Source organism: Bacillus sp. 007/AIA-02/001, from assembly GCF_004634455.1.
GTDB classification, from domain to species: Bacteria; Bacillota; Bacilli; order Bacillales; family Bacillaceae_G; genus Bacillus_A; species Bacillus_A cereus.
This window is the reverse complement of sequence record NZ_SEIY01000005.1, coordinates 1-57671: the sequence shown is the minus strand read 5'-3', so window position 1 is coordinate 57671 and position 57671 is coordinate 1. Positions and strand designations below refer to the sequence as shown.

Here is a 57671-nt window from a genome sequence, read left to right as displayed (position 1 = left end):
TATTTACAAAGAAATTTTGATCTTTGACTGACAATGAAAAATAATGGTCTCTTGTTCTTTTATAATTTGGAATAAAATTAAGGTTACTATCCGCTTTACTTGTAGAAAAATTTACATGTGTCAAGGGCCCAATAATAACAGTACCGTTCACCATATAATCGCTCTTTATGTGAATTAAAATAAAGTGCCCTAGATATTCGTGAGTTCTGAAGATGGGGGAATTATATGTATCATTTCTCTGAAAAAGCATATGTAACTGTTCTATTTTTGATGTATATAACGAATGTGAATCATTTTTGGATTTAAATTCTAAAAGAATATTTTTGTTACAATCTAAAAAACAAACTGGAATTTCGAAAGATTGAAAAAACATATTGCAAATGTACTCTATCTCAACTAGACTGAGTTTTTTAGTCATATTCTTCCTCCTTACAGTTATGCGTAATAGTTAAATAAACATATATTCCTTTTTCATAAGTAGATACGGAAAACCTTTATCAATAAAAAATATAAATAAAAGTTATAAACTTCTAAGAATAATACCATAATTTAACATGAATAGCACATATTATTTGAATATACAGGTAATAGTTTTGGACAGTAACGTAAAATATGAATCGTCACACTTATTTGTTGGTTATTACTTATATGTATTAAAAAATGATTAAGATTGGATTTTAAATAGGGATAGGAAGTGAGATATGAATAGATTGACAGTAAGTGACTAGTCGAAATTAGCAGTGAAAGCTATTATGTAACAAATGTAATGATTCTTGAAATAGGGATATACGTGTAATTTAGGGGAGAAAATTACATATATCATGTGGAGAGACAACGTAATAATAGAAGATAAGAAAAGTGAATAAGTGATTGTAAACAATGGATTGTTGGACGACTATGTTTTATGTTATTCGTTTAAATCTGATACTTGGCACACTATTGCTTTTAAGAAGGTAATAGTAATAAAGAAATTTTTAAAATGATAGAAGTAGTAAAGGGGATAAGAGAAATGAAAAAAATATTTAGTGTGCTTTTAGTGTTATTCTTAACATTTTCTACATGGTCTAGTGTATTAGTAAAGGCAGATTCACCATCTAAAGGTACTTTAACGATTCATAAGTATGAACAAGAAAAAGATGGAGCGCAGGGACTAGAAGGTGACGGTTCTGCAAATCAAGAGGTGCCAAAAGATGTGAAACCATTAAAAGGTGTAACGTTTGAAGTGAAAAGGGTTGCTTCTTTTGAAAAAATTTCAAACGATGGGAAAATCGTAAAAGAAGACGTGAAACCTGTAATGGGAGACACTCCAAATCAAGTAGTAACAGATGATAACGGACAAGCTGTATTAAAAGATCTTCCGCTAGGACGTTATGAGGTGAAAGAAGTGGCAGGACCTCCACATGTTAATCTAAATCCCAATACGTATACAGTGGATATCCCATTAACGAATAAAGAGGGTAAGGTGCTAAACTATGATGTTCACATGTATCCCAAAAATGAGATTAAACGTGGTGCAGTGGATTTAATAAAAACTGGTGTAAATGAAAAAGCATTAGCAGGTGCAGTATTCTCTTTATTTAAAAAAGATGGTACAGAAGTGAAAAAAGAGTTAGTAACAGATGCTAATGGTCATATTCGCGTGCAAGGATTGGAGTATGGTGAATACTATTTCCAAGAAACAAAAGCTCCGAAAGGCTACGTAATAGATCCAACTAAACGTGAGTTTTTTGTTAAGAACTCCGGAACAATTAATGAAGATGGAACTATTACTTCTGGTACAGTAGTTAAAATAGAAGTGAAAAACAATGAAGAACCAACAATTGATAAAAAAATTAACGGAAAATTGGAAGCGTTACCAATAAACCCTTTAACTAATTATAATTATGATATTAAAACATTAATTCCAGAAGACATTAAGGAATACAAAAAATATGTGGTAACAGATACTTTGGATAATCGTTTAGTGATTCAAGGAAAGCCAATCGTGAAAATTGATGGAGCAGAAGTAAATGCAAACGTTGTTGAGGTAGCTATAGAAGGTCAAAAAGTAACAGCTACAGTAAAAGATTTCACAAAATTAGATGGTAAAAAAGAATTTCATTTGCAAATTAAATCCCAAGTAAAAGAAGGAGTACCATCTGGTTCGGAAATTTTAAATACAGCAAAAATACATTTTACAAATAAAAATGATGTAATTGGAGAAAAGGAATCTAAACCTGTAGTTGTTATTCCGACAACTGGAATAATTGAGTTAACAAAAATTGATAGTGCTAATAAGAATAAATTAAAAGGTGCAGAGTTTGTACTTAAAGATAATAATGGAAAAATAGTTGTCGTAGCAGGAAAAGAAGTAACAGGTGTATCAGATGAAAATGGTGTTATTAAATGGTCTAACATTCCATATGGAGACTATCAAATTTTTGAAACGAAAGCACCAACATATACAAAAGAAGATGGTACAAAAGCATCTTATCAATTATTAAAAGACCCCATTGATGTAAAGATTAGTGAAAATAATCAAACGGTTAAATTGACGATTGAAAATAATAAAAGTGGATGGATTCTTCCGGTAACGGGTGGCATAGGAACGACTCTTTTTACTGTAATAGGCCTTACGTTAATGCTTACAGCGGCATTTGTTTTCTTTAGAAAAAAGTTTGCTAGAAATTAAGATTTTAGGAACATGTAACTATGGGAAAAGGGGAGAAGCAAAATGCTTCCCTCTTTTCGATATTTAAGCATATACAGAGGTGGAAATATGAAACGAAATCTTGTTTTGGGGGGTATTTTTTTATTTGGATTAGGTATTTTTTTATATCCTACTATTAGTAATTGGTTGGCGACTCGTGCACATTATTCTGAGATTAGCTCTTACGATAAGAAGATTAAAGCATTACAAAAGAAAGAAGTCGAACGTAGGGAAAAAGAAGCAGCCGAATATAATAAACAAGTTCAAACTTCTGCGAAAACATTTACAGATCCATTTTCTGAAAAAAAAAGTAATCATCAAGCGTATGCTGATGTGTTAAATTTAGGAGATGTAATGGGGTATATTGAAATATCGAAAATTAATATAAAACTGCCAATCTATCAAGGGACCTCTGAGGAAGTATTGGGTCGCGGGATAGGTCATTTAGATTTTTCTTCGCTCCCGGTAGGTGGAGAAAGTACGCATACTATTTTAACAGGGCATCGTGGTTTACCATCAGCAAAATTATTTACAGATTTAGATAAGTTGAGCAAAGGAGATCTTTTTTATATTCATTCTTTAGACAAAGTTCTTGCTTATAAAGTAGATCAAATTAAGGTAGTGTTACCACATGAAACGGACGATCTACAAATTGTAGAAAATAAAGATTATACAACTTTAATTACGTGTACGCCTTATGGAGTAAACACCAATAGATTGCTAGTTCGAGGTGAGCGCGTGGAGTTAAACGAGAAAGAAAAACAAAAAGTGAGTACAGAGATATTTATATTTAATAAGTGGACTGTAATAGTTACAATCCTATTGTTATGTGTGCTTCTAGTCGTAATTTATAAGAAAAAGTTAACTCGATAGAATGTATTTATCCTGCATTAATGGGAAGTGGGACCGGAAATTCAAAGATAAGTAAAGACGGTATATAGGGGATGAAGTAAATCATCATTAATAAAAATTCATTTTATTCGATTATAAAAAAAATACGGTAAAGGTGGGAACAAAGGAATTGAGGCTACGATTAAAGCTGGTAAGTATTCATTTTATTGTTTTGTTAATGTTAAGTGTAAGTTTTGTCGTATATGTACCAAAAGAAGCATATGGATCCACGACTACCTTAGAAGGTCTAGGAGATATATCGCGTTATAATGCTGTTGTCTTTGGTAACCATAAAGCAATAGGTGGCGACATTGAAGGAGCAATTGCAGTTCAAGGTGATATGGATGCATCGGGGTATACGATTGTAGGTGCAGCAGCAGGAACATCTAATATAGTAGGTGAAAAATGGGTTGATGAGGGATATCCGTCCTTGTTATTGTCTGGAAAACTAAAAAAATCAAGAGAAGAATCTTTTATCATTCAAAACGGAATAGTCGTAATGACAAAAGAGAGTGATCCAGATCGCATCATACAATCCTCTTATGATCGTATCGTTTATAAAGAAAAACTAGAAATTGACGCGAAATTTAATGAATTTCGCAATATAGTGAACCAAGTCAGTAAAAATGCAGGTCAATATAAAACGAATACCCCAATTCCAAATATGAGTCATGGAATCGGAAAAGATATAAACAATCCTAATATTTATGTTTCATCAGAATTGACAGGGAAAATTAATTTAGATATAAGAGATGTATTTTTGCCTAATGCTAAGGACAAAGATTTTATTGTAATGTATTCAGATGCAATAGAGGTTACATTTAAAAATGGGTCTATTCTATATGACACGAACAATATTGGAAAGGCTACAGATATAGTTCCTACATCACAACCATATTCGCCTAATTCCCCGTTTACTGAGCTATATGGGAAAATGATTTGGGTTTTTCCAAATGCGAAAAAAATTACAACAGAGGGATATGGTGTAGTTGGGAGTGTGTTTGCTCCCAATGCTGTATTAGAAACAAAAGGCGGTTCGATTAATGGACAAGCATTTGTTGGTGCGGTACAACAAACTGGTGGATTTGAGTTTCACAATTTCAAATTTAACTGGAAACATTGGAACAAGCCTAGTACAGGAAAAGTAAAAATAAAAAAGGTTGATAGTAATAATGATAATAAAAAATTGGTGGGAGCAAAGTTTAAAATTGAAGATTTAAATGGGAAAATAGTTGGAGAACTAGTAACAAATGAAGAAGGAGAAGTAATATCAAAAGACTTACCAATAGGAAACTATACCTTAGTGGAAGTAGAAGCACCTAAAGGTTACGAATTATTAAAAGATAAAATAACTGTAAAAATAGAAAAAGATGCAGAAGTAGAAATTAAAATAGGAAATAAGAAATTGCCAGATCCAATGGGAAAAATGAAGCTTGTGAAAGTAGACATAAGTGATAAAAATAAAAAACTAGCAGGGGCAAAGTTTCATATAGAAGATGCAAAAGGAAAAGTAGTTGGAGAGTTAATAACAGATGAAAAAGGAGAAATGATATCAAAGGACTTACCAATAGGAAACTATACCCTAGTGGAAATAGAGGCACCTAAAGGTTATAAATTATTAAAAGATAAAATAGCTGTAAAAATAGAAAAAGATACAGTAGTAGAAATTAAAATAGAAAATAAGAAATTGCCAGATCCGACTGGGCAATTTGAAATTGAAAAAGTTGATGATAAGGATAGTGAATTAAAGCTAAAAGGCGCTGTATTTCAAGTGTTAGATAAAGAAGGGAAAGAACTTAGTAGATTAATAACGGATGAAAAAGGAAAGGTAATTTCCAACCAATTAGCAATTGGAAAGTATACGATTAAAGAAATAAAAGCACCGAACGGATACATGTTACTTAGAGATCCAATAGAAATAGAAATTACAGAAGCAGTAAAGACACAAAAAATAACAGTGAAAAATGCGAAGAATAATTGGGTAATTCCTAATACTGGTGGGAGCGGAACAACAATTTTTTACGTAATTGGTATTATGCTAATGTTTGGTGTGCTATATTTCTGTAAGAAAAATCGTATATTATGAACTAATTTTATAGAGTTAGACAGATTGTTGCGTTAGAGAGTTTTTAGGGCATGAGTTCGGTATTGTACTGGACTCATGTTACTACATTTGTTGAAGGAGGAAGGATAATAGTAAACATAGAATATATTAATGAATTAAAATGTTTAAGAGGTGAACATGGTGGCAATAAAACAAGACGAAATTAAAGTAGTTGTCGGAGCTGGAGTGTTTAATAATAATCCAGGCTGGATTCAAACGCAAGAAGATGAACTTAACTTACTAGATAAAGCTACGTGGGAAGAAAGATTTGAATACAACTCTATTTCAGCTATTTTAGCTGAGCATGTATGGGAACACCTTACTTTTGAAGAAGGTGTAAGAGCAGCTGAAATCTGTTATGAATTTTTAAAACCATCTGGTCATATTCGGTGCGGAGTCCCTGATGCATTCTTTCAGGATGAGGTATATCAAAATATAGTTCAAATAGGGGGACCCGGTCCGAAAGATCATCCAGCAGCAAGTCATAAAATCGTTCATAATTATAAAACATTAACGAAAATGTTTGAAACTGCTGGATTCGAGGTAGTTTTACTTGAATATTGTGATGAAAATGGTCAGTTTTATTACAACGAATGGGATGCAAACGACGGTGTTATTTTCCGTTCGAAAAGGTATGATTCTAGAAATAAAGGCGATAAACTTGGTTTTCCATCGCTAATTATCGATGCGATTAAGCGCTAATCATTTAACCAAAAAAGGAGTTAATCCCATGATTTCATAAGTCGCAAATGCGGCTTTTTTATTTGTACGTAAATCTATATTTAATTTTCAATACTATATAACTCGATTTAGAAAATATTTAAGTTTTTCTCAGCGTCATTCACTTTAAATTAACACTTCGTTGACATAAATATTTATTTTATATTTATATTCTTGTAAAATAAAATGAGAACATATATTCTATATGAGGAGGCAATCAAAATGATAGCTGAAATTGGGAAACTAACTGGTGGATATATAGTAAAATTTGAACGCGAATTTCCATATACGGTAGAGGAAGTTTGGTCTGTATTAACAGAAAACAGTAAGCTGAAAAAATGGATGTCCAATTTACAGATTGAAAGCCTTAAAACTGGTGGAATAATAAAGTTCGACATGATGGACGGTTCATTCATAAACATTGATATTTTAGAGTGTCAACTAAACTCAGTACTTGAATTTACTTGGGATAAAGACCGTGTCCGATTTGAAATACATAAAGAGGAAAATAGTACTCTTTTATTCCTTAAAGAGTACATTCATGAATTAACAGATCATACACCGAGAGATATAGCTGGTTGGCATATTTGTTTAAATCTTTTTTCTTACGTTTTAGAAGGAGAAGAGAAAGAATTTTCAAAAGATGAATGGCAACAGTGGTTTGAAATATACAAGGATAAGATTCATGAAGTGAGAGGATAATTGCATAATAGGTAATATTCATTATGTAATTATTATATTACAAATATGTTTTTAATGAGAAATAAGAATAGAGGTTCATATGAAGGTAAATCAATTGATTGCTAGTCGCGATCGAATCAATTAGTGAATTTTTATAACCTAAAGAAGGAAGAGGATATAAAAGTAAATAAAGAAATATAATTCAAACGTTATAAACAGTTGACTCTCACACAATGTCATTGTTTAAGATAAAGTTGAGCTTCAAAGTAGATGTAACTTATAGGAGGAAATCATGTTTAAAATAGGGGATTTTTCAAAACTATCTTCCATTAGTATACGAATGTTGAGACACTACGATAAAGTGGAATTACTACAACCAGTAAAAGTCGATGAGCAGAGTGGATATCGATTTTATTCAGCAGACCAATTAAAAAAAGTAAATCAAATTCAAACGTTAAAAGCTATGGGGTTTAATATTGCTACCATCAAAGAAATAATAGAATGCGATAATATAGATACCATAAAAGAGCAATTTTTAAATCGTAGTGCTCAAATTAAAGAAGACATGAATAACCTCCAAAAACAATTACGTCTCCTCGAAGACTCAATGAAAACGATGAGAGAGGATGTTGTTGAGATGAATTATCATGTTTCAATAAAAGAAATTCCAGAAAGAACTGTAGCTAGTGTTAGAAAGATTATTCCATCGTATAATTGCGAAGGTGATTTATGGAGTGTATTAATGCAAGAAATTCAAATGGAAAATATTAGTATTACCCAACCGAGTTATAGTATTGCGGTTTTCCATGATCGTGAATACAAAGAAAATGATGTAGATATAGAAATACAGCTAAGTATTCTAGGTAAGCACGAAAATACAAAAGACGTTACATTTAAAAATATGGAATCGACTAATGTAGCTTCTATAACAGTTAATGGAAGTTATGAACAGATGACAGCTGTAAATGAGGCTGCGGCAAAATGGATTGAGACAGAGGGTTACAAATTAGCAGGCCCGATGTTTAATATTTATCATGTGAGCCCAGCGATGGAATCCGATCCTAATAAGTGGGTTACAGAAGTTTGTTATCCAGTTAAATGAAGATAAAGAAAAAAGGCATTATTTATATGCCTTTTTTCTTTATAAACTTATCCATAAATATCAAGATAAATTACTTCTTGATTTGATTCGTCAACTACTAGCACAATTTTATTTGCAAATGTACAAAATGAGCGGATTATAATGGATTCCTTTAATGAATCTTCTAAAAACCAACCTGTTGGTAATAAAGAAACGCAACCATCTTTTTGGAAATTTCAGCAATGTTTACATTAGCAACAAAAGCCACCGTAATAAGGGGCTTTTGTCTTAAATAATTTAATGATATGTGTACCCTCCATCTGGAAATAATACATTACCCGTAGTAAAACTATTTTGCATTAAATATAGAACAGTATGTGCAATTTCATTATTATGGCCAGGCCTTTTTACAAGAGAAAGAGATTTATAAGATTCATAAGCAGCTAGTCTATTTTCGTTTTGTTCATTCTCTCTTTGTATCGTTCCAGGAGAAACAACATTAACTCTTATAGGAGCTAATTCAACAGCTAAAGCTTTCCCTAAGCTTTCAATAGCCCCATTACAAGCTCCGTAAGCAGGCGCACCTTTAATTGGTCTTTGACTAAAGGCACCGGACATTAACACGATCGATCCAGAGTTTGAAAGAAAAGGGATGGCATATTTTACGGCATAATATTGAGGCCAAAACTTTCCGATGAAGCTACTTTCAGCAATTTCCTCTGTAGAGGTAATTGGTCCAAGTGTGTAAGAGGCTCCGGGTGTGAATAAATGATCAAAGTTCCCAACTGTCTTGAAAAAATTTTGTAATTGCTCTTTATTTTGATTATCCAATACGTAAGTGTGGAGATGATTGCTATTTATTAATTTTTTAGCAATCTTTAATTTTTCTTCCGAACGCCCTGCAATAATAACATGTGCACCTTGTTTAATTGCTTGTGTTGCCATTGCTAATCCAATACCAGAACTCCCGCCAATGATAACAATACGCTTATCTTTTAATGTAGTAATAGACATATTTTAGCCACTCCTTTAATAAAAAACTTTAGAATATAACTTATGCTTTTATTATTCGCTAAAAGGGATCAAGTGAAAAGTACGCACTTTGTATGTACATAGTCGCAAATTTCGTACTAATCGCTATTTACGCGGATAAGTAATAAGAAAAATTGCTAAATATGGTTTATCTCGCATTAACGGGCAGTAAAACTCTCACCTCAAAGTTAGGAAAATGCGAGGAAGTTAGGTGAGAGATCAACTGCCCGTAAACGTCCGATTGGTTCAACTAATAATCAGTGGGGGATGAATAAAACCCCCACTGATTAAAGTTTCACTTTATGATATCAGTGGAGAGGTGAGAAAAATGGATTTACAAGAACCGAAGTTAAAAGGGGTAATAGCGACATTACAAATAATCGGTGGGAAATGGAAGCCACTCATTTTGTTTATTTTGCTAACAGATGGGACGAAACGTTTTGGTGAATTAAAGAAATTAATACCAGATATATCTCAAGGAACGTTAGCAAAGCAATTACGTGAATTAGAGCAAGATCAACTAATAAAACGCGAAATTTATCAAGAAATACCACCTAAAGTAGAATATAGCTTAACTGAACATGGAAAAACAGTCAGTACTGTTTTGGATAGTATGTGTAGTTGGGGAAGAGGACATTTAGAACATATAGATAAAGGTGAACTATAAAATTGTTATGTAAACTTAGCGTCGTACGAAGTGGAATGGTGTTTTAATAATTTGTATTTTATAATATATAATTAAATAGTGTTGTAGGTTATTATACATATTTAATTCGTTTTTACAAAGGGGAGTTATAAGGTGAATGAATTAGAGTACAAAAGCTTTTATGATAAAGTAGGAAGATTAAATGGATGGGATTTTAGTAAAATAAAATGTGAAACTGTAGGAGAAATATGGGACTTTTATGGAGAAGTGAAAGAAAGATGTAAATCATCAGACATTCTACTTGATGTTGGTACAGGCGGAGGAGAAAATGTACTTAACATAGCATCATCAGCTAAATTGTTAATTGGAATTGATAATTCTAACGGCATGATTGAAACGGCACATTCTAATTTGAAAAAATCAGGTGTACAAAATGTTGAGTTTCTTCAAATGGGTTCTGGAGCTTTAACGTTTCCACATGCGCATTTTGATATCGCTTCAAGTTGTCATGCACCATTTGCAGCGACTGAATTATCAAAAGTAATGAAAAAGGGTGCTTTTTTCTTAACGCAACAAGTTAGCGAACATGATAAATTAAACCTAAAAGAGACATTTGGGAGAGGACAATGCTTAGGTGAAAGAGATGGAACTTTAAAAGAAAAGTATATGGGTGAACTTATATATGCAGGATTTGAACTCGTGCAAGTACGTGAATATGATGTTACTGATTATTACAGTACGCCTGAAGATCTCATTTTCTTATTAAAACATACGCCTATTATTCCTAGATTTGGAGAAGAGGAAGAGGATTTTACTATTTTACAAAAGTTCATTGAAACAAATAGTTCTGAAAAAGGGATTCGTACGAATTCAAAAAGATTTATGATTATTGCTGTAAAATCTTAATGTATTTTATTGTAAAAGCTGCTTTTCGTTTAAGGAAAGGCAGCTTTTTTATATGGAAATAATGCAGGGGAAACTTAAAAAAATAAAAATAAGTAAAGTGTTAATCAAAAAAATGAAATATGGAGCATAATTGTTTTGAAACATTACTGTACTAGCAATGAAAGAAGCTAACATATTCATACTAAAGTTGTAGTTTCTATATAAAAAATCCATTCTTCCGTTTGATTTTATCTATTTATAAGTGTAATACAATACGAATAGATAATAAGAAATGAGGGGGAATGTAAAGTGATTACACATATATCAGATATAAAATTACAAACGGTTTCCATAGAAGGGGTAAAACAAGTGTATAAGGACATATTATCTTTTCCAATAAAAAAAGAAACAGCATCCTTCATTCAATTTGAAGTAACACCTTATACAACAATTAGTTTTCAAGAAGTGTATGAACCAATTGCACCTGCACATTTTGCTTTTGAAATCCCATATTCAAAATTTCATGAAACAGCAAGATGGCTTGAGGAGTCTGGATTACTCATTGCGAAATGGAAAGATGGTCATACAATTGATGAAGAGGATGGTCGATTCAATTTATACTTTAAAGACGGAGATGGAAATCTACTCGAAATTATCGCGCATAGTTATGTTAAAGAAGATGTATTAGTACCGCAGTCACCTTTAAACATTTTATATGTAAGGGAAATTGGTCTTCCTGTTAAAAGTGTACCTATTTTTAGGGAATGGCTGAAATCAAATCTAAATATGAAAACGATGGAAGACGGGGATATTTTTAACTTTGTAGTTGGTGGCACTGCTTATGTCGTCGCAACTTGGTGGCAGCGACCTTGGATTCCAATCGCGATGAAAGCTTTACCACCGAAAGTTCATGTTTCTTTCGGAACAGCGGATCTCGCATTTTTACAGCGAATCCAAATTAACTTTAAGAAAAATAATGTGCCATTTGAATGTAAACATAATGAAGTGTCATTTATTGTGCAGGGATATTCATTTTCTATTGTGTATACACCAGAGTTTCATTCCAATATTCCTAGCAAAATAAACTTACCGCTTTCTATATAGTTATAGAAAGCGGTAAGTTTATTTTGTTTTAAGGAAAATTAAAGTCTAGTTATTATGTTGATTTAACATTTGAGCTATTCCTTGACCAAATGACCAATTCTCCATAGGTGTCTCGTGTAGTGTAATGAAAACATCAGCAGTAGAGATTTGTAAAGTATTAGCTGTACTAGTGGCTATAGCTTTATATAAATCTTTTTTTTGATTAATTGTTCTCCCAGGTCCACATGTAATAGAAATATAAATCATATTATTGGATCGTTTTAATGAACCTTCTAAAAGATAAGATGAATTATAAAAAAGTTGATGAGAAGGATAAGGTAAAAACATTTGAAAATAATCATTTTCAGGAATATTGAAATGTTCAATTAACGAATGGTGAATTTGATTGCTTACATTTTTTAATAACTTATTATCGGATAATTTTTCAGGATGATAAACAGTGACAAATGGCATAATAGAGGACTCCTTTCCTTTTGATTTTATTTTACTTCCAATATTTCCATTTGTATAATTGAAAATATATTAACAAATTATCAATAAAATCGATGAAGGTGGTGTATGAAATGGAAATGAAAGAGTTACTTACATTTAAAAAAATTATTGAAGAAGGAACGTTTTCACAAGCTGCTAAACAATTAAACTATGCACAATCAACAGTAACAACACATATAAAAAAGCTGGAAAATGAAATTGGTTTTCTGTTATTTGAAAGAGGATGGGATGCAAGATTAACAGAAGAAGGAAAACTTTTTGCAGAAGAAGTAGAAAACTTAGTAACACATTGGGAATATTCTATAACTCAAGCACAACGTATTAGTAATGAAGAAAAAGGGAGTTTGAGAATAGGCCTATTAGAATCCGTTGCTAAAAGGTTAATACCAATAATATTAGAGTTTTTAAATGCTGAAAAACCATATATACATTGTGATTTTGTAGTGGGAAATACAGCACTTTTATCAGAAATGATAGAACATAATAAGATTGATTTTGCGGTGTGCGGAAATAATGAAAATAAATCAAAGGTAAAATTCATCCCAATATGTGATGAACAGATTGAATTTATAGTGAATAATCCCGAGCATCCTTTGTTACAAAAAGAATCCGTTGAAGCATTTGATATTATAGATTATCCAGTTATTGTAGGAGAAAGTAATTGTTATTCGTATCAATCTGTAAGTTCTCTCCTAGCGAAAAATAATTTATCTTTTAAAAGAGTTTATAATTGTAGTGCTTTAAACCTCATTCCAGAAATGCTTTTTGAAAATGCGATAGGAATTATCCCGAAAGGTACAATTTTGAATGAAGAAATACTATCTTTTAAGATTAAGTACTTTAATTCTAAAATCCCGATTGGTATATTAATTTCTACTAAAAATAACAATTATTTAAGTCAAACGAAACAAAAAATTATCAACATCATTAAAGTCGCCCTATAATTATGCTAAAAAATTATAGGGCTGTTTTCGATACGTACTTTTCTTTTAGCATTTCAGAGATTTTTGTAATAATAGGATTTATGTGAGTAGAAGGATTTCCTAACATTGCAGTGAATTTAAAATAGGGGTGTAGAATACTACATGGTTTAAGGAGGGTGAAACTTGAACTTAGGTGAGCCAATGGCTAAAGGAAATACAGCGGAAATTTATCTGTATGATAATAAGATTGTGAAGTTATTTAAAGAATATCTTCCAGGTACAGAGTCTATGAATGAAGCAAAAAAAACAAAAATATGCTTATTCATGCGGGCTGCCAGTTCCAAACGTATTTGAAGTGACAAAGATACACGATAGACAGGCAATTATTATGGAATACGTAAAAGATGTCAGCTAATAACAATGAATTGCTAAATAAATTAATGCTTCAGTATTGTAATTAAATGAGTAAAATTATTGGATTTTGTTTACAAAGAATATAGTAGTAAAAAAGGAGTCTGTTTTATGAAAACTGATGAATCGATTTCATTGAATACCGAATTTGAGAAATCCGCTCCTGCGCTACAACTTTCGAAATTACATAAGCGATTCGGTGAATTTATTGCAGTAAATTGTATTGATTTAACTATTCCAAGTGGTTCTTTTTATGGAGTTGTTGGACCTAACGGAGCAGGAAAAACTACATCTTTATCAATGGCTGTTGGTTTGTTACGACCGGATGGCGGAAACGTTAAAGTTTTTGGGATTGATGTTTGGAGTAATCCAAAACAAGCTAAAACGTTGATTGGAGTATTACCAGATGGATTGGCTTTACCAGAAAGACTTACTGGTCGCGAATTATTAACATATATGGGGTTGTTAAGAGGAATAGATGCCAATGAAGTTGCTCAGCGGGCAGAAGAATTACTTGCAGTATTAGAGTTGAATAATACTGAGGGGACTTTAGTTATTAATTATTCTACTGGTATGCGTAAAAAACTCGGCCTTGCACTTGCACTTCTTCATGCGCCAAAATTACTCGTTCTCGATGAACCGTTTGAGGCGGTAGATCCCATTTCTGCAACTACTATTAAAAAGATTTTACAGAAATTTGTTAGTTCAGGTGGTTCTGTAGTATTTTCTAGTCACGTCATGGCATTAGTTGAACAACTTTGTGACCACGTTGCAATTATTTCGAAAGGGGGAGTACTTTCATCTGGAAAGATGGAAGATGTTTGTGGTGAAGAAAAACTAGAGGATATTTTCATTCGATTAGTAGGTAAACCCGCCGCTAAAGGAGGGGAATTGTCTTGGTTAATGTTTTAATTCAAATGAAGTTATCAATACTTAAACATTCAATGAATCGTGGCAGGGCAGTTCTATTTATTATGACAGGATTAGTTGGTTTGTTGCTAGCAATTGGAACTTTTCTACTTTTTTCTTTTTATCCAACAGAACAAAATATATCAAAAAGCATTCTATATGTAACATTCGCCATTTGGACAGTAGGATGGATTATAGGTCCGATGCTTACTGGAGGAGACGAAATATTACGCCCTGAATATTTTGTGTTGCTTCCGCTCAATTCTTATAAACTAGCTAGGATGCTTCTCGGTGTAACTTTTATAGGAGTAGGACCACTGGTTAGTTTTTTAGCTTTTATAGGATTATTAATTTATGCAGCTAGAATTAGCATATATGCGATTATAGTAGCAGTTCCAGCAATTATTTTGCAGTTAGTTTTTGTAGTATTGTTATCCAAAGTAATAGTTAGTATTATGGGTGAGGTGATGAAATCAAGAGTCGGTATGGAAATGGGAGCGATGTTCATTGGTTTCATCATTGCATTTCTAAATGTCGGCTGGTATGCACTTCCTGTAATCAATAGAATCGTATTTAGTGATACTACGCTATTTTACATGATTCCATCTAGTTGGACGATACTTGCTGTAGAGTACGCTAGTCAATCTAATTGGTTATTAGCTTTTATTTTCTTAGGTAAAATAACAATATTTTGTGGGTTTCTTTTATTTATATGGACTATATTATTGACTAGACGTAAAGAGATAGATTCAAAAAAAGTTCAAGTGAAGATTATTAATAAGCATTATAGAAAGGCTTTTAAAATCTTTTTTGAAACTAAAATAGGAGCTGTTATAACTAAGGAACTTAAAAGTTGGAGAAGAGATCCACAACGAGGCCGTTTCCTGCGAATGGGCATATGGATAGGTGTATTTTATGGGATTTTAGTTACGATTGCTAATATACCTTACTTAATGCCTTGGGCGGGGGGAATTATGGTTGTATTTACAGGTATGTTTGCTTGTAATTTATATGGTTTCGATGGAAGCGCGTTATGGTTAACGTTGGTGACACCTGGCGCAGAAAGGATTGACGTGCGTGGCCGCCAATTAGCTTGGTTGATAGCTATTGGTCCTGTGGCAATTTTAACTACAATAATTTTCACTTTTTCTAGCGGACTTACTTTCGTTTATCCATGGGTATTTGCAGTAGTCCCAGCTTTACTTGGTGGGGCAGTCGGCCTTATTGTCTTATTTTCTGTAGTTAATTTAATTCCAATTACTGATCCACATTGCCGTGGAAGAGGAACGATAATATCTGGTGACGATATGAATGCGAGTAAAATGTTTATAACCACGTGGCTCATGCTGTTGATGGTGCTAGTAACAACGATACCTTCGTTACTAGTTATATGGTTGGGGACATCATTACATATACAATTCATACAATGGTTAGGTGTACCGACTGGGGCTTGTACGGGAGTGTTTTTAGCATGGCTATTTGGGCGTATCGCTTACAAAAAACTTGAAAGAAATGGCCCTGAGTTGCTATTTGAAATGAAAAGTGGGATGAAAATTAACAGTGATAATTACAAAAAGAAAATTCGTAATAAAGAAATGGAATTACCGAAGAAAAAACTTGCCGTTGTTATTCTTCTTGTGTTTATGGGAATCTTTTTCTTGGTGCACCAAAGTATAGTGCCGATTGTCTTTGAAATATTTGATGTGGATGAAAGAGTCCGTCTATTTTTTCTTCCGCGCTACCTTCCTCATATTGCCCGCATTCCTGTAAGTATCATTTTCGCTGTACTAGGTATAGTGTTTTTGTATAAAGCCATATTAATTAAGAAACAGCACGTAAAAGAATCACAACTAATAAAAGATGATATGTAAAACATTACCAATCGGTCAAGTTTTTAGCGGATGTTGTTCAACTATAGTTACGTAGTTAAACAACATTCGCTTTACATATTTATTAAAGAATAATTATTTTCAAGTTTTAACCTATAAAGATTTATTATCCGTACTTGTTCCTCCGTTAATTCTTCTTTATCCCAATACATATGCATTAAGCTATATTCAAAAATCTCCTTTAATTTAATAAATAATGGAAACTTGTCTATCATCTCTTTTGGTAGTTCATTTTCCTCTTGGTAGCCTTCAAATAGTGCTTTTGTAATAGAATGTTCATAGTCAATGATATTCCCATTTCCAGAAAATGAATATTCTATCGCACTATAAATAGGAACGGCTAAATTGAATATGTAAAAATATTTTTGGAATGAATCCAAGAGAATACCAACGAACAACATGCCTATTCAATCATTTGTTAAACTCAATATAAATAAAGAAGGGGAGTTCAAAATGAATATTTCTAGAAAATTAGAGGTTGAACAGTTACGTAATAAGAATAGTGAGCTATTTGATAAAGATGTACTTAACATATTGAATGGTCAAATGATGTATGAAGAATTTAAAACGGAGGAGCTAATGGGTGAGTCTGATTATGCCCCATTTAACGAGGCCATGTGTGTAAATAGCGTTACTGCACAAGTTTTTGATGAAGAGTTTATTAAAATAAGAGCAGAAGGTCATAACAGTTCAGTCGAAAATTATGCAAAAAAAGTTATAGATCCGTTAGAAAATCTATTTGCGAAAAAGTATAAATGTATTGTTTTATGGTTCGGTGAAGATATGTTTTGCCAAATGAATCTACTTACTTTACTTTCATACCTTGAGCAGTCGTGCTATGAAGGGAAAGTATACTTAAATAGTTTCAGGGAGGATGAATTTAAAGTAAATCAAATTGAACTTGAATTGGGGGATTATTCTACTATATACAATGAAGTATTAGTAAACCATAAAAAGACTTATCATAAAGTACCACCTGTAATGTATCAAGCTATAGATTTATATTTAGAAATGCTAAAAGAAGATAATATCGTAATGAAATTCATCTCTAAAAATAAAGGTTTATCAAATCAAGAATTATTAACAAAGTTGTTTTATCTTTTTCCAACAATCGGATATGGTGATACTCAGTACATAGAACTGATTAATAAAATGAAGAAGAAAACTACACCTAAAATATAGGTGTAGTTTTCTTCTTATAATTGCTCAAGTAATTCTAATTCTTTTTCTACAAATAGCATTAGTTCTTTAATGGTTTCACCAGAGAAATCAAAACGAATACCGGCTGCATCATATACTTCTTTTATAGATTGCGAGCTTCCTAGTGATAATGCCTTTTTATAATTTTCTAGTGTTTGCTTAGGATCCTCTTTATATTGTTTATACATTTGTAATGCCCCAAGTTGGGCAATCGCGTATTCAATATAATAAAATGGTACTTCAAAAATATGGAGTACAGGTAACCAACTCGTTGCTATCCAGTTTTCGTAGCCATCAATATGTATGACGCTAGATTGATAATGTTTTTGAAGTTGTAAGTATTTTTCATTTCTTTCTTCAGAAGTATGAATTGGATTTTCATACAGCCAGTGTTGAAATTGATCTACAATAAGCATAATAGGTAAATATGAAATAACATCTTTAAAGAAGTTAATTTTTGCTTGTTTTAAATCTTTTTTGTCTGTATAGAAGGTATCCCAATAATTAAGCGAGAATAACTCCATTGTCATACTGGCTAGTTCAGCTGTTTCAGCTGGAATTTCTATATACTGTCGTAATTCTAATGGTTTTATGAGTTCGTTATGAATACTATGACCCATTTCATGTATAAAAGTGATAATATCATCTTGTGTATAATTTAAGTTCATAAAAATATAAGATAATTGTGAAGCTGGTAAGTACTCACAAAAGCCACCAGCTGCTTTTCCTTTGCGGCTTGTTAAATCAAGACAATTGTGTTTATACATTCGGTTTAAAAGTGCTGAAAATTCAACATCTAGTTTATTAAAGATATGAGTGCTCTTTTCAATTAAATCATTTTCATTTGCAATAGGTTTAAGTACTTTTTGATCTGGAGTTACAGCTGATACATCCCAAGGGCGAAGTGTATCTACTTGCAGTTTTTCTTTTTTCTCTAGCATTATTTTATCTTTAAGAGGCACAACATACTTACGTATGGATTCGGCTAGTTCATAGCAATCTATCGCTGAATAATCAAAACGCTCGTATTTTTTGAACATATAATCGCGATAATTCTCTAGTTGAATATTTTTTGCTTTTTGATGGCGAATTTCAATTAATTGATTTAATATGTTTTGGAGTTCTTTTTCAACAGATAAAAATTGTTCAGAAATAATAGTTTTTGCCTTTTTACGGATGTCACGATTCGAATCTTGTAAATAGGATTGTAATTCTGTTATCGTTTTTTCTTCTCCGTCCCAAATGGCACTTAATCCTCCAGTGATTTCAAAGTACTCTGTGACTAATTTGTCTTCCTGTATTTCTAATTCAATATTTTCCTCACAAAATAACTTTTGAGCATTTTTTATTTTTGTATCTAATAAACCATATACGTTAGAATCTAATTCCATTCGAAAAGGTGACTCTAAATATTTATTATCCAATAAATTTTGGTACCGCTTTAAAAGTGGCTTTACAAATTGTTGATCATGTTCAAATGTATCCTTTATTTCTTCATCATCCGTATTACATTGAAAGGCGATGTAATGTAATCTTAATTGTTCTTCGATTTCCCAAATTACTTTTGACTGCTCTTTTAACCAATTTTCAAGGTCTAGTTTTGAAGAAATCATCTTATTTAATAAAGTCGAAAGAGTTTTTTCCAATTGTAGTACATTACTAATATCAATCGTATTTACACGTTGCATTATATATCCCTCACTTTTTATTTATTCATAGAGATATTCTATTTATTAATTGTAATTCCCTTGTTAAGTGGGGAAAATGTGAAATAATGTTAAATTTAATAATTATAGAAGGTATTTATATGTCAAAGTAAAAAGTTTATCGTAAATGAAAATGTGTGGAGGGGTGCTACATGAGAAAGGGAACAAAGGTACTTGTATTTTTAATTCCATTTGCTTTATTATGTGCCTGTGAGAATGAGATTGAAGATGCTAAAAGTGAAGATTCTATAGTGATGGATATTGCTACAGCAGCGGTAAAGGAGGAATCTTTTTTTAGTGCTGCTATATGGGATGAAAAAGCAAGAATAGTAGATTTAGAAATTGCTGATAGCGAAAATGCTAACGAAATAAAAAAAGAAATTAATAAAAGATTGCAAATTCAAGGTATTATGTCCTATAAAGTAAATATATCTCAAAGAAACAAAGAGATTGTAAATGCAGAACATAGATGGGAGTTAGTTTTTGGACAGATATTTGATGACGTATTCAGGAAGAATGGATATGAAGGGTTTGGGATTCAGCAAATAAATTATAAAAAGAATCAACCTGTTACCATTGATATAAAAACTAAGATTAGCGATGATGAAGTAGGGGCGAGAGAACTTGGACAGAAAATAGAAAAAGAAGTTGAAGGGGTACTTAAAACAGAAGCAGTAAAGAAATGGATTGAAAATGATTCATACGCTATTGGGATTTACGATATAGATGATCGGAAAATTAACTAATTGAGGAATGAATGCTATATGAATATAAAATCGATATAATTAAATAGAAAATTGCTGAAGGAGGTGTAATATGTATAAGTATTTACATATTTTAAACGACATAGAAAATATGATTCAAAATGGAGAAATAAATGAAGGAAAGAAATTACCGTCTATACGGTCACTCGTTACGCAATATGAATGTAATAAGGCGACAGTTATACGTGCGCTTCATGAATTAGAAAAGCGTCATATTATATATTCTGTCCCTCAAAGTGGATATTACGTTGTTAAGAAATCTGGGAGTACCATAGAAAATAACGAGATAATTGATTTTGCTTCCTCAGCACCAGATCCAGATGTTTTCCCATATTTAGATTTTCAACATTGTATTAATAAGGCTATTGATACGTATAAAAATGATTTGTTTGTATATGGAACGCCGAAAGGGTTACCATCTTTAATACCAGTTATTCAAAAACAACTAGCAAATTATCAAGTCTTTACAAAAGAAGAAAATATTTTTATAACGTCAGGTGTTCAGCAGGCACTTGCTATATTAACTTCTATACCATTTCCGAATGGAAATGAAACTGTATTAATTGAACAACCAACATATCATCTATATATTGATTATCTAGAAATAAATAAAGTTCCTGTAATCGGTATTAAACGTACGAATGAAGGTATCGATTTGAATGAATTGGAGCAAATATTTCAAACCGGAAAAATAAAATTCTTCTATACGATACCGAGATATCATCATCCGCTTGGAACGTCTTATTCTAAAGATGAGAAAGAAAAAATCACACTATTGGCTAAGAAATACAATGTATTTATAGTGGAAGATGATTATTTAGCAGATTTAGAAACTGATTCAAAAGCAGATCCGTTATATAGCCTGGATAATTGTAGTCATGTCATATATTTGAAAAGTTATTCGAAGATTATTTTTCCAGGTTTACGGGTTGGAGTTGCGGTCATCCCACGATCCATTGCAAATGCTTTCTATACATACAAAAAAATACTAGATATTGATAGTCCGATGATTTCTCAAGCGGCTTTAGAAATTTATATAAAGAGTGGTATGTTTGAACGTCATAAAAGTAAAATTAATTCTTCCTACTACAATAGATCAATAAAACTAGCAGAAACATTAGAAAAAGTGCAAAATAAAAATTCATCATTATTTACATATAATAGACAAAACACACTTGGAATACACACTTGTTTAGAAATGCAGAAAAACATAGTTACAGAAACACTTATACAAAAATTAGGTGACATTCAAATAAGTGTCGATACTATTGATAAGAATTATATGAGGGATTTTCCTAAAGAAAAACTATTAAAATTAAATGTTTCGAATGTAAAAGAAGATAAGATTGAAGAAGGTATTCGTAAAGTAATTGAGGAAATCAAGCAATCAAGACAGTTGGATTTTCAGTTTAGAAAGGAATAATTTGAATTAGGAGGTTTGTTGTGAGATTGTTTTACAATTAGTTACTCCAGATGGAGAAGCCTATATGAGGAAATATGATAGGAAGCATATACCAGAGGTTATAAAGCTGAAGAAAATGAAACGATTACGGAGAAAAGTAGCAGTTGTGGCCGGAGCAATTATATATGTAACTGAATAACTATATGTTTTTTAAGAGCACTCTTAGCAAAAAGTGCTCTTTTTCATTAATGTAAATATTTACTTAGCATCTTTTTAAAATGATTTTTATCATAATTTACATATTGCGTAGCTGTATTTCGTATTGAATCTCCCGCGTAAAATCTTTCGTACAATTCGTGTCTAGATCCTAATGGGCTTCCGATGATATCCCAGGCTAACTTAAATAATTTTGTACGTTGTTCGGCATCTATATTCGTTCCATTAAAGTATTTTTTCAATAAATCAGCTATCGGACTCTGGAAGTCATTCGAGCTCGAAGGAAGTTGAATGAACCCACCTGCTCCAATTAATTGTAAAATTTCTATTGCACGGGGATAATATTTGGAACCAAGATTCCTTGCAGTTTCAATATATTTAAAGTTCGGCAAATAAGTTTTTGTTTCATTTGTAGTACCTTCAACTTCTGCAGCAATTAAAAGTGCGCGAATTGTTTCGATTTGCATAATTAATTCCCCAAGCTTCTCTTGAACATGCAAATAAGTAGTAGCACCAATCGCTTCAGCGATTTCATAAGCAATTGCAGTTATAAATTCTAGCTTTACTACTAATCGTACAATTGCTTGGTGATAAGCTAAACTACTAGAAGCTATATCTGACTTTATTGCCCATAACGCTTCAGGGTTGTTATATAGTAAGACACGTTCCCATGGTACAAATACATTATCAAAGATTAATAGTGCATCCATTTCATCGTACTGTGAGCTAAGAGGGGAATCAACTATAATTGAATGTGTATTCGCAAATGGTTCTCTACAAACCATATGTAATCCAGGAGAATTGGCTGCCACAATGAGAAAGTGAGCTAAATCTTTTTGAGTATCAGTCAGTTTTGCTAATGGATAGATTAATAAATCATTTGAATAAGGAGAAGCAGTACCAATCATTTTAGCACCACTTAAATAAATTCCGTCAGAAGTTTTCTTCGTAACTCTTAGTAATCCTAAGTCATTTGTATTCAACATTGATTCTGTAGATCGATTTATTTGTGGATCACGTTGAACTACGCTTAAGAACAAGTGATTATCTCTCGCTTCTTCATAATAAGATGTAATTTTATCTGGAAACTGTACATCGAATTTTTTATAAAAATATTTTGATACGTACCAGCCGGTAAGTCTCGATCTTGCGTAATCAGATAGTCTACTCATTACACCGTCTGTAGCATAACTCCACGTTTCAAAAGCGGTTCTCCTCATTAATAATTCGTTATAGGAATTCGGAATTAAAAAGGCTGTATGGACAAATTCTTTCGTTTTTGGGCTAACATATCCAACAGAATCTCTTCGTATTGGATCATCAAACAATGAAAATAAATTAGAAATGGTACTTAATGTTCCTGCAAAATGTTTGTCTGTAGTTACATCTACTTTTTGTCCATAGAGCCAAACGTTACGACCATCTTGTAAGCTCTTTATATAGTATTCTTTCAAATTTTGCATATTTCCTCCTTCTAAAGACTATTCATATATTTGGACATCTTTTAATGGTGGGGAATATACGTGGAAAGTTATTACTGCCGAATCTGTTATACATTTTATGCACAGTATCTTTTTTTACTGTGAAAATATTTCCCTCTGTAAACTCTTCAATCCGCTCGCTATTATTTTCGTACGTTATATTTTGTAGCGTACCATTGACTATTAGTATACATCCTACAGATATTCCGTGATCGTGCACAAAAGTCTTTGCTTTGCTGGGGAAATTTAATACTAAAATCTCTACAAATTCAGACTGATAGATAACGTTCCGTCCGTATTCAAGATTAACTGGTGAAGTAATAAAAGGAGATATTTTATGAAGTGAAATATTTAATGATTGAATAACGTGTATTAAATTGACCGTATCGTAGTTACATAGGTTATTAAACGTTTTTTTGTATGTTATGAATCAATTGCATGTAAAACTTCCTCCTAAGCATGTACAGTAAAAGAAAACCTAATCTAATATTATATAGAGCGTATTGAATTACATAATATTGTATTGAAACATTTCCAAAAAGTTACTTCTTTTACTTAGGAAGTTCATTTAATTTGAAAATTTCGTTAATTATTTCCGTTAAAATGATATGCTTGAACTATATATTTTTTATCCCGCTAAATCCCGACTGGTGAGGGCTGATAATCAGTGGAGGATGAACAAACCCCCCACTGATTAAAGTTTCACTTTATTGGAAAGGTGATGAAATAAATGGCAGTTCTTTTAGTGGAAAATCTATATCAAATGTCTATTGTTTTACTGATTTTATGTTCATTTTGTTTTTATAGATATTTAAAGAAAATAAAAAGGGAAAGAAAGCTTACAGGTTTTGAAATTACGATGTATATCGTGACACAACTTGCGTATTTCATTTGGGCGGCAACAACTTTTCTTAAAATGTTATCAGAATAGTAATCTTAAAGTGTTAGATGCTGAACAGTAATGTACAGGAGCAGTAACGGTATAAACGTGGGCAAGGGTAATTTCTCTAGTGGGTAAATAAATATAGTCGATAACTAGATGGATAACAATATTACTTATAACATCTTTATAAAAAGAGAGGATATAAATGGAACAATATAAATTAATTTTAAAAGGGCCTAAACAACTCAAGTGGGAAATAAATGAAATTAAGGACATACAGGACGATGAAATTATCGTTAAAACAATCGCAGGAGCGATAAGCATTGGGGCCGAGTTACCACAGTATAATGGATCCGATGTTACGGAAACGAATCCTTTTTATCCAAGAAAAACTGGATATGAAAGTTATGGTGAAGTGATTCAAGTTGGTAATAAAGTAACACATGTAAACGTAGGTGATAAAGTAGTTTCTTTTTATGGACATGAAACGATAGGGATAGTTAAGGGGCATAAAGTAATCCGAGTGCCTAGTTCTATACAACCTAAAGTTGCTTTATTATCTATTCTTTCGTGTGATGCCGCTAAAGGAGTATTGAAACTAAACCCGCGACAGGATGAAAAAGTACTTATAACTGGAATGGGAGTTATTGGTTTACTCGCTTGTAATTTCTTAAAATACTATGTAGGCATTGAGCACGTGGATGTTGTTGAGCCTAATAAAAATAGAAGAGATTTTGCAAAGAAGTTTGGTGCGAAAAACATATATGATTCAGAAGAGAAAATAATAGAAACATATAATTATGGTTTTGAATGTTCTGCTACAAATAGTGGGTTCCATACTTTGCAAAAAACTCTTAAAACTAATGGTGAAATATGTATACTGTCTGATGGTAATATAGAAGAACTAACATTAACTGCTAACTTTTATCAGAAAGAATTGCAAATCATTGGATCAAGTGATGGATCCGATTATCAAAAGCATGCAGATTGGTTTTTTGAAGAAATAGGAAAAACACCATTTATAGAAGAGATCTTTCAACATGAAATACATTATACTTCACTCATAGAATGCTTTGATGAATTGAGTTTAGGGATAATTAAACCATTAAAAGTATATGTTTCATATGAATAACGAAAAAAATGAGTAAATATTTGTCACATACCTTACAAATGTTTCGTCACATTTATGATTACTAAATGAGGAGGAACATATATGAAAATATTTGTAGCAGGTGCAACTGGTGTAATAGGACGTTCTTTATTACCACTGTTAATAAAAAATGGGCACACGGTGTTTGCGATGATCCGTACTACTTCGCAAGTAGAAGCAATGAAAAAGGTTGGTGCCATACCAGTAATAGCTGATGTATTTAATAGAGAGTCTGTATTTTCTGTATTAGAAGAAACAAATCCCGATATAGTTATTCATCAATTAACGTCATTGTCATCATGGAATTTTGAGGATAATGCAAAAATTAGAACAAAAGGCACTCGTAACCTTGTCGATGCAGCTAAAAATGTAGGGGTACAGAAAATAATCGCTCAAAGTATTTCATGGGCGTATGAACCAGGGGATACATTTGCGACTGAAAAAGATTCACTACATATTACTGCTTCCGCGCCTCGGCAAGTCACTGTTAATGGCATATTAAAATTAGAAGAAGCTGTTACTGAGTTACCTGAATCGGTTATACTTCGTTATGGCACATTATATGGACCAGGAACATGGTATGCGGAAAACGGATTAATAGCAAATCAAGTTCGTAATAATGAGATTATCGCATCAGACGGGATAAGCTCGTTTATACATGTCGAAGATGCTGCAAGAGCTACTATGCTAGCCCTTAATTGGCCTTCAGGAATCGTAAATATTGTAGACAATTATCCAGCAACTAGTAAAGAATGGTTACCAATATATGCAGCAGCGATAGGGGCACCTAAGCCTAAAGTTCAAGATGGGAAAAATAGTTGGGAAAGAGGAGCTTCCAATAATAAGGCACGTAAAGAGTATGGTTGGATACCTTTATTTCCATCATGGTCTGAAGGATTTAACAACTTAATAGGTAAGTAAAACACAACTTTAATGGGAATGATAGTAAAATACACCATTAAAGGATTGGGTTATTATGAATATAATTTGGGAAAGTATTATATTAACTTTTACTGGAATAATTGTCTTGAAAATGACAGGTAGTGCATCTGTCAGCCAAATGACAAGAGCTGAAATCATTATAGTTGTATCAATCGGCCGTATTATTGTAGAACCTGTATTAAGTAGAAAAGTAGTCCCATCTATATTTGCGGCCATCATATTTGCAAGCATACTACTTATTATTCATTTCTTTGAATTGAAATCAAAGAAGGTGGAACAATTTCTAAATGGAAGTAGCATTATAATTGTTGAAAACGGAGAGATTGTAAAAGAGAATTTGATGCAGGCAAAAATGTCGGAGCAACAACTATATATGCAATTAAGAGAAAAAGGGATCCATGATGTAAAGAGTTTACAGCAAGTTACAGCGGAACCGAATGGGCGTATTGGTTATCGATTAATAAAAGAAGCAGAACCAATAACTTTAGAAATGTTAGAAAAAGTATTAGATAGGTACAATATAAAAAGATAATTTCTCGTGAGAAAAAGCCAATTTTTTAACGATAAAATGTAAGAGAGAACTATAATTAAAAGTTATTAAGAATTATTAAAGATGTTTATATATTGATTATGCACAAATAAAAAGGACAAGCATATAATAGAAGTACCTATTAACTTTAAGTAACCTTAACTTTCTTTAATAGGATATCTCAAAATCCCCAAAAAGAGCACTTGCGGAAACAAGTGCTCTTTCATTTGGAATTTTAAACCATAAATGTTGAATAAAATGTTAAACTGAAAAGAGCAATTTTTGTAATTAAAACTGTAGTATATGAATGGAGTGTTATTGAATGCAAACAAGAAAAGCCTATCTATATGTATTTGACACGATGTCTGATTGGGAGTACGGACATTTAATTGCTGAACTTAATACAGGGAGATATTTTAAAAAAGATGTAGCGCCTTTTAAAGTAGTCACAGTTGGAATAAATAAAGAAATGGTTATTTCAATGGGGGGCTTGAATATAAAGCCGGATATTTCCCTAGATGAATGTATCCTTGAGAGTAACGATCTATTAATTTTACCTGGAGGGAATACTTGGAGTGAAGAAATACATAAACCTATTTTGCAAAAAGTTGATGAGGCTTTAAAACTTGGTACAATTGTGGCTGCCATTTGCGGTGCAACTATAGGTCTTGCAAATTACGGTTACTTGGATTCTATAAATCACACAAGCAATAGTTTAGAGTATATGAAAATGGTTTGTCCTACTTATAAAGGAGAAAATTTTTATAAAGAGGGACCTGTATCATCCAGTGAAAACTTTATTACCGCATCGGGTGTAGCTCCTCTAGAATTTGCCATGGAGGTATTGAGAAAATTAGATGTATTTGCGCCGGATACACTTCATTCATGGTATAAACTGAATGAGACTCATGAAGCGGAATATTTCTTCCAGTTAATGAATTCAATTAATAGCTGATTAGTATTTCGAATGAAAATTATATTTTAGATGATACGAAAACTAATAACGAAATAATATTATGAAGATAAAAGGTAAGGGTGTTCCTATGAATATATGAGAAAATATCCTTACCTTTTATAGTATTATTTCTGAAAGGCAAAAGTAATAGCATTTGTTTTTAATTGAATGTGTCTTTCATTACGAACTATATTATAAGCTAATTCTTTTATTTCAACTTTTACTTCTTTCCATCCTTTATAAATGTTTTTTAATAGACGTATCAGTTCTTCGGTTGAGAGATTAATTTCAATTAAAGCTTCTAATTCTTCATTCGTTTTTAAATCAATTTCTTGTATGTTAGAGTTAATAATCAAACAATTAATACCGCCGTTTTTTGTCCCTTTTTTCATAGAATGAAGTACGTTTTTAAAATCTTCTTCTGATTTGATATGTTCTAAACTGGATACTGCAACGATATAATCATAAGCGTTAGAGTCAATATGATAGTTTTCAATTGCTGCTTGTTCTGTTTTTATAACCTCGAATACATCATGTTCTTTGCTATAAGTTTGTAGCTTTGTTAAAGCGGAATTAGGTAACTCAACACATGTAACAGTGCTGCTAGTATTTCTTATCTTTTGTGCAATTGGAATGCTGTTTCTACCGACGCCAGAGCCAAGATCAAGTACTTGCAAGTTGTTTTGTCCTTCAAAGTGACCCATCAAGTCCATAACTGTTTTAACCGGTTTGTACAGCCAAGAGCCAATTTCAAATAGTTTATATTGTTCATAGCAAAGGCCGTGATATTTCTTTTCTTCTTGTCTTATGTAATCGATACGGTTCACATTGTTTCAGCTCCAATATTTTTATTGCAAAATGAATAGGTGGGACAGCCTTTAACATTTGTTTGAATTCGAAAAATACCACCAGCATGTGGATACTCTTTTAATTCGTCATCAGTCATTCTTGTTCTGGCTGTTGTGATATATAAATCTGTTAAATTAGGTCCTCCAAATGTAGATGATGTTACATATAAAGCTGGAATTGGAATGCTTAATATTTTTTCTCCAGTAGAGGGATTCCATCTAGTTATTTTTGAACCTCCCCAATGTGCAATCCATAAACAGCCGTCTTCGTCAATTGTCATACCATCAGGTAGACCATCATTTTCAGAGAAAATGATTACATCAATTGGATTATGAATGTCTCCAGTACGTATATTATATTGATAGCGAACCACTTTTTTAGTAGGTGTATCTATAAAGTAAAAGTATGTATGATCAGGTGACCAAGCAATTCCATTTGATGTATTTACATGTGAAACTTTTTTCTCTACACTTAAATTATGATGTAAACAATACAAGGAACCTGCAGCATTCATACCGTATGTATCTGTAGAACCTGCCCAGAAACGACCAGCTGGATCACATTTTCCATCATTGAAACGATTTTCTATTAAATGTGGTTCAGGGTCAAAAATATGTGTCAGTTTTTCGGTATTTATATTAATAGAATAAAAGCCTTTTTCCATAGCTAAGAGTAGTACATCCTCTAAATATGGAACAACACAGCCGATTTGTTGATTGAGTGCAATTACTCGGTTCGTATTAGCGGTAGGATTGTATATGCATAATTTTCTCCCCATAATATCAACCCAATATAAAAGTTGCTTTTTTTCATTCCAACATGGTCCTTCAGCTAAACTTGCTTTAGCATCTAAAACTAATTTTATATTACTGAACAAGATGTTCACCTCGCGTTATAAGATATTAATATAATTCGATAAGAATAGAGGTAAACCTTTTAGTCAAAGGATATTAAAATTTATGCTGTAGAAAAATGACCTTCTCACAAGTGATTAAAAAAGTGTATAAACAAGGAGAGGAAAATGCATATGATGTTTTATGAGATTGTTTGCTTTTCTTGTAAGAATATATTTCGTGTTTACGAAGGCAGTGAAAAATATAAGCGATTTAAAGAAAAACCAAACGGGGCATATTGTTGTGATGAGTGTAGTCATAAAATTCAATTAGAAGCGATAAAGAATTTTTTTAGGTAATTATATGTTTTTGATTCGGAAAAGTTTGACAATAAAAGTGTTATAAATTATCATATTAAAAAACTAATATTTAAAATGGCATGGAAGAGAAGAGTAGTTAAGAAAGAATACGTACAGAGAGCTCTGGTAGCTGAGAAAGAGCGGTATACATCTTAACGAAAAAAGACTTGGAGCTGCGCAAGGAACTAATTTATTTAGGGATGGTGCGACGGGTTCTCCCGTTATAGAGATAGGGTATAAGCATATTTTGCCGTACCTGAAGAGGTTAATATGGTGACATATTAACAAACTGAGGTGGTACCGCGAAGCTAACAACTCTCGTCCTCAAGATGAATAATCTTGGGGGTGGGAGTTTTTTTATTGCATAAAACTGAGAATACGAAAACAAAAAATAATTGAGGTGAGCAATAAATGCATTGGGCGTATGAAGTAACACATGAATTAATTAGGAAACATCCAAATAAAGAAACGTTTGTTTGTGCATCTGGAATTAGTCCTTCAGGTTCTGTTCATATTGGGAACTTTCGTGAAATCGTAACGACTTATTTCGTAGTAAGAGCACTTCAAGGTTTAGGGAAAAAGACTCGTTTTATATTTTCGTGGGATGATTATGATCGATTTAGAAAAGTTCCAAAAAATATTGATCCATCTTTTGCAAAGTATATTGGTATGCCATACTGTGATATTCCAGATCCGTATGGATGTCATAACTCGTATGCGGAGCATTTTGAAAAAGAGTTTGAAACATCGCTTCAAGCATTTGGAATTGAAGTAGAATTTATTTATCAACATGATGAATATAGAAGTGGAAGGTATAACAAAAATATTTTAGAGGCTTTGTATAAACGAAAAGAAATATATGATATTTTAATGGATTTTAAAACTGGAGAGTGTAGTGAAGAAGAGCGAAACATTTTTTATCCAGCTACATTATATTGTGAGAGGTGTGGAAAAGATACAACAACTATTACACATTTTGATGAAGTATTAAAAACAGTCCGGTATGAATGTGAATGCGGAAATGAAAAAGAGTTATCCGTATTAAATACAAATAAAATGAAACTAAACTGGAAAATCGATTGGCCGATGAGATGGATGATAGAGGATGTTATTTTTGAACCGGGTGGAAGAGATCATTCATCAGAAACAGGTAGTTATAATGTATCAAAAGAAATTGCAAGGAAAATATTCAATCGTGAAGCGCCTCATTACGTTGCTTACGATTTCATTGGTATTAAAGGGAATCATGAAAAAATGTCTAGTTCTTCAGGGAATAGCATTACACCAAGCGATTTATTGAAAGTGTATATACCAGAAGTAATTCTCTTTATGTTTGCCAAATACAAACCAGGCGCTGCTTTTCATATTGGGTTGGATGAAGATGTGATTCGTAATTATACAGAGTATGAACGATTGAAAGATAGCTATGAAAATAAAACGCTCAAAAATGAAGATTTATTTGATGCAATTAAACTCTCTAAAGTTGATAGGCAGTTTAAAGAATATCCGAGATTTAATCAAGTAGCAGGAACGTTACCGCTATTAAATTTTGATTCATCTATTTTACAAGATACATTAGAAAAAATAGATAGAAGTTATACATTAGATGCTATGATAGCGATATGTAACCGCGCAGAGTATTGGATAAAAAACTTTCAATCTGAAAAATTAATTGCGGTAAATCGAGAGAGAAATACAGAGTTTTACAACACATTAGATGAAAGACAGAAAGAATGGTTAGTAAAAGTTTGCAATATACTTCGTTCTAACAAAGATTACTCTAACTTAATGGAGCAATTGTATTCGATTTGCCATCATGACAATAAAAAAATAATGAAAGAAAATCAAAAACAATTATTTATTATTATTTATAAGCTCATTATGAATCAGTCTAGTGGCCCACGTATATCGTTATTAATACATGTGGTGGGCATCGAAAAATTCATCTCATTACTAGATTTCTAAAATAAAGCTAAAAGAAACGCAAGTACTTAGACCTCTAAGTACTTGCGTTTCAAATTTTGCTAGCGTGAATACATTTTTGGACATTCATCACCACTTGGTTCATAAAAACAATGGCTTTTAAACTGTCCTACAAATGGCTGATTATACCATTCAGGTGGACAAGCTCCAACTGGACGGAAATACCAAAGAGCCCATCGTGCAGGCCAGCGCCATTCACCTTGTAAAACTTTTCGTGCAATTTCTTTTTCTGATTCACGAGCGCGTTGATAAAAATATCCATATTGTACTGCTTCAAATCCGCCGGGGCTTTGATATACAGCGTCGCGTACGGTACGGAGTTGTTTAAAATCTAAGCAATCACAAAATACACGGTTTACTACAACGCATCCAACTAACTCCTCACCTTGGCGACCTTCGCCTTCAGCTTCAGCACGAATTAAACGAGCTAGTAAATCAACATCACTTTCGTTGTATGGAATAAGGGGCATAGTGATACCACCTTTCTGTTATAGTAAAGAGTGTATGTTATAAAACAATCTGCGTGCTTTTTTACATAAAAATAACATTTAATTTTAAGAGGAGCTTGTATAAAAAGAGCTAATTAGTAATAGTAGATAAATATAAAAGGGAGAGGTATTATGTATCGAATTCATAAAGACCATATCATTTACTCAATGTCAGCAGAAAATAAGCCTTGTATGGAAGTGGAAATTGGGAGCAGTCTTGTATTTGAAACATATGATTGCTTTGAAAATCAAATCGATTCTGAAGATGTTGTGTTTCAAGAATTAGATTGGAACCGAATTAATCCAGCGACTGGACCTGTATATGTTAAAGGAGCAGAACCTGGCGATATATTAGCCGTAACGATTGAAAAGATTAAAATTGCAGAGCAGGGCGTTTTAACTACAGGTGCAAACCTTGGTGTAATAGGGAATGAGTTAAATGAAAATACAGTGAAAATTGTCCCAATACATAATGAACATGTTTTGTTTTCAAGTGAACTACAAATCCCGATTAATCCAATGATTGGGGTAATTGGTATTGCACCGAAAGAAGAGAGCATTTCATGTGGCACACCGCATGATCACGGCGGGAATATGGACTGTAAAGAAATTAAAGAAGGAACAACATTACTACTACCAGTTAATGTCCCAGGAGCACTATTAGCGTTAGGTGATTTACACGCAGCAATGGGGGATGGTGAAATTGGGGTTAGTGGAGTAGAGGTTGCTGGTGAGGTAACTGTAACAGTTCAAATTATAAAAGGGAAAAAATGGCCACTACCAATGGCTATTCAAAAAGAAAAAGTAATGACGATTGCTTCAGAAAAATTGCTAGATGATGCAGCAAATCGTGCTGTACGTAATATGGTGACATTTTTACATGAAGAATTAGCAATGTCTAAAGCTGATGCAACTCTTTTATTATCGGCAGCAGGTAATTTAAAAGTTTGCCAAGTTGTGGATCCATTGAAAACGGCGCGTATGGAATTAGGGATGGATTATGTGGAGAAACTAGGATTTACTTTTAGTAAATTTCATATTAAATAGATAAGGGACGAAAAAGGATACTTTTGTATAAAAGCATCCTTTTTTAATTTACGGATTTTGTGAAAAGAGGTAGTATTTATTTTATATAAGTATATTTGAGAATGTGGATTAAAAAGGAGTTCAATAATGGTCAAAATTATGATTGTAGAAGACGATATGAAAATTGCAGAACTATTATCAACACATGTTGCAAAATATGGTTATCAAGGAGTTATTGTATCGGACTTTCAAAATGTATTAGACATTTTTTTAGATGAACAACCAGAGTTAGTTTTATTAGATATTAATTTACCGAGTTTTGATGGGTACTTTTGGTGTCGTCAAATTCGCGGTGTTTCTACATGTCCGATACTATTCATTTCGGCTCGTGAAGGAACGATGGATCAAGTTATGGCGTTAGAAAATGGTGGCGATGATTTTATTCCGAAGCCTTTTCATTATGAAGTTGTAGTGGCGAAAATTCGTAGTCATTTAAGACGTGCATATGGAGATTATGCACCGAAACTAGAAGAGCGAATGATTGAGCAACAAGGCCTTTGTTTATATCCTGAAAGACTTGTATTGAAACTTAGAAACGAAGAGATTGATATAACGAGAAACGAAGCTATTTTATTAGAGACATTAATGAAAAATTATCCGCGTGTTGTGAGTAGGGAAGTGTTGTTAAATAAATTATGGGATAGCGAATCTTATGTTGATGATAATACATTAAGTGTAAATACAACACGTGTGCGTAAAAAGTTACAAACGTTACATATAGAAGGTGCGATTGAAACGATTCGTAGTGTTGGATATAGATTGCATATTACTTGGGATACTGGTATAGAAAAATGATAAGGTTGTTTATACGTGATCATATACCACTTATTTGCTTTACTATAATTCAACTACTAGCTATATTTCTCGTATATTGGTTTGATGGGCATAATCATATTACAACGGCGTTATATGCAATGTTTCTAGGGGCTTTCTTTATGGGAAGTTATTTAGTGTTTCGTTATTTTACACATCGTTCTTTTTATGAGCGCTTAGCAAACCCGATGCAATCTTTGGATGAATCTGTTCAAAAATCTGATTTTGCAGCTGTATCGGCTGCTCTTCAAGAACTACTTGAGGTGCAATATCGACATTATCAAAATCAGCTGCAAATGCAAGAGAGAAAAAATAATGACCATTTAACCTTTATGAATCAGTGGATTCATCAAATGAAAACACCTTTATCTGTAATAGAATTAATTACACAGGATGAAGTAGATTCACGTTTTGAAAGTATAAATGAGGAAACTGATCGATTAAAAAAGGGATTAGAAATGGCTCTGTATGTCGCACGTTTAGAAGCATTTACACAAGATTTTTATGTAGAAAGAGTACAACTACATAAAATAGTGAATGATTCGGTACATGAGCATAAACGGTTCTTTATCCGGAATTTTGTATATCCAGAGCTTGAAATTGATAAGGACATTACTGTAGAAAGTGATGCGAAATGGTTACAATTTTTAATTGGGCAAATACTATCGAATGCGATTAAATATTCATCAGGTAGTAGAGAAAAGATTAAAGTGAAAGCTTGTAAGGAAGGTAATACCGTTATACTTGAAATTGCTGATAATGGCGTAGGTATACCGAAGCAAGATTTACCAAGAGTCTTCAAACCTTTCTTTACAGGAGAAAACGGTAGAGATTTTAAAGAATCAACAGGAATGGGGCTATATCTCGTATATGAAATTACGAAGCAATTAGGACATAGTGTAGAAATCCATTCAGAAGTTGATAAAGGTACGGTAGTACGAGTAATATTTTTTAATGTGTAAAAAGTGATCAAGGCTAAAGAACGTTGGAGATAAGTTTTTTAGCCTTGTTTTGTATTTTTTAAAAGTTTTCATATGAATAAATGATACAAATTATTAAAAATTAAAGATATGAGCACATGAAATTGTAAAAATAAACTTGAAGAAAAATAATTGCTTTTGAAGTACAAATAATAATATTTACGCATACAGTATTATCATGGTACAATATGGTTATTAATGACAGAAAGGAATGATGGGTGGACGATGATTAACTAATCTTATTTTTAAATGTTGAAATTCAATAAATTTCAATTTCTAAAAAATAGGATTAGTCTGCCCAATTTCCATAGAACGGTATTGCTATTTATGTTACGTAATAGCTTATTTGGGTGTAAATATTTTAACGACTAATCCTGCCAAATTTATTTGGGAGGATTTTTTTATTCTCCCTTAATGAAAGGGATCGGTATTATGAAAGAACTATTAAAATTAAATGATGTTTATGTTGAAATAAAAGAAAATATGTTGTTAGAGAAAATGAATGTGACAGTAAAACAAGGGGATGTTATCGGATTAATTGGTAAAAACGGTGCTGGTAAATCAACGTTACTTCAATTAATAAATGGAAAGATTGAGCCTTCAAAAGGGATTGTTGAATGGCAGCAAATGAATATGACAACCGCATATGTTGAGCAAGAAATAGAATCTTTTATTAGTAATGATGTAATTGCAAAAGAAGCAGAACTTCTTGCGAAATGGGGCGTGCCAACGAACGATTTTCATACTTTAAGTGGTGGTGAAAAGCTGAAAATTCGATTAGCAAAAGGATTTGCTGAAAATCCTAATGTCTTAATATTAGACGAACCGACAAATCATTTAGATGAGATCAGTACGGGATTTCTCATTAAACAAATAAAAAACATGAAAGGTACAGTTATCGTTGTATCGCATGATCGATATTTTTTAGATGTCGTCGCAACAAAAATATGGTCAATTGAGGACAAAAAATTAATTGAGCATAGTGGTAATTATACGAGCTACATGAAAGCACGTGAGCAAAAAAGAAAGTCGCAGCAGCGTGAATATGAAAAACAACAAAAAAAGATAGAACAAGTAGAAACACATATAAAAGAATTGAGTTCATGGTCACAAAAGGCACACGCGCAGTCTACAAAACAAGAAGGTGTGAAAGAATTCTATCGTGTAAAAGCGAAGCGAATGGATGCACAAGTGAAGTCAAAACGAAAACGACTTGAAAAAGAGCTGGAGAAAGTGAAAGTAGAACGTGTGAAAGAAGAGTATTCAGTTGAGTTTTCTATTCAAGCGAACAAAAAAGTAGGAAAACGTTTTTTAGAAGTGAAGCAATTAAAAAAAGACTTTCATGGGAAAGTATTATTTGAAAACGTTAATTTTACAATTCAGCACGGTGAGAAAGTTGCGATTGTTGGACCAAACGGTAGTGGGAAAACAACATTACTGAAGATGATTATGGGAACGGAAACTGCTGAAGGAGAAATATGGATTTCACCATCTGCAAACATCGGCTATTTAACACAAGAAGTTTTTGATTTACCGCTTGATAAAACACCAGAAAATTTATTTTTTAAAAAGACGTTTGAAGAAAGAGGAAAAGTCCAAAATTTAATGAAACATTTAGGGTTCCAAGCTTTTCAATGGAAAGAGCCGATTGAGCATATGAGTATGGGAGAAAGAGTAAAATGTAAGCTAATGGCTTATATTTTAGATGAAAAAGATGTACTCATTTTAGACGAACCGACGAATCACTTGGATCTACCTTCACGTGAACAACTTGAAAATACATTAGCTGAGTATAACGGAACATTAGTAATTGTATCTCACGATCGATATTTTCTGGAGAAAACAACTAACACAAAACTCGTGTTTTCAAACAATACGATACAAAAGCAGCTAGAAGAACCTACTAAAACAAGAGATGATATTGAAGAGCTACGTTTAACGTTAGAAACAGAGAGACAAGAAGTATTAGGGAAATTAAGCTTTTTAACTTCTAAAGACAAAGAATATAAAGCACTGGATGAACGGTTTATGGAACTTACGAAGCAGATTAAAGAGCTATAACGTAAGTAAGGGGGATTAACATGGGAGAAGAGAGATTCACTAAGTTATTTAAAATAGATTGTGGAGATATATACTTGCAAGAATTTACGGTCAAAGATGCAGAGAGTATTTATAAAATAGCAAATCAACCGGAAATAGCAAAATTTTTACCAGACTGGAAATCAACGAAAGAACAAAGGGTGGATTGGATTGCAGATTATGAAATACCAGCAAACAAAGCATTTCTTGATGCAGTGAAAACTACGAATAACATAGATAATCATACGTTAAAGCTAGGAATATTTAAGAAAGCTACAAATGAACTCATTGGATGGTGCTGCACAGGTATGAAAGAAGAACTCCCTTCACCAAACAGAGAGATAATGTATGCTATCTCAAATGAATATCAAAATCATGGCTATGCTACAAAAGCGACTAAAGGTTTAATTGACTATTTGTTTAAAGAAACAAATTTAAATGTCCTTAACGCAATTGCTTTAATTAACAATGTAGCATCAAATAAAGTTATTGAAAAATGCGGGTTTATTTATAAGAGCCAACAGAGGATAGAAAATCAAATATATAATCATTATATATTGAGAAAATCTGAGTGGATAAAAATATAACGTTTGGTAGTAAAAGACCGATAGCAATCGGTCTTTTCTCATTTATATAATAAAGATTTATTATACATTATATTTCCTACTACTATACAATTATTATAAGATAGTTATGCGTTAATTTTAGTTTGAAATAATTATGTTGTCAGTTTTTTTAGAAATCTTACAAGCGTGTAAGGTAAATGAAAGATGAATCAATATGAGCTGTAAGATAATTCATTTACACTCTATAGTGAGCAGTGGAAATGAAGGGAGAATATACATGGAAATTTTACATGCAAAAAGTATTAGTAAAGTATATAAAGGGAAAGTACCTTATAAAGCATTAGTAGATATTGATTTATCAATTCAAGAAGGTGAATTTGTAGGAATTATGGGTCCATCAGGTAGCGGAAAAACAACGTTATTAAATATGGTATCTACTATTGATTCTCCATCATCGGGAGAAATATTTATTAATGGCACAAATCCTTTTCAATTATCATCAGAAGAATTAGCGTTATTCCGCAGAAAACAATTAGGATTTGTTTTTCAATCATTTAATCTTCTTAGCACACTTACTGTAAAAGAAAACATCGTATTGCCGATGACTTTAGATGGTGTTTCCGTGCAAGAAATGAACAAGCGATTGGAAGAGATTGCAGAGAAGTTAAATATTACAGATATATTGAATAAAAGAACGTTTGAAATATCAGGGGGACAAGCTCAAAGAACAGCAATCGCTCGTGCAATTGTTCATAAGCCGCAATTATTACTTGCAGATGAACCAACAGGGAACTTGGACTCTAAATCTTCAAATGATGTAATGGAGATGCTGGATACTCTAAATAAAGAAGAAAAAGCAACGATGATGTTAGTTACACATGATCCGTATGCAGCGAGCTTTTGCAGCCGAGTAATCTTTATTAAAGATGGTCAACTATATAACGAAATTTATTGTGGTGAAAGTAGGCAAACTTTTTATCAAAAGATTATGGATGTCCTTTCTTTGTTAGGAGGGAAAAGGCATGACTTTTCGTCAGTTCGCATTTAATAATATTTTTCGCAATAAGCGTACATATGCTGCCCATTTTTTAAGTAGTGCATTTTCTATTATGATTTTCTTTACGTATGCTCTTTTATTATTTCATCCCGATTTACAAGGTGAGTTGAAATCGACAAGTGCAACAATAAGTGCATTTGGTACATTGGGATTTTCAGTTTCGCAAGGATTGATTTTTGTATTTTCATTTTTCTTCATTTTATATTCAGTTAGTTCGTTTTTAAAAACGCGTAAGAAAGAATTTGGCATTTTAATGATGCAAGGTATGTCAATGAGACAGCTTAAGAAATTATTATTAATTGAAAATATGTTGATTGGACTTGGTTCAATTTGTATAGGGATTTTCATTGGACTCATATTTTCTAAACTAGTCTTATTGATAAGTGCAAGTGTATTAATGATTAATAATGGTTTACCTTTTTATATACCAGTGCGGGCTGTATTATTAACTGTTATCACATTTCTTTTCTTGTTTTTAATTGTTTCATTATTTACATTTAAAATGATAAAAGTAACGGAACTTGTGGAACTTATTCGAGCAGAGGAAAAGCCAAAACCTGAACCGAAATCTTCAGTTTTATTATCGCTACTTTCTTTAATTAGTATAGGGTATGGATATTTTTCAGTATTTCGCTTCATACCAAGTACCAATTTTATTACGCTTGGAATAGGTGTGCTCCTAGTAATTATAGGAACGTACTTTTTATATACACAGTGTAGCGTGTATATATTGCGCCTTGCTAAAAGGAGAGAATCTTTCTTTTTAAAGAGAACAAATATATTAACATTTTCTGAATTAATTTACCGTATGAAAGATAATGCAACGATGTTTTTTATAGTATCTATTGTTTCAGCAGTTGCATTTACAGCAATTGGTACAACAGCCGCAATTGGAAATAGGGATTTAGTAAGGATGACAAATCCCTATACATTTTTGTATGGAAGTCTTGAAAATGACAAAGTATTGAATAAAAATCTTTCTATTATAAAAAAGCACCTTTCTGATGCTAATATTCCGTATCGAATGGCTTCATCTTCATATATATACACAGAAAATGGCGTAAATGTAATGAAGTTAAGTGAATACAACGATCTTGCTAAAGCACTAGGCTATCAACAAGAAAAAATTGAAAAAGAAGATGAAATTTTATTAATTCCTGGAGTCGTATCACAAAAACAAGAATTTAAAAATGGCGAGTATAAAAAGAATATAGAAGTCATTCAAGGTGACTGGACAAAGACATTTCATGTGAAAAAAGCTGTAGAAAATTTAGTTTTACCACACGATTCTAGAACTATTTATATCGCTGTTCAAGATCAGGTATATGATGGAATGCCTCTTACTAGTGACCCAGTTAATAAAGAAATTCCATATCGTACTTACGGATTTGTTGTAGATGATTGGATAAAAACGAAAGAGATTTCCAATCAATTAAAGAGTATATTCGATAAAGATCTTAGGGACAGAGATTTCTACTTTGAAGCTTTAACATTAAACTTGTTGGAAGCAAAGCAAAAGAATGGTTTATTACTTATGGTAAGTATTTTAGTCGGAATCGTCTTCTTTACATTCGCTGCTAGTTTTATTTATTTCCGATTATATACAGATTTGGATCGCGATCAGCAGCAATATAAAATGATTTCGAAAATGGGATTAAGTAAAGGTGAGTTAAAAAAAGTTGTAACGAGACAGTTATTATTAATGTTCTTTTTACCAATTGTCGTTGCAGTGATTCATACTGTAGTCGCTTATATAGCATTACAGCAATTAGTCGATTTTTCTATCATAAATAGCTCTATCGTTATTTTAATTTCATTTATATGTATACAAGTTTTATATTTCTTTATAACCCGTTGGCGTTATCTGCAAAAGCTTTATAAGGTTATGGAGCAATAGAATTTATTAGCTTGTAAGACTACAATAAAGTATGTAGAAAAATGAACTGTATGATGAAAGGAAACGAGATGAAAAGAACTTTAACTATTTTTATGTTAACGATACTATTATTAATAAGTTTTAGTGCATGTTCTAAAAAGGAAAATCCATTTCCTGCAAACGGTGTATTAATTATTGGAGATGAAAATAATATTTCACCAATTATTAATCGTTATCAGGAAATTACGGAAGAAAATGAAGTGTTTTCTGTGAAAAAAGGGGAAGTTGGAAATGGAAATGTCTTAATTTTAAATGAATCTACAGCACAAGCATTGATTAAAGAAAAACTTTTTCGAAAACAAGATAATGGCTCCAATTATATTATAGATACGTTACCGAAATTCCCCAAAGAAGGGGCGCTATTATTTACAAGTGAAGACAATAAGACTATGAAAAGTATTAAAATAGGAGAGGAAGAGATTCCTGTTACATACGATAGTGATGCTTGGATAGGTAACAATCGTAAATATTCAACGGAATGGTATATGATTGTAGCAAAAAATAGTGTTTATAAAGAAATAAAGGCAAATGAAATGAAAATGCATCTTCTTCATTTGAAAAAATCACTAGGTGACGAAAAACCTAAAATGTCGACAGATAATACATTGGTTAATGAAAATGTCAAAGTAAAAAAGTTAATTAAAGGTTTGGAAGGAGAAGTATCTTTTCACTTTGTAACGATTGGCGAAAAACCTTAAAAAAGAGTTCGAAGTTGATAAAAATTTCATCAGCTTCGAACTCTTTTTAGTTTATAGACAAATCAATTATTATGCTTTACATTACTTCATTTAATCGAGTCTCACTCGTTTCTTCAATCGCATTTGAATTTTGAACTGAATTATTTTGTGCTTCTTTTTCTTTACGAGCCTTTTGTAGCATTTCAAGTATAATCCATAAAGGAACACCTTTATCCTTTAACATCTTCCATAAATCTAATTCATTAAATTTATGCTCAGGCTGTTTCATTTCTTTTTCAGATGAACGAATATCAAACTTGATAGGATCATTTATTTTCTTACTTTCAAGTTTAGTAGAAGAGATAGTATTATGCTCAAGAGTAGATGGAGTTATTTTAGTAGGTTGAGATAATGTATGAATATTTGATCCGATTTGCATGCTTTTTCCTCCTTTTCAAGCAATGAGATTAGTTTTCTTATGGTTTTTAAATCTTTTTAACATGAGGCAACTATATCTAATTATAAATTCAAATAAACAGATTTACAAGTTGTATTGTAAAAAGTAAATATTTACTTGAATTAATATTTATCAACATTTGTATATGTTTTCTATATATACAACGTATATAAAATACTTTACATTATGTTTAAGTTGTTAAAGTATTCTGTTAATTTTTTAAAAAAGAAAAATGTAAACGTTTTATTAGGGGGAGAAAGTATGGGGAAGTTATTTTTAAAAATATGTTTTTTCGCATTAGTGACCGTATGTTCATTCGCAGCGAAAATATCATACGCTGAAGAGAGGCAACAAAATAATTATCCAATCATATTGGTGAATGGATTTGCTGGATGGGGTAGAGAAGAAATGCTTGGCGTAAAATATTGGGGTGGTGTTCATGATATACAGGAAGATTTGAAACGCAATGGTTATACGGTACATACCGCAGCTGTTGGACCTGTTTCTAGTAACTGGGATCGTGCATGTGAATTGTATGCACAAATTAGCGGTGGGACAGTAGACTATGGTGCCGTACATGCTGAGAAACATGGACATAATCGTTTTGGCAGAACTTATAGTGGTTTTGCGCCGAATTGGAGTGAAACAAATAAAGTTCATTTAGTTGGACATAGCATGGGTGGACAAACGATTAGAACATTAGTACAGCTATTAAAAGAAGGTAGTTTTGAAGAAAAGAATTATGTGAAAAATCACCCAGACATCAAAATATCACCACTATTTGAAGGCAGAAAATCATATGTTCATAGTGTTACAACATTAGCAACCCCTCACAACGGTACAACACTTGCGGATGGTAGTCTTCTGCTACCATTCGTTAAAGATTTACTCATTACAGCTGCAAGTTTTGGAGGAAACAATAATTTATCATTATATGATTTTAAATTGGATCAATGGGGTATAAAGAAAAATGCTGGAGAGTCCTTTTTCCAATATAGTAATCGTATTCTAAATAGTTCACTTTGGAAAAATACAAAAGATATAAGTCAATGGGATTTAAGTACAGATGGTGCAAAGGAGTTAAATAATTGGGTAAAGACGCAACCAGATGTGTATTATTTATCCTATAGTGGACATGCATCACAAGCAGCACCTATAACAGGTTTACATTTACCGCATATTACGATGAATAAAGTGTTGATGGGGAATGCATTTTTCTTAGGTTCTTATGCGAGATATGAAGAAAACCGTCCGTTAGTTGATACTTCTTGGTGGCAAAATGATGGTGTAGTAAATACGAATTCTATGATTGCACCATCTTCTAATGTTGCTGTAAATAATAATGGGTCATTACAGATTGGAAAATGGAATCATATCGAAACGAAAGCGAATTGGGATCATCTCGATATGGTAGGATTAAGTGTTTCAGACTCATTAGGTTTTTCTAGCATTCAAGAGTTTTATAGAACAATTGCTGAAAAGCTATCACGTTTACCGAAATAGGTAATAATAAAGCGCTCTCGATGGAATTCGAGAGCGCTTTATATTATATTGAAAGAGGGATTTGGTAGAAAAATATGGGGGGATATTATGAAAATTCAAGTTGTATTATCAGGATACGGAACAGTAGGCAGAGAGTTTATAAAATTATTAAATGAAAAATATTCATATATATATGAAACATATGGGATTCAATTAGTTGTAAGTGGCGTATTAGGGAGAAATATTGCAATACATAATGAAGACGGCTTATCACTTCATCATTTATTGATGTATGGTGGCGGTACCGCTGCAATTGAAAAATATTTAGAGTATCATCCGAAGGAACGTGCAACAACTAGCATAAGTGGTACTGTATTGGTAGAATCAACAGTTACAAATCTTAAAGATGGAAATCCAGGGAAACAATATATGAAACAAGCGATTGAGAAACAGATGGATATAGTAGCAATTTCTAAAGGGGCGCTCGTTACAAACTGGAGAGAAATAAATGAAGCAGCAAGAGGCGCCAATGTACGAATTCGATATAGCGGTGCAACAGCCGCTGCATTACCGACCCTAGATATCGGACAATTTAGTTTAGCCGGTTGCAGTATTGAAAAAATAGAAGGAATATTAAATGGAACAACTAATTATATTCTTACGAAAATGTATGAGGAAGATATGACATTTGAAGAAGCATTGAAAGAAGCACAAGATAAAGGAATTGCTGAGACAAACCCTATATTAGATATAAGTGGTTCAGATAGTGCGTGTAAATTGTTACTTTTGACAAACAGCTTAATGGAAACAGAGAAAACACTTACTGATATACATATAAAAGGAATCGAGCACGTTACAAAACAGCAAATTAGAAATGCTAAGGAACAACATAAAATTATTAAATTAATAGCATCAACATATAAGGATGAGGGTGGCAATGTGAATTTAAATGTTGAACCGTGCGAAATAGAGAAAGATCATCCGTTAGCAAAAGTAAATGGGACCGAAAAAGGAATTACGTTCTTTACAGATACGATGGGACAAGTTACTACAATTGGTGGGGCTTCTAATCCACGAGGCGCTGCAGCTGCAGCTTTAAAAGATGTAATTAACTTATATCGAAAAGATTTGTAAGACCGTACCGCCCTTTATAAAAAATACATATGTCGTGGACCTTTTGAGAATGAAATAAATATGCAAAAATGATTGCAGGGGGTAAGGAATTGTTTAAGGATTTTAAAGTTGTTAAAGATCGTCCTGTTTATATTCAATTGAAAGATTATTTGAAGAAGATGATTATGAAAGGGCATTTGCTCGGGGATCAAAAAATCCCATCAACAAGGGAACTAAGTGAATTACTAAGTGTGAGTAGAAACACTGTACTCGCTGCTTATGCAGATTTAGAACAAGAAGGACTCATTTATGCAGTTAAAGGAAAAGGGAACTTTGTTGCGAAGGTGGATATATCTAACACTTCGTCTGTTGAAATAAATTGGAAAAATAAACTTAATACAGTGACCGCATTAGCGGATGAATTAGATTTAATGAAACATGGTGTTCGTTGGGAAAAGGGAATGATTGTCTTTAATAGTATAGCCCCGGATGAGAAGCTATTTGATGTTGAAAATTTCAAAAGAGCTTTTCTTACTCGTATGTCCATTGAAGGAGACATCGTATTGAACTACGGATATGCAAAGGGATATAGACCGTTAATGAATTATTTACTTCATTACATGGAAATGAAAGGTGTAGACATTTCAAATAAAGATATTCTAATTACAAATGGATTTACAGAAGGATTGGATATTGTACTCTCGTCTTTATCAAAAAAATCTGGTCGTGTCATTTGTGAGAATCCAACTCACCACGCTGCACTAAAGCTGTTCCGTTTACATGGACTTGAAGTTCAGGGGATTGATATGAATGAGGATGGTATTGATACGAATGAAGTTGAAAAAAGCTTGCGTGAAAAAGATTTTGATTTTGCTTATTTAATTCCTTCTTATCATAATCCAACCGGTATTGTTACGAGTTCAGAGAAAAGAACGGAATTGATGAGGTTATTCTCAAAATACAACGTTCCTATTATAGAGGACGGATTTAATGAAGAATTACGTTATTCAGGTTCACATTTAGCTCCATTATTAACTTTTGCGGGAGCTGGCAATAATGTGATTTATATTAGTAGCTTTTCAAAGGTACTTTTCCCTGGTTTACGTGTAGGCTGGATTATTGCAGATAAAGAGCTGATTCATTATTTAGAAAGCGTAAAAAGAGCAAGAACGATTCACACATCTACGCTAGATCAAGCTGTTCTGTTTCAATATTTACATGAGGGATATTTTGAGAAATATTTAAAAAAGGCAAGATCTGTTTATAAGAAAAAATATGAGTTAGCTGTCGGGGCATGTAACCAGTACATTCATTTCAAAAGAATGACTGGAGATGGTGGACTTCATTTATTTATAGAACTAGAAGAGCATATGAATGCCCGCACACTTTTACAAAAGTGTTATGAGAAAGGCGTTACGTTTTCACCTGGAGATGTTTTTTACTCTGATGGAGAAGGAGCGAACACTTTCCGATTAGGGTTTTCGCGCTTGAAAGAAGAAGAAATAGTTCGGGGAATTAAAATAATTGGTGATACATTAAAAAATGAAATTTGGAGTTGAGAAAATGAAAATCGGTGTTATTATGGGCGGGGTATCGTCTGAAAAACAAGTTTCAATTATGACGGGGAATGAAATGATTGCTCATTTAGATAAAAATAAGTATGAAATAGTTCCAATTACATTAAATGAAAAAGTGGATTTAATTGAAAAAGCGAAAGACATTGATTTTGCGTTGCTCGCGTTACACGGAAAATACGGAGAAGATGGGACAGTTCAAGGAACACTGGAGAGTTTAGGGATTCCTTATAGCGGAAGTAATATGTTATCTAGCAGTATATGTATGGATAAAAATATTTCGAAAAAGATTTTACGTTATGAAGGTGTAGAAACACCAGATTGGATTGAACTTACAAAAATGGAGGATCTAAATCTTGATGAGTTAGATAAGTTAGGATTTCCATTAGTAGTAAAACCAAACTCTGGCGGATCGAGTGTCGGAGTGAAAATCGTTTATAATAAAAATGAATTGATCTCAATGCTAGAAACTGTATTCGAATGGGATTCTGAAGTAGTAATTGAGAAGTATATAAAAGGTGATGAAATTACATGTTCAATTCTGGATGGAAAACAGTTACCTATAGTTTCAATTCGACATGCAGCCGAGTTCTTTGACTACAATGCAAAATATGATGATACTAGTACAGTTGAGGAAGTTATCGAACTTCCAGCAGAAATTAATGAACGTGTAAATAAAGCGTCACTTGCTTGTTATAAAGCATTAAAATGTAGTGTTTATGCAAGAGTTGATATGATGGTGAAGGACGGAATTCCATATGTAATGGAAATTAATACATTACCAGGGATGACACAATCAAGTTTATTGCCAAAAAGTGCAGAAGCGGCGGGAATTAGTTATAGCGAACTATTAGATATGATTATTGAAACATCATTAAAAGTTAGAAAAGAAGAAGGGTTTTAAGGGAATTATATAACTAATTTTTTGACAGTTTCACGAAGTATGCTATGATGAATACATTATAAAAACAAAATATTTATCCACTAGGGGGGCCTTTTATAGGCTGAGATCAAATGTGATTTTGAGACTCTTAGTACCTGATCTGGTTAATGCCAGCGTAGGGAAGTGGGAAAGACGTTGCTATTTAATGAGTAAATAAATACTGTCAATTTCACTTTCTTTACGCCTGTAAAGAAAGTTTTTTTATTTTAAAGCGTTAATAGCTGTGGATAAATATCTATATTTTATATATTATTGGAGGGATTTAAATGACTTTTTCACAATCGTTACGTAAAGAAGTAGATTCAATTTGGGAAGCGAGTTTTAACCATCCTTTTGTAAAAAAACTTGGTGAAGGAACGTTAGATTTAGCTAGTTTTCGTTATTATGTGCTTCAAGATTCATATTATTTGAGCCATTTTGCTAGAGTACAAACTTTAGGAGCTGCGAAAGCTCTTGAATTAGAGACGACAGCTCGTATGGCACATCATGCTCAAAATACATATGAGGCAGAGTTATCTTTACATGAGAATTTTGCTAAAAAGCTAGGGATAACAAAAGAAGAAAAAGATAATTTTATTCCTGCGCCAACTGCATATGCGTATACTTCACATATGTATCGTGCTGGGTATGAAGGGCATTTAGGAGATATCATTGCAGCAATTTTACCTTGCTATTGGTTGTATTATGAAATTGGCGAACGCTTAAAAGAGTGCCAGCCGGAAGAGCCAATTTATAACGAATGGATTTCTGCTTATGGATCTGATTGGTTCCGTACGCTAGTTGAAGAACAAATTACACGTTTAGATACTATCGCTGAAAAAGTAACAGAGGCAGATCGCAAACGTATGAAACAGCATTTTATTATTAGCAGTCAATATGAATATTCATTTTGGGAAATGGCTTATACATTAGAAAAGTGGCCAGTGGATACAGACGTAAAAGACGTAATTGGATAAAGAATAGAAGTAATGTTATAGCTAGGTATGGATCATACCTAGCTATATATTTTTTCTTGTCAAATTTGCGTAAAGTCATTAGTGCTACTGATATGGCGAAATAGAATATCGATAATTTAGCTCATTTACTTGTCTACGCATTAACTGGATAAACTTCTGTCACATTTATTTTACAATCAAAGAACGTAAATGTTGGTGGTATGAAGTTAAATAAGAAAAGAAACCCGAGCTGTTAGCTGTAACGGAGTTGTTTTTTCTTTGCAGGAATTTCTAAATTATCATGGAGTGTTGTTAATACGATATGCAAATATGCATATCGTATTTTTTTGAGTTCTTTATGTGTTAAAATTAGATATAGAGATATGTAAATATAAAGAAGCAAAAGCAGGAATATCCAATGAATTTTGAGAGGTGTTATATGTTTACAAATAAGAAATTAATTCGATTTGGTTTATCGTTGTTTGTATTTTTAGGGATAATTAATTTTACAATCAGCTATTTCCAAACATATCTTGAAACAGCAGCAGATATTAAATGGGTAATTCCAGAAATTTGGAAAACTATTTTGCTAGATGTTCCTCAAGGTATACTTGTTCTTTTAGGCGCAATTGCTTTATATGATTTCACAAAAGAGGCATCACAAAAAGACGCATCAATCTAAGTGTGTCTTTTTTAATTAACAATTTCATAGAGAGCTTTGCTGGAGAAATAGAATGAAAAGCCCTAATTAGGGCTTTTTTTGTTGGAATTTCTTAACCGTCATAAAAACTGGTCACTTGGAGGTGTTATAGCGAAAGCCACTTACAGTACAGAAAAATCTAAGCAGCAGACGGAAATATATAGGATATGGATCATAATTATTGAGAAATTAATTGAACTTAGTAAGTATGAAGATATGACGCTAGAATTCATATTTTTTAATTTTTATTTATCTCGCTATTTGCCGGACAGTAAGCCCCCCACCTCAAAATTCAGCGGAAGCAAAGAAGTTAGGTAGGGGATGAACAAAACCCCACTGATTAAATTTTCACTTTATAAAAATGAGCCCATAGTAAAAATAGGTATATGAACAAGGTGCATCATCTAGTGATAAGTCATACTTTGTTGGTGTACGTATTGAACTTAGTTTATAGCGCTATTTCTACTTAGATGTAACGAACAGGAATATAGGGAAGTATCGATGAGGTTGTATTTTATAAACGGAGGTTATGAAAATGAATCAGTTTCAACAAGAACTACAAGCGTTAAGCCTTAATGATTACCGGTCTGGAAATATTGTCTATTGGGACCAGCAAAACCAATATCCATATTACTATATTGAAGATGCTGCTCGTCGCTGTGGCGGTTGTGGTCGTTGTGGCGGTTGTGGTGGAGGTCGTTGTGGCGGCTTCCGTTGTGGTGGCTTCCGTTGTATTGGTTGCTTCGGTTGTTTTGGTTGCGGAGGCTGTGGCGGCTGTGGCGGTTGTGGCGGCTGTGGTGGTTGCTCTAACTGTTTTGATGGTTTTACTGATACTACCGGTACTATTGTAACGTATGAATATTGATAACAGCTATCTTGCTAGTTGCGGGCAGTAACATCCCCAAAAAAATTCAGCGAGAGCAAAGAGAAGTTAGGTGGCGGACTGCCCATAAAAGCCCGATTGGTGAGAGCTGATTAAAGTTTCACTTTATCAATTAAAAAACATTAGTTATATGTACGTGCCGACAAAGAATATAGCCATTATTAATGGATATATTCAATCATTCAAGTGAAAGAGTAACAATAAGATATATAGATGTAATCAAGATGTGATGGATAAAGCAATGACTAGATTTAAAATCTAATCATTGTTTTTTTCTTATGGTTTTATCATTAAATATCTGTCTAGTTTGGGCATTGCTTCCTTCTAGCTAATGATTTTATTACAACCGTGTAAGGTTAATGTAATGTTAATCGATAGTAAAATAAGTTGCTTAAGTGTATTTTAAATAAGATTAAAAAGTACTGTTTATCTACAAAATAATAGGGTAAATACTATGTAATTAGGAAGTGTATGAATATGGTTGAACTAAAATCTATTTTCCATTCGTATAAACTAAAGAGAAAAATAGCTAAAGATTTATACGGAAAAAGAGATGAATTATCACTGTTATTAAATGAATTTAATAATATGAAATGTACAGTAACATCTGAAAAGAAGAAAAATAATATATTATCTCGTTTGCAACTAATTTATCAAAATATGAAATCGGATAAGCAGTACCCTCTAGCAGTTGCTTTTGATAGTAAATTATTGGAGCGATTAGAAAAAGAATCTGTACATACTATTGAGGATGGTGTAACATGTCTACATTTAATGTTAGATATGAATTATGAGAAGATAAAACAATATGGTTCGGGTACAAGTAGGTCATTCGTTCCATTATCGCAGTCTTCTATTTGTCTTGCTGATTGTATTTGTTTAACAGGATTTGTAGTAGGTTTACTAGGAACAATTTCATTTGGAGGATTACTGTTATCTATATGTTCAATTACATAACGCTTAATATTTGTAAAGAGAGCGCCGATTTAAGGTGTTCTTTTTTAGTTTTTTGTAAATTTTTTGTAAATGATAAGTACAATACATTATATAAATTGTATAATTTAAATGTATTAAAATATAAATATAATGAGGTGCTGTATATGATAATTACTTTTAATTGTTAAAAGAGTCGATTTGATAATGTTTTATTCAGATAAATAGTTTTTACTTTTCTTTTAAATACTTGATTTAAATGGATTAGATTAAGTAACTATTGTTCTAGCTTTTTGATAATCAAGACAACTGAAGAAAGGAAGGAATCATTTTATGAAAAAATTAAGGCTGCTAACATTTGAAAATATAGTAGAACCCCTTTTAAATGAAAAGGTATCATTTATATACTTTCCTATTGAATGGCTGGACATCGTAGAGATACATTATAAGACATTTTTATTAACGAGTAAGTTGAAACGTTTGAATGAAAGATTGTATGATATGTTTTCAGATATATTGTTTATTCAGCATAATCCGTACGTATTAAATGAAAATACACCATGGATTGTATCAAAAGAACCTATTAAACAAGAGCAGCTCGATTATATTTTTCAAAGTTGGTATGAGATTATTCATGATTGGAAGCCAAATAGATTAGTAGAACCACCAAAATATGAATGGCAATCCGATTTGATTTCTAATTTGCCAGTACTACATGATAATGAAACGTATTCTAAGTGGATACCCGCTTTAATCTCACATATTTTTTGTGAGCGTCCTATATATTTAGAAAATACAAATGAAGAAGAATTCTATTTTTCTCCTCTTAGATCACAAAATATTTGTGAGGCGATGTCAGAGCCGATAAAAGATGAAAAAACACAAGATTTTTTCTCCTATGTATATCGATTTCAATGCATAACCCGCGGTGGTGAGAACGCTCCATTATTAAATATTTCAATAGGGATTCGGAGATTTTATCAAGAATATAAGATTATAGGTCAAACAAACCTTGATATGACAACGTTTGTTTGAATTTTTTTGATAAAATGCAAACATTTTGCAAACATAGGTTATCCAAAGATACTTTTACCGAAGTTTTTAACTGCTTCTTCCTGCATATTCGGTAAAACATGAGAATAGACACTTAATGTCATTGAAATATCTGTATGACCTAATCTCTCACTAATGATTTTAGGGTTAACTCCTTGTTTCAATAGTATAGTTGCGTGTGTATGTCTTAAATCATGGAATTTAATTTCTTTTATACCTACTTTGTGTGTCATCCTAATGAAACTTTTTCTGAAATGTGCTCTTTTTATGATTCTTCCAAACTCATTACAATTTATTAAATCTTGATCTAGATAAGCAGAACCAAACCTTAATTTCTCTTTATTGATTAAAATTTTATGTTTTTTTAAGGCTGCTATTGTTTCATTAGGTACAGGAATTGTGCGTTTTGATGAATTTGTTTTTGCAGTTTTTTTGATTTTATTGTCATGACCAGATGTTTGATTTATTGTAACAGTATGTTTTTCAAAATCAATGTCCTGCCATCGTAAACCTAGAACTTCTCCCAGACGCATACCTGTAGTTATTGCAAGTAGATACCCAATGTGATATCGTGATTCTTGTGAATGAGCTAAAAATTTTTTTACTTCTTCCTCTGTCCAAGTCTGGATAGGGGGTTTTTCTTTTTTAGGTATCTCAGCAAAATCTGCGGGATTTCGAGAAATAATATTTTGTTTTACGGCTAGGTTTAAAGCGCTCTTTAAAATTCTATGCATAAGCAGAATAGAATTGTTTGCAATTCCTTTATCTATCGCATTCTTATAGCATTTTTGAATGTGCATAACATTTAATTTATGGAGTGCGACCATTCCTATACTAGGTATAACATGTTGGTTGATAAATGCTCTATAGCCAGCGAAGGTACTCTTTTCTATGCTCATATTTTTAATTTCTAGCCAATGATTTAGGTAATCTTTTAGCGTAACTTTAGATGGCTCTATAAAAGTTCCTTCATTCAACTCTGTAATTTTCTTTGCCACATCAGCCTGTGCTTCTTTTTTTGTCTTATACCCAGAAAACCACTTTTGTCTTCTTTTTCCTGTCTCTGGATCAGGACCGATATCAATAACGATACAGTATTTATTTCCTCTTTTTCGAATATGTCCTTTCACTTAAAACACTCCTTCATTTGTTTTGAATCATGTTGTATAAGTCTGGTTGTAATTTTGCTGCTATGAAAATTACATAGTTGGACATATCAGCGATGGATATATTTTACCATATATGAACAGAATTGATTATTTAATATATTGGTTGTTTTTTACAAAAGTTAATTTTATAAAAGAATTTTGTATATTTAAGGAAATATTTTTATTTAAAATATTTTATTTGGAATAGTACATCTTGTATATATCATATTTTGTACAATTAATATTTTCTTAATTAAGAAATGATTTTTATTTGGAGTGAGATATATGGAGAGGAAAAAGAAATGGGAAGGATTAAACTCTAAAAATCTATCTGCTAGTTCACTGGATTCGAGTTTAATAGGACCGACATTGCCACCGATTTCCTCATTTACTCTACCAACGGGAGCAAGTGGAGCAACAGGTCCGACAGGCCCAACGGGAGTAACCGGAATAACAGGCCCAATAGGTCCAACGGGAGCAACTGGAATAACAGGTGCAACGGGAGTAACCGGGATAATAGGCCCAACAGGTGCAACGGGAGTAACCGGGATAATAGGCCCAACAGGTGCAACGGGAGTAACCGGGATAACAGGCCCAACAGGTGCAACGGGAGTAACCGGGATAACAGGCCCAACAGGTGCAACGGGAGTAACTGGAATAACAGGCCCAACAGGTGCAACGGGAGTAACCGGAGTAACAGGTCCTTCAGGAGGCCCGGCAGGTCCAACAGGTCCAACAGGTCCTTCAGGAGGTCCAATAGGTCCAATAGGTCCAACTGGAATAACAGGCCCGACAGGTGCAACGGGAGCAACTGGAATAACAGGCCCGACGGGTCCAACGGGAGCAACCGGAATAACAGGCCCGACAGGTGCAACGGGAGCAACTGGAATAACAGGTCCGACAGGTGCAACGGGAGCAACTGGAATAACAGGCCCGACAGGCCCAACAGGTCCAACGGGATTTGAATCTGCATTCAGAGCTTTCAAATCTACTGATCAGTCCGTTACTGCTAATACACTGTCTATAGTAACATTTGAAACTACACAATTCGATTTAAATGGTGAATATGATGGTGTATCAACATTTATACCGCAACAAGATGGAGTATATTTAATTATTACTACTATAATTTTTAGTCCTACTGATGATACTCTAAATTATGTGACGGAAGTATTTATAACAGTTAACAGTGCTTTAATAGCAGGAGATGATAGCTTTTTTGGTGGAAATACTGGGCTTTTAAATGCGGTAACAGTTTCTACGATTGTACAATTGAATGCAGGGGATATGGTGCAAGTTCAAGCTGGTAGTACCATAGATGGCGCTATTGCATCTCCACTTCTTACAAATTTTCAAGCTGCGAGGTTTCCATCACCAGTTCCCAATACACTTTTCTTATTAAATAATTTATCTGCAGATTGGAGTAAAAGGCCATTTAGTAGAAAATCATAATTATGTTCATTTTTAAAATACCCTAAAGAAAATGATGAATTTAGATTGAGTTTGTCTATTAAGAATAAGAAAAGCCACTTAGATGAGTGGCTTTTCTTATTATTAAATTATGGCATATACAGTTAAAACTAAGTGATTACATAATTGAAAATAGTTAAACTTGTACTATTTTGGTTCAGGATAGTAATTTTAATATAAAATCTCAATAGGTATTTATTAACTTTACATCTCTAAAAGAATAATTGAACTTTTGCTATCACTATAGTTACATATAAACCGATTATCAAATGCAATATTTCATATTTTTAACTGTCAAAAAACTAGACTTATATTAGTATTTTTAACTTTCTCAAGTATTTTCAGAATATAAGAGAATAGATGTTTGGGTTATTTGTGATAGAATATTCTTAATAATATAATTTAAAGGAACAAAAAGACCCATAGCGCAGCAAAAGTAGTGTGCAGCCACTCTTATGCTGTTCCCTAATTTGGATAGGGGAAACTATTGCCATGAGTCAGCCCAAGTATAACATGATATTTCAAATAAAATCCTCTATGGTACAGTTTTTCTATTGAAAAAATTCGGGAGGGTGTCTCGCGTTCAAGGAGGCTTCAATATGAATAAGGTGATAGGTCTTGGAGGTATTGTTTCAAGTGATGATATGAATTCGGCGAAATTGTCAAAAATAACAAATTTATCGCAGTCGAATTTATGGAAAACATTGAATGGGAAAGTACCTATGACTTTTACAAAACTAATGAAAATTTTGGATGGATTTGATTCTGAAGAAAAGAAAATGGAAGTAGTTCAAGAGTTTTTGAAGGGTACCAATAAAGAATCGGATATACGACTTGCTATGTATTATTTATATTTAGCAGGTTATTCGGACCTACTTAGTGATCTTGTTGGAAAAGAGTATAAACAATCAGTAACAAATAATTATAGAGAGATTTTTCGTGTTTGTTTAGATAGACAAACTCGTTCATTAAGATCAGGGGAATTCCTTAAAGAAATAGAAGTGTTACGTACAAAGGTCAATTTAAATAAACCAGGAGTAAATATACTTGTGAACACTTTGAGTATCTATGGTTATTTTGATTTAGGGGCATACAATGTTTTAACAGTGCTACAAAGGATGATACAAGAAAAAATAAATCATATGCCAAAAGGTTTAGAAAAAACTTTAAATGAGGTGGAGTTAAACATAATATGCTCATATGCATATTTAATGCAAGATGAGGTGAAAATGGCTAGAGATTTATTGCAAAAAGTACTAGAAGAAGCAAGTGCTCCGGGTTTATTAAAAGCTACGGCATTAAGTATAGTCGCGGAAAGTTATATTTTCTGTAATCCAGATAAAGCATTTTATTATTTTGAGCTTTCACTTGTAGAGTTGAAGAAAATAAGAAATAACAAATCATTACTTAAAAGAAAGTTAGTGGAAAACACCCTCTCTTTTTGTTGTATTATTCATAATATTCATGTAAAATCTGGATATATACATCATGATGCTGAAAGGGCGTTAAAGTATATACGTCAAAATAAGAAAAGTGAAGCTTCTGCAATATTAAATCAGATTGATAATCGAACCGCGATTCAAGACTTTTATTTATCGATAGCAACAAATGATGAGAAACTGCGTAGGAAAGCATATCATCGATTCTTAAAAGACGGTAATTTATTCTACATAAAAATCTTTGATATCTTAAAGTGAGGGACAATGAGAATGAAAAAAATAGTAGCTAGTTTAGTTATTACATGTACAATTACGTTATCGTTGTTATCTGTTGGTTTGGTATCAACTAATGATAATAAAGCCGCTGAAAAAGTAAAAGAAGTACAAATAATGAAAATGGATCCGGGAACTTTAGGATAATAAATGATTTAAAATGCCATTGCATCTAAGGATGTGATGGCATTTCGTACGTTTAAGGGGTTATTCATTTTCTTCATTTTGGGATTTTTGAATAATTAAGGGTGATGGAGGATGGGTTATATGGGGAATTTAATAAAAGAAAAATCAGATAGGGATGTAGTTGAAAATAAAATGGAAGTATTATTAGAAAAAATATATAAAGGTGATAAGGAAGCTATTGAAAAGCTGAATAAAATAAAAAAAGCGATGGTTAGCAATTAAGCTAGTTATCGCTTTTTCGTTATAACTCTTTTTTGATCAAATTAATTATCTCTTCACGCTTTTTTGGATTGAGTTCATTAATTTGAAGCATAATTTCTTTGAGATCATCTTTTAATGATTTTGACTCTGTTGAATTTAAACTTTTATATTCAGAGAGTCCCATGATATAGTCTGCTGACACTCCAGATAAACGAGATATTTTTTCAACGGTCTCTCTAGATGGGTTTCTATGGCCATTTTCGTATAAAGAAATCATGGTTTTTTTAGCATTTATAGCTTCTGCGAATTCAAGTTGACTCATTTTAAGAAGTTCTACCCGTATTTCTTTAATTCTAACACCAATTATATTTTTACTCATTAGTAAATCCTCCCCTTAAAATTCATTGATTATAGTCAATGAATTCCCTATATAGAATGTATCAAAAAGGTTTGCTACAAGACAACTAAAATTTTTTGAATAAAAAGGGTTGCTTGAAGCAAACCTTTGGTATATACTCAAATTAACAAACAAGATGAAGGTGATAAAATGATGGTACTTGATACAGAAAAAGTTAAAATCTTAAGGACGAATCTTGGATATAGTCAAAGTTATGTTGCTGAAAAGATAGGTTATCGAAACAAATCGATCTACTGTAATTTAGAATTAGGTAACAGACAGCCAAGTATAACTAAATTGGTTAAGTTAGCAAAATTTTTAAATGTGACAACAGAGGAAATTTTAAAGGAGTCAGTATAAGACGACTTATTTTTTTACCTAAATGTTTGCTTGAAGCAAACTAGATGTTATACTTCATAAAATATTTTTACCTTTAATCAAAATTTCATAAGTAAATTACAGATATAAAGGAGCGAAAAAAATGGGATTAGATCAATTTATTAAAGAATCTATCCGTGAAGTTGTAAGAGAGGAAATTAGATCAGCAATAGCTGACTTACAACTACAATCACAACCAAATAAGGTTATGCGAGTAAAAGAAGCGGCAGCTTACCTCAACATTGCTGTTTGTAGAATGTACGAATTAGCAAATCACCCTAGGTTTCCAGTAATAAGGGAAGGGCGTAAACTTCTTTTCTTGCAAAAGGATTTAGAAGCTTGGCTTGAAACACAAAAGGAGGCGGACTAGTGGAAGATACAATATCATTAGCTATATTTGGATTGTCAATCACAGGTGGTTTATGGCTACTTTATGTTACTTATGAGCCAATAAGAAAATGGGCTTGGAGTAATGTAGAACAAAATAAAAAGACCCATGGCAGTGGGTCCGTTAGAAAAACAAATTTCTATAAGTATACCATGGAAAGTAGGGAAATAGTACATGAATTTAATTGAATATCAGGTGCTATTACCTAATAAATTTTTGGGATTAGCAAAAAGCAAAGATGAGTTGAAGCAAATAGTTGAGCAGTATTTCAAAAATGGTTATTCGCATTATGAAATTCAAGGAATCATCAAAATTGGTCAAGCATAT

The 57671-nt window shown here is 32.4% G+C and carries 58 protein-coding genes, 3 pseudogenes, 1 riboswitch and 1 other annotated feature (1 of these 63 running past the window's edge); of the genes and pseudogenes, 48 read left to right on the top strand and 13 right to left on the bottom strand.

Annotated features, from left to right (window positions below; all coding sequences use genetic code 11):
* Positions 1–418, bottom strand: partial view of an AraC family transcriptional regulator gene (locus ES895_RS13620; protein WP_000162831.1) — the 5' portion only. Its footprint begins 809 nt before the window's first position; the window shows 418 of its 1227 coding nt (coding positions 1–418); it begins with the start codon at positions 416–418; its stop codon lies beyond the left edge, outside the window.
* Between the two features lie 591 nt (positions 419–1009).
* Between ES895_RS13620 and ES895_RS13615 the strand changes: the two genes are divergently transcribed.
* From ES895_RS13615 to ES895_RS13590, 6 genes are all read left to right on the top strand, one after another.
* Positions 1010–2671 (top strand): SpaA isopeptide-forming pilin-related protein, encoded by a 1662-nt coding sequence (locus ES895_RS13615; RefSeq protein ID WP_095209574.1) that lies wholly within the window; start codon positions 1010–1012, stop codon positions 2669–2671.
* 87 nt (positions 2672–2758) lie between these two features.
* Positions 2759–3562, top strand: coding sequence for a class C sortase (locus tag ES895_RS13610; RefSeq protein WP_080296745.1), 804 nt, complete (start codon positions 2759–2761; stop codon positions 3560–3562).
* 148 nt (positions 3563–3710) lie between these two features.
* On the top strand, positions 3711–5666 hold the full coding sequence (locus tag ES895_RS13605; protein WP_167754517.1) for a SpaA isopeptide-forming pilin-related protein: 1956 nt from the start codon (positions 3711–3713) through the stop codon (positions 5664–5666).
* A gap of 156 nt (positions 5667–5822) precedes the next feature.
* A complete protein-coding gene (locus tag ES895_RS13600; protein ID WP_113710694.1) occupies positions 5823–6386 on the top strand; it encodes a class I SAM-dependent methyltransferase in 564 nt (187 codons plus the stop codon).
* A 240-nt stretch (positions 6387–6626) separates the two neighbouring features.
* Positions 6627–7106 (top strand): SRPBCC family protein, encoded by a 480-nt coding sequence (locus tag ES895_RS13595; RefSeq protein WP_070758156.1) that lies wholly within the window; start codon positions 6627–6629, stop codon positions 7104–7106.
* Positions 7107–7377: 271 nt separating this feature from the next.
* A complete protein-coding gene (locus tag ES895_RS13590) occupies positions 7378–8187 on the top strand; it encodes a MerR family transcriptional regulator (protein ID WP_135238411.1) in 810 nt (269 codons plus the stop codon).
* A 276-nt stretch (positions 8188–8463) separates the two neighbouring features.
* Here the strand turns inward: ES895_RS13590 and ES895_RS13585 are convergent, their stop codons facing one another.
* Complete coding sequence (locus tag ES895_RS13585) at positions 8464–9180, bottom strand: SDR family oxidoreductase (RefSeq protein ID WP_135238410.1); 717 nt, start codon at positions 9178–9180, stop codon at positions 8464–8466.
* 346 nt (positions 9181–9526) lie between these two features.
* Here ES895_RS13585 and ES895_RS13580 point away from each other — a divergent pair, with 346 nt between their 5' ends.
* From ES895_RS13580 to ES895_RS13570, 3 genes are all read left to right on the top strand, one after another.
* Positions 9527–9865 carry a winged helix-turn-helix transcriptional regulator gene (locus ES895_RS13580; protein ID WP_016110039.1) on the top strand — a complete coding sequence of 113 codons (339 nt, stop codon included), beginning with the start codon at positions 9527–9529 and terminating at the stop codon, positions 9863–9865.
* Between the two features lie 132 nt (positions 9866–9997).
* Entirely contained in the window at positions 9998–10750 is a 753-nt protein-coding gene (locus tag ES895_RS13575; RefSeq protein WP_087965862.1) for a class I SAM-dependent methyltransferase, read from the top strand.
* Between the two features lie 288 nt (positions 10751–11038).
* Complete coding sequence (locus tag ES895_RS13570; protein ID WP_000627926.1) at positions 11039–11833, top strand: VOC family protein; 795 nt, start codon at positions 11039–11041, stop codon at positions 11831–11833.
* A gap of 45 nt (positions 11834–11878) precedes the next feature.
* Here ES895_RS13570 and ES895_RS13565 read toward each other — a convergent pair whose 3' ends face one another.
* On the bottom strand, positions 11879–12286 hold the full coding sequence (locus ES895_RS13565; protein WP_001117408.1) for a tautomerase family protein: 408 nt from the start codon (positions 12284–12286) through the stop codon (positions 11879–11881).
* Between the two features lie 110 nt (positions 12287–12396).
* On the opposite strand from ES895_RS13565, the gene ES895_RS13560 reads away from it, so the two are divergent.
* From ES895_RS13560 to ES895_RS13545, 4 genes and pseudogenes are all read left to right on the top strand, one after another.
* Positions 12397–13269: a LysR family transcriptional regulator gene (locus ES895_RS13560; protein WP_000425262.1), complete on the top strand. Its 873-nt coding sequence runs from the start codon at positions 12397–12399 to the stop codon at positions 13267–13269.
* A 162-nt stretch (positions 13270–13431) separates the two neighbouring features.
* Positions 13432–13651: pseudogene (locus ES895_RS13555) on the top strand (aminoglycoside phosphotransferase family protein); the annotation flags it as partial.
* A 119-nt stretch (positions 13652–13770) separates the two neighbouring features.
* A complete protein-coding gene (locus ES895_RS13550) occupies positions 13771–14571 on the top strand; it encodes an ABC transporter ATP-binding protein (RefSeq protein WP_000845233.1) in 801 nt (266 codons plus the stop codon).
* Positions 14556–16439 carry a hypothetical protein gene (locus ES895_RS13545; protein WP_098218264.1) on the top strand — a complete coding sequence of 628 codons (1884 nt, stop codon included), beginning with the start codon at positions 14556–14558 and terminating at the stop codon, positions 16437–16439. The genes ES895_RS13550 and ES895_RS13545 overlap by 16 nt, the downstream gene beginning before the upstream one ends.
* A 71-nt stretch (positions 16440–16510) precedes the next feature.
* Here ES895_RS13545 and ES895_RS13540 read toward each other — a convergent pair whose 3' ends face one another.
* Positions 16511–16858: an aminoglycoside phosphotransferase gene (locus ES895_RS13540; protein ID WP_097995387.1), complete on the bottom strand. Its 348-nt coding sequence runs from the start codon at positions 16856–16858 to the stop codon at positions 16511–16513.
* 52 nt (positions 16859–16910) lie between these two features.
* Here ES895_RS13540 and ES895_RS13535 point away from each other — a divergent pair, with 52 nt between their 5' ends.
* Positions 16911–17639 (top strand): hypothetical protein, encoded by a 729-nt coding sequence (locus ES895_RS13535; RefSeq protein WP_002101028.1) that lies wholly within the window; start codon positions 16911–16913, stop codon positions 17637–17639.
* Between the two features lie 14 nt (positions 17640–17653).
* Here the strand turns inward: ES895_RS13535 and ES895_RS13530 are convergent, their stop codons facing one another.
* On the bottom strand, positions 17654–19345 hold the full coding sequence (locus ES895_RS13530) for a M3 family oligoendopeptidase (RefSeq protein WP_001190034.1): 1692 nt from the start codon (positions 19343–19345) through the stop codon (positions 17654–17656).
* 170 nt (positions 19346–19515) lie between these two features.
* Between ES895_RS13530 and ES895_RS13525 the strand changes: the two genes are divergently transcribed.
* Both ES895_RS13525 and ES895_RS13520 read left to right on the top strand, forming a co-directional pair.
* A complete protein-coding gene (locus ES895_RS13525; protein WP_058839798.1) occupies positions 19516–20109 on the top strand; it encodes a DUF4030 domain-containing protein in 594 nt (197 codons plus the stop codon).
* A 70-nt stretch (positions 20110–20179) separates the two neighbouring features.
* Positions 20180–21550 carry an aminotransferase-like domain-containing protein gene (locus tag ES895_RS13520; protein WP_053512861.1) on the top strand — a complete coding sequence of 457 codons (1371 nt, stop codon included), beginning with the start codon at positions 20180–20182 and terminating at the stop codon, positions 21548–21550.
* A gap of 224 nt (positions 21551–21774) precedes the next feature.
* Here ES895_RS13520 and ES895_RS13515 read toward each other — a convergent pair whose 3' ends face one another.
* Both ES895_RS13515 and ES895_RS13510 read right to left on the bottom strand, forming a co-directional pair.
* Positions 21775–23208, bottom strand: coding sequence for a 4-hydroxyphenylacetate 3-hydroxylase family protein (locus tag ES895_RS13515; RefSeq protein WP_097856475.1), 1434 nt, complete (start codon positions 23206–23208; stop codon positions 21775–21777).
* 18 nt (positions 23209–23226) lie between these two features.
* Positions 23227–23666: pseudogene (locus tag ES895_RS13510) on the bottom strand (cysteine dioxygenase).
* Between the two features lie 290 nt (positions 23667–23956).
* On the opposite strand from ES895_RS13510, the gene ES895_RS13505 reads away from it, so the two are divergent.
* The 5 genes from ES895_RS13505 (at position 23957) to ES895_RS13485 (ending at position 27685) form a co-directional block, all read left to right on the top strand.
* Positions 23957–24157: a hypothetical protein gene (locus ES895_RS13505; protein ID WP_000279697.1), complete on the top strand. Its 201-nt coding sequence runs from the start codon at positions 23957–23959 to the stop codon at positions 24155–24157.
* A 157-nt stretch (positions 24158–24314) separates the two neighbouring features.
* Complete coding sequence (locus tag ES895_RS13500) at positions 24315–25241, top strand: zinc-dependent alcohol dehydrogenase (RefSeq protein WP_000438841.1); 927 nt, start codon at positions 24315–24317, stop codon at positions 25239–25241.
* Between the two features lie 81 nt (positions 25242–25322).
* Positions 25323–26180 carry an NAD-dependent epimerase/dehydratase family protein gene (locus ES895_RS13495; protein ID WP_000689417.1) on the top strand — a complete coding sequence of 286 codons (858 nt, stop codon included), beginning with the start codon at positions 25323–25325 and terminating at the stop codon, positions 26178–26180.
* 55 nt (positions 26181–26235) lie between these two features.
* Positions 26236–26733, top strand: a complete 498-nt coding sequence (locus ES895_RS13490) for a DUF421 domain-containing protein (RefSeq protein WP_001021697.1) — start codon at positions 26236–26238, stop codon at positions 26731–26733.
* A gap of 319 nt (positions 26734–27052) precedes the next feature.
* Positions 27053–27685, top strand: coding sequence for a type 1 glutamine amidotransferase family protein (locus ES895_RS13485; RefSeq protein WP_001194773.1), 633 nt, complete (start codon positions 27053–27055; stop codon positions 27683–27685).
* A 125-nt stretch (positions 27686–27810) separates the two neighbouring features.
* Here the strand turns inward: ES895_RS13485 and ES895_RS13480 are convergent, their stop codons facing one another.
* Together ES895_RS13480 and ES895_RS13475 are read right to left on the bottom strand one after the other, a co-directional pair.
* Positions 27811–28512, bottom strand: coding sequence for a class I SAM-dependent methyltransferase (locus tag ES895_RS13480; RefSeq protein ID WP_097995383.1), 702 nt, complete (start codon positions 28510–28512; stop codon positions 27811–27813).
* Positions 28509–29411 carry an SMP-30/gluconolactonase/LRE family protein gene (locus ES895_RS13475; protein ID WP_097995382.1) on the bottom strand — a complete coding sequence of 301 codons (903 nt, stop codon included), beginning with the start codon at positions 29409–29411 and terminating at the stop codon, positions 28509–28511. The genes ES895_RS13480 and ES895_RS13475 overlap by 4 nt, the downstream gene beginning before the upstream one ends.
* Before the next feature lie 144 nt (positions 29412–29555).
* Here ES895_RS13475 and ES895_RS13470 point away from each other — a divergent pair, with 144 nt between their 5' ends.
* On the top strand, positions 29556–29726 hold the full coding sequence (locus ES895_RS13470; protein ID WP_000551047.1) for a DUF2197 domain-containing protein: 171 nt from the start codon (positions 29556–29558) through the stop codon (positions 29724–29726).
* A gap of 72 nt (positions 29727–29798) precedes the next feature.
* Positions 29799–30055, top strand: a binding site (T-box leader).
* Between the two features lie 82 nt (positions 30056–30137).
* Positions 30138–31691, top strand: coding sequence for a lysine--tRNA ligase (gene lysS / locus ES895_RS13465; RefSeq protein ID WP_135238409.1), 1554 nt, complete (start codon positions 30138–30140; stop codon positions 31689–31691).
* Positions 31692–31750: 59 nt separating this feature from the next.
* On the opposite strand, the gene ES895_RS13460 is transcribed toward lysS, so the two are convergent.
* The gene (locus tag ES895_RS13460) at positions 31751–32179 is read right to left on the bottom strand and encodes a cell wall hydrolase (RefSeq protein WP_001128398.1); all 429 of its coding nucleotides are present in this window, start codon (positions 32177–32179) and stop codon (positions 31751–31753) included.
* Positions 32180–32329: 150 nt separating this feature from the next.
* Between ES895_RS13460 and ES895_RS13455 the strand changes: the two genes are divergently transcribed.
* From ES895_RS13455 to ES895_RS13420, 8 genes are all read left to right on the top strand, one after another.
* Positions 32330–33244 (top strand): acetamidase/formamidase family protein, encoded by a 915-nt coding sequence (locus ES895_RS13455; protein WP_135238408.1) that lies wholly within the window; start codon positions 32330–32332, stop codon positions 33242–33244.
* Between the two features lie 126 nt (positions 33245–33370).
* Positions 33371–34078, top strand: a complete 708-nt coding sequence (locus tag ES895_RS13450) for a response regulator transcription factor (RefSeq protein WP_000238990.1) — start codon at positions 33371–33373, stop codon at positions 34076–34078.
* Positions 34075–35058 carry a sensor histidine kinase gene (locus tag ES895_RS13445; RefSeq protein ID WP_002103134.1) on the top strand — a complete coding sequence of 328 codons (984 nt, stop codon included), beginning with the start codon at positions 34075–34077 and terminating at the stop codon, positions 35056–35058. Before ES895_RS13450 ends, ES895_RS13445 begins: the two co-directional genes overlap by 4 nt.
* A 450-nt stretch (positions 35059–35508) precedes the next feature.
* Complete coding sequence (gene abc-f / locus ES895_RS13440; protein WP_033667554.1) at positions 35509–37137, top strand: ribosomal protection-like ABC-F family protein; 1629 nt, start codon at positions 35509–35511, stop codon at positions 37135–37137.
* 20 nt (positions 37138–37157) lie between these two features.
* The gene (locus tag ES895_RS13435; protein WP_000503529.1) at positions 37158–37742 is read left to right on the top strand and encodes a GNAT family N-acetyltransferase; all 585 of its coding nucleotides are present in this window, start codon (positions 37158–37160) and stop codon (positions 37740–37742) included.
* A gap of 256 nt (positions 37743–37998) precedes the next feature.
* On the top strand, positions 37999–38769 hold the full coding sequence (locus ES895_RS13430; protein ID WP_000404276.1) for an ABC transporter ATP-binding protein: 771 nt from the start codon (positions 37999–38001) through the stop codon (positions 38767–38769).
* Positions 38744–40675: an ABC transporter permease gene (locus tag ES895_RS13425; RefSeq protein WP_000144153.1), complete on the top strand. Its 1932-nt coding sequence runs from the start codon at positions 38744–38746 to the stop codon at positions 40673–40675. The genes ES895_RS13430 and ES895_RS13425 overlap by 26 nt, the downstream gene beginning before the upstream one ends.
* Before the next feature lie 50 nt (positions 40676–40725).
* Entirely contained in the window at positions 40726–41412 is a 687-nt protein-coding gene (locus tag ES895_RS13420) for a lipoprotein BA_5634 family protein (protein ID WP_000975419.1), read from the top strand.
* 76 nt (positions 41413–41488) lie between these two features.
* Here the strand turns inward: ES895_RS13420 and ES895_RS13415 are convergent, their stop codons facing one another.
* Positions 41489–41830, bottom strand: coding sequence for a DUF3914 domain-containing protein (locus ES895_RS13415; RefSeq protein WP_001165515.1), 342 nt, complete (start codon positions 41828–41830; stop codon positions 41489–41491).
* A gap of 279 nt (positions 41831–42109) precedes the next feature.
* Between ES895_RS13415 and ES895_RS13410 the strand changes: the two genes are divergently transcribed.
* The 10 genes and pseudogenes from ES895_RS13410 (at position 42110) to ES895_RS13360 (ending at position 51446) form a co-directional block, all read left to right on the top strand.
* Entirely contained in the window at positions 42110–43351 is a 1242-nt protein-coding gene (locus ES895_RS13410) for an esterase/lipase family protein (RefSeq protein ID WP_135238407.1), read from the top strand.
* Positions 43352–43438: 87 nt separating this feature from the next.
* Entirely contained in the window at positions 43439–44464 is a 1026-nt protein-coding gene (locus tag ES895_RS13405) for a homoserine dehydrogenase (RefSeq protein WP_000701762.1), read from the top strand.
* Positions 44465–44553: 89 nt separating this feature from the next.
* A complete protein-coding gene (pdxR, locus tag ES895_RS13400) occupies positions 44554–46002 on the top strand; it encodes a MocR-like pyridoxine biosynthesis transcription factor PdxR (protein ID WP_000471630.1) in 1449 nt (482 codons plus the stop codon).
* 4 nt (positions 46003–46006) lie between these two features.
* Positions 46007–46921: a D-alanine--D-alanine ligase gene (locus ES895_RS13395; protein ID WP_002063153.1), complete on the top strand. Its 915-nt coding sequence runs from the start codon at positions 46007–46009 to the stop codon at positions 46919–46921.
* Between the two features lie 72 nt (positions 46922–46993).
* A riboswitch (TPP riboswitch) is annotated at positions 46994–47099 on the top strand.
* Positions 47100–47226: 127 nt separating this feature from the next.
* Positions 47227–47916, top strand: a complete 690-nt coding sequence (gene tenA / locus ES895_RS13390; RefSeq protein ID WP_000144519.1) for a thiaminase II — start codon at positions 47227–47229, stop codon at positions 47914–47916.
* Positions 47917–48313: 397 nt separating this feature from the next.
* Positions 48314–48577, top strand: coding sequence for a DUF3937 domain-containing protein (locus tag ES895_RS13380; protein WP_002082716.1), 264 nt, complete (start codon positions 48314–48316; stop codon positions 48575–48577).
* Positions 48578–49130: 553 nt separating this feature from the next.
* Positions 49131–49460: a heterocycloanthracin/sonorensin family bacteriocin gene (locus ES895_RS13375; RefSeq protein ID WP_113710692.1), complete on the top strand. Its 330-nt coding sequence runs from the start codon at positions 49131–49133 to the stop codon at positions 49458–49460.
* A gap of 145 nt (positions 49461–49605) precedes the next feature.
* A pseudogene (locus ES895_RS13370) lies at positions 49606–49740 on the top strand (site-specific integrase); the annotation flags it as partial.
* A 209-nt stretch (positions 49741–49949) separates the two neighbouring features.
* A complete protein-coding gene (locus ES895_RS13365; protein ID WP_002063155.1) occupies positions 49950–50435 on the top strand; it encodes a hypothetical protein in 486 nt (161 codons plus the stop codon).
* A 309-nt stretch (positions 50436–50744) separates the two neighbouring features.
* A complete protein-coding gene (locus ES895_RS13360; RefSeq protein ID WP_084064310.1) occupies positions 50745–51446 on the top strand; it encodes a pPIWI_RE module domain-containing protein in 702 nt (233 codons plus the stop codon).
* 38 nt (positions 51447–51484) lie between these two features.
* Here ES895_RS13360 and ES895_RS13355 read toward each other — a convergent pair whose 3' ends face one another.
* Positions 51485–52594 carry a site-specific integrase gene (locus ES895_RS13355; RefSeq protein ID WP_135238406.1) on the bottom strand — a complete coding sequence of 370 codons (1110 nt, stop codon included), beginning with the start codon at positions 52592–52594 and terminating at the stop codon, positions 51485–51487.
* Positions 52595–52897: 303 nt separating this feature from the next.
* Between ES895_RS13355 and ES895_RS13350 the strand changes: the two genes are divergently transcribed.
* The 4 genes from ES895_RS13350 to ES895_RS29295 all read left to right on the top strand — a co-directional run bounded on the left by ES895_RS13350 (position 52898) and on the right by ES895_RS29295 (position 56202).
* Positions 52898–54064 (top strand): exosporium leader peptide-containing protein, encoded by a 1167-nt coding sequence (locus tag ES895_RS13350; RefSeq protein ID WP_135238405.1) that lies wholly within the window; start codon positions 52898–52900, stop codon positions 54062–54064.
* 617 nt (positions 54065–54681) lie between these two features.
* The gene (locus ES895_RS13345) at positions 54682–55779 is read left to right on the top strand and encodes an AimR family lysis-lysogeny pheromone receptor (RefSeq protein ID WP_097820541.1); all 1098 of its coding nucleotides are present in this window, start codon (positions 54682–54684) and stop codon (positions 55777–55779) included.
* A gap of 12 nt (positions 55780–55791) precedes the next feature.
* The gene (locus ES895_RS29300) at positions 55792–55941 is read left to right on the top strand and encodes a hypothetical protein (protein WP_167754516.1); all 150 of its coding nucleotides are present in this window, start codon (positions 55792–55794) and stop codon (positions 55939–55941) included.
* A gap of 120 nt (positions 55942–56061) precedes the next feature.
* Positions 56062–56202: a hypothetical protein gene (locus tag ES895_RS29295; protein WP_000527328.1), complete on the top strand. Its 141-nt coding sequence runs from the start codon at positions 56062–56064 to the stop codon at positions 56200–56202.
* A 19-nt stretch (positions 56203–56221) separates the two neighbouring features.
* On the opposite strand, the gene ES895_RS13340 is transcribed toward ES895_RS29295, so the two are convergent.
* The gene (locus ES895_RS13340) at positions 56222–56560 is read right to left on the bottom strand and encodes a helix-turn-helix domain-containing protein (protein WP_048567701.1); all 339 of its coding nucleotides are present in this window, start codon (positions 56558–56560) and stop codon (positions 56222–56224) included.
* A 171-nt stretch (positions 56561–56731) separates the two neighbouring features.
* Here ES895_RS13340 and ES895_RS13335 point away from each other — a divergent pair, with 171 nt between their 5' ends.
* The 3 genes from ES895_RS13335 to ES895_RS13325 all read left to right on the top strand — a co-directional run bounded on the left by ES895_RS13335 (position 56732) and on the right by ES895_RS13325 (position 57532).
* Complete coding sequence (locus ES895_RS13335; protein ID WP_000242167.1) at positions 56732–56938, top strand: helix-turn-helix domain-containing protein; 207 nt, start codon at positions 56732–56734, stop codon at positions 56936–56938.
* Positions 56939–57059: 121 nt separating this feature from the next.
* Entirely contained in the window at positions 57060–57326 is a 267-nt protein-coding gene (locus ES895_RS13330; RefSeq protein ID WP_000522017.1) for a helix-turn-helix domain-containing protein, read from the top strand.
* Positions 57326–57532, top strand: a complete 207-nt coding sequence (locus ES895_RS13325) for a hypothetical protein (protein WP_135238404.1) — start codon at positions 57326–57328, stop codon at positions 57530–57532. Before ES895_RS13330 ends, ES895_RS13325 begins: the two co-directional genes overlap by 1 nt.
* Positions 57533–57671: the final 139 nt, after the last annotated feature.

Bases quoted from the DNA above. Each gene is read 5' to 3' on its own strand.
- ES895_RS13445 (WP_002103134.1), top strand. From the start codon at position 34,075: ATGATAAGGTTGTTTATACGTGATCATATACCACTTATTTGCTTTACT.
- ES895_RS13350 (WP_135238405.1), top strand. From the start codon at position 52,898: ATGGAGAGGAAAAAGAAATGGGAAGGATTAAACTCTAAAAATCTATCT.
- ES895_RS13455 (WP_135238408.1), top strand. From the start codon at position 32,330: ATGTATCGAATTCATAAAGACCATATCATTTACTCAATGTCAGCAGAA.
- ES895_RS13415 (WP_001165515.1), bottom strand. From the start codon at position 41,830: ATGCAAATCGGATCAAATATTCATACATTATCTCAACCTACTAAAATA.
- ES895_RS13430 (WP_000404276.1), top strand. From the start codon at position 37,999: ATGGAAATTTTACATGCAAAAAGTATTAGTAAAGTATATAAAGGGAAA.
- ES895_RS13450 (WP_000238990.1), top strand. From the start codon at position 33,371: ATGGTCAAAATTATGATTGTAGAAGACGATATGAAAATTGCAGAACTA.
- ES895_RS13560 (WP_000425262.1), top strand. From the start codon at position 12,397: ATGGAAATGAAAGAGTTACTTACATTTAAAAAAATTATTGAAGAAGGA.
- ES895_RS13470 (WP_000551047.1), top strand. From the start codon at position 29,556: ATGCATATGATGTTTTATGAGATTGTTTGCTTTTCTTGTAAGAATATA.
- ES895_RS13550 (WP_000845233.1), top strand. From the start codon at position 13,771: ATGAAAACTGATGAATCGATTTCATTGAATACCGAATTTGAGAAATCC.
- ES895_RS13500 (WP_000438841.1), top strand. From the start codon at position 24,315: ATGGAACAATATAAATTAATTTTAAAAGGGCCTAAACAACTCAAGTGG.
- ES895_RS13540 (WP_097995387.1), bottom strand. From the start codon at position 16,858: ATGTTGTTCGTTGGTATTCTCTTGGATTCATTCCAAAAATATTTTTAC.
- ES895_RS13420 (WP_000975419.1), top strand. From the start codon at position 40,726: ATGATGAAAGGAAACGAGATGAAAAGAACTTTAACTATTTTTATGTTA.
- ES895_RS13495 (WP_000689417.1), top strand. From the start codon at position 25,323: ATGAAAATATTTGTAGCAGGTGCAACTGGTGTAATAGGACGTTCTTTA.
- abc-f (WP_033667554.1), top strand. From the start codon at position 35,509: ATGAAAGAACTATTAAAATTAAATGATGTTTATGTTGAAATAAAAGAA.
- ES895_RS13405 (WP_000701762.1), top strand. From the start codon at position 43,439: ATGAAAATTCAAGTTGTATTATCAGGATACGGAACAGTAGGCAGAGAG.
- ES895_RS13365 (WP_002063155.1), top strand. From the start codon at position 49,950: ATGAATATGGTTGAACTAAAATCTATTTTCCATTCGTATAAACTAAAG.
- ES895_RS13360 (WP_084064310.1), top strand. From the start codon at position 50,745: ATGAAAAAATTAAGGCTGCTAACATTTGAAAATATAGTAGAACCCCTT.
- lysS (WP_135238409.1), top strand. From the start codon at position 30,138: ATGCATTGGGCGTATGAAGTAACACATGAATTAATTAGGAAACATCCA.
- ES895_RS13600 (WP_113710694.1), top strand. From the start codon at position 5,823: ATGGTGGCAATAAAACAAGACGAAATTAAAGTAGTTGTCGGAGCTGGA.
- ES895_RS13615 (WP_095209574.1), top strand. From the start codon at position 1,010: ATGAAAAAAATATTTAGTGTGCTTTTAGTGTTATTCTTAACATTTTCT.
- ES895_RS13505 (WP_000279697.1), top strand. From the start codon at position 23,957: ATGGCAGTTCTTTTAGTGGAAAATCTATATCAAATGTCTATTGTTTTA.
- ES895_RS13380 (WP_002082716.1), top strand. From the start codon at position 48,314: ATGAATTTTGAGAGGTGTTATATGTTTACAAATAAGAAATTAATTCGA.
- ES895_RS13340 (WP_048567701.1), bottom strand. From the start codon at position 56,560: ATGAGTAAAAATATAATTGGTGTTAGAATTAAAGAAATACGGGTAGAA.
- ES895_RS13395 (WP_002063153.1), top strand. From the start codon at position 46,007: ATGAAAATCGGTGTTATTATGGGCGGGGTATCGTCTGAAAAACAAGTT.
- ES895_RS13410 (WP_135238407.1), top strand. From the start codon at position 42,110: ATGGGGAAGTTATTTTTAAAAATATGTTTTTTCGCATTAGTGACCGTA.
- ES895_RS13585 (WP_135238410.1), bottom strand. From the start codon at position 9,180: ATGTCTATTACTACATTAAAAGATAAGCGTATTGTTATCATTGGCGGG.
- ES895_RS13345 (WP_097820541.1), top strand. From the start codon at position 54,682: ATGAATAAGGTGATAGGTCTTGGAGGTATTGTTTCAAGTGATGATATG.
- ES895_RS13525 (WP_058839798.1), top strand. From the start codon at position 19,516: ATGAGAAAGGGAACAAAGGTACTTGTATTTTTAATTCCATTTGCTTTA.
- ES895_RS13485 (WP_001194773.1), top strand. From the start codon at position 27,053: ATGCAAACAAGAAAAGCCTATCTATATGTATTTGACACGATGTCTGAT.
- tenA (WP_000144519.1), top strand. From the start codon at position 47,227: ATGACTTTTTCACAATCGTTACGTAAAGAAGTAGATTCAATTTGGGAA.
- ES895_RS13590 (WP_135238411.1), top strand. From the start codon at position 7,378: ATGTTTAAAATAGGGGATTTTTCAAAACTATCTTCCATTAGTATACGA.
- ES895_RS13535 (WP_002101028.1), top strand. From the start codon at position 16,911: ATGAATATTTCTAGAAAATTAGAGGTTGAACAGTTACGTAATAAGAAT.
- ES895_RS13520 (WP_053512861.1), top strand. From the start codon at position 20,180: ATGTATAAGTATTTACATATTTTAAACGACATAGAAAATATGATTCAA.
- ES895_RS13515 (WP_097856475.1), bottom strand. From the start codon at position 23,208: ATGCAAAATTTGAAAGAATACTATATAAAGAGCTTACAAGATGGTCGT.
- ES895_RS13530 (WP_001190034.1), bottom strand. From the start codon at position 19,345: ATGCAACGTGTAAATACGATTGATATTAGTAATGTACTACAATTGGAA.
- ES895_RS13375 (WP_113710692.1), top strand. From the start codon at position 49,131: ATGAATCAGTTTCAACAAGAACTACAAGCGTTAAGCCTTAATGATTAC.
- ES895_RS13595 (WP_070758156.1), top strand. From the start codon at position 6,627: ATGATAGCTGAAATTGGGAAACTAACTGGTGGATATATAGTAAAATTT.
- ES895_RS13580 (WP_016110039.1), top strand. From the start codon at position 9,527: ATGGATTTACAAGAACCGAAGTTAAAAGGGGTAATAGCGACATTACAA.
- ES895_RS13335 (WP_000242167.1), top strand. From the start codon at position 56,732: ATGGTACTTGATACAGAAAAAGTTAAAATCTTAAGGACGAATCTTGGA.
- ES895_RS13435 (WP_000503529.1), top strand. From the start codon at position 37,158: ATGGGAGAAGAGAGATTCACTAAGTTATTTAAAATAGATTGTGGAGAT.
- ES895_RS13460 (WP_001128398.1), bottom strand. From the start codon at position 32,179: ATGCCCCTTATTCCATACAACGAAAGTGATGTTGATTTACTAGCTCGT.
- ES895_RS13565 (WP_001117408.1), bottom strand. From the start codon at position 12,286: ATGCCATTTGTCACTGTTTATCATCCTGAAAAATTATCCGATAATAAG.
- ES895_RS29300 (WP_167754516.1), top strand. From the start codon at position 55,792: ATGAAAAAAATAGTAGCTAGTTTAGTTATTACATGTACAATTACGTTA.
- ES895_RS13330 (WP_000522017.1), top strand. From the start codon at position 57,060: ATGGGATTAGATCAATTTATTAAAGAATCTATCCGTGAAGTTGTAAGA.
- ES895_RS13490 (WP_001021697.1), top strand. From the start codon at position 26,236: ATGAATATAATTTGGGAAAGTATTATATTAACTTTTACTGGAATAATT.
- ES895_RS29295 (WP_000527328.1), top strand. From the start codon at position 56,062: ATGGGGAATTTAATAAAAGAAAAATCAGATAGGGATGTAGTTGAAAAT.
- ES895_RS13610 (WP_080296745.1), top strand. From the start codon at position 2,759: ATGAAACGAAATCTTGTTTTGGGGGGTATTTTTTTATTTGGATTAGGT.
- ES895_RS13425 (WP_000144153.1), top strand. From the start codon at position 38,744: ATGACTTTTCGTCAGTTCGCATTTAATAATATTTTTCGCAATAAGCGT.